Here is a 56,563-nt window from a genome sequence, read left to right on the forward strand (position 1 = left end):
CCGAGGCCGTGGATCCCGTCGACGGCACCCCGCGCAGGCACGCGGAGCGGATCGCTGAGGTGCTGGAGACGATGTGGCTGGAGCCCTCCGACGCCCGGAAGTACCCGCACGAGTTCTCCGGCGGACAGCGGCAGCGGATCGCGATCGCGCGCGCACTGCTCGTGGATCCTGCGCTCATCGTCGCGGACGAGATCACCTCCGCGCTGGACGTCTCCGTGCAGGCGGAGGTGATCCGGCTGCTGCAGGAGCTCAAGACCGGCGGGAACTACTCGATGCTGTTCATCACCCACAACCTCGCGGTGGCGCAGGAGGTGTGCGACGACGTCATCGTCATGCTCCACGGGGAGATCGTGGAGAGCGGGCCCATCGCACAGGTATTCCGGAATCCGGCGACGGAATACACCCAGAAGCTGCTCGATTCCGTGCCGGGCGGACCGGGATTCTCGCTGTGAGGTGAATGCGGAGGATTCCCCCTGCGCGTATTTCCCGCCATTCCCCGGTGTGTGGGGGAATGGCGGGAAACGGTCGTCCTCTCCATATGGATATCTGCTTCGGAGAGGCGGATCCGCCTCTCTGCGTTCCGCCTTTCTGTGCGTCGCCGCGTCCGCGTCTCAGCCCTGCCGTGTGAGCGCGTTCCAGGCGAGTGAGGCCAGGGCGGCGGCCTGTTCGCCCAGGAGGCCGTCGTCGAACTGCACCTTGGGGGAGTGGTTGGTCGCCGCACCCGGCTCGACGCCCTCCGGCACCGCGCCGAGGAACACGAAGGTCCCGGGCACCTCCTGGAGCACGTAGGAGAAGTCCTCCGAGCCCATGCGCGGCTGCTCCATGACGCGCACCCTCTCCTCGCTAAAGACGGCGGTGAGGACGCGCAGCGACTCCGCCGTCTCGTCTGCGGCGTTCACGGTGGGCGGGTAGAGGTCCACGAACTCCACCTCCGCCGTGCACCCGTGCGTCGCGGCGACGCCCCGGGCGACCTCGGCGCTGCGGCTCCGCACCCGCTCCAGCGACTCGCGGGACAGCGTGCGGATCGAGGCGCCCACCTCCGCCGTCTCCGGGATGACGTTGATGGCGGCGGAGCCGCGCAGCTGGGTGACGGACAGGACGACGGGATCGAAGATGTCGAACTCGCGTGTGACCAGCACATTCAGGGCGGTGACGAGTTCCGCGGCGGCGGGCACCGGATCCACATTCAGGTGCGGGGCGGAGCTGTGGCCGCCGCGGCCGCGGATCGTCACCCGCAGCTCCGCGACCCCGGCCATGATCGGTCCGGGGCGGGTGGCGAACACGCCGCGGTCGCTGGACACCACATGGATGGCGTAGGCGGCGACGGGCCTCTCGCCCGTGAGTTCGAGAAGACCCTCTGCGATCATCGGCTCCGCGCCGCCCTCGGCCTCCTCTGCCGGCTGGAACATGAAGACGACGGTGCCGGGCAGCTCCGCGCGGTGGGTGTGGAGGAGCCGCGCAGCGCCCACGAGACCTGCGGTGTGGAGATCGTGCCCGCAGGCGTGCATGTTCCCGTTGGCCGAGGCGTATTCGAGTCCGGTCTCCTCTGCGACGGGAAGGCCGTCCATGTCGCCGCGGAGCAGGACGGCGGGGCCGGGCCTCCCGCCGCGCAGCACCGCGGCGACCGAGGTCAGCGAGGTGCCCGTGGTGATCTCGAGGTCCAGTTCCGCGAGGGCGTCGAGCACCTGCCGCTGGGTCCGGGGCAGGTGGCGGCCCAGCTCGGGGTCCGCGTGCAGGCGGCGTCGCAGCGCCACGAGGTCGGAGAGGTGGGAGGCGGATTCGGTGAGGAAATCGGGCGTCATCGCTCCTGCTTTTCGAAGAGGGGATTCCCGCGCGGACTGCGCGGTGAACGTGCATTCGCATCCTCGCACGGAGAATGTCGCCGATCAATACTCGGACGCCGGCGGAAAACGGCGCATGAATGCGTATGCTTGAATCGCGGGTTTCGCTCGCGCAATTCTGTCAGCAAGAAATCGAATCAGGTGGAGGGGCGCATGACGACGGACACGGCGGAAGAAGTGGAGGGGGCGGTCGCCGAGCTGCGTGCCGCACACCTGCCGCAGGTGCGCGGCACCCTCGAACAGGTCGCCGCGGATCTCCACGCGAGGCCGGAGATCCGCTTCGAGGAGCGCTTCGCCGCCCAGCGCCTCTCGGACGAGCTCGAGGCCGCGGGATTCGCCGTGGAACGCGGCACCGCCGGTCTCGAGACCGCGTTCGTGGGTCGCTGGTCCACGTCCGGCGCGGATGACTCGACCCCCACCATCGCCGTCTTCTGCGAGTTCGACGCCCTCGAGGGGATGGGTCACGGCTGCGGGCACAACCTCATCGCCGCGTGCGGCCTCGGTGCGGGCCTGCTCCTCAAGCGCGTGCTGACCGAGCATGCGGACCCGGGGAGGAAGGCCGGTGGGGCGGGCACGACCGAGGCCCGCGTCGTCGTGATCGGCTCGCCGGGGGAGGAGGGCGCGGCCGGAAAGGTCCCGATGATCGAGGCGGGAGTGCTCGACGGAGTGGACCTCGCGGTGATGGTCCATCCGGCAGGCGGCGATGCCGTGGGCGGGACCAGCCTGTCCCGGGTGGCGCTCGACGTGGACTTCCGCGGGCGTGCGAGCCACGCCGCCGGCGCGCCGGAGCGCGGCATCAACGCGCTGGACGCGAGCACCCTCTCACTCACGGCGATCGGTCTGCTGCGCCAGCAGCTGCCGGACGATGTGCGGGTCCACGCGATCGTCACGGACGGCGGGCAGGCGCCCAACATCATCCCCGAGCACACTGCCCTGCGGTGCTTCGTCCGCGCCGCGGACAATGCGGTCCTCCTCGACGACGTCGTCCCGCGGGTGCGGCGCTGCTTCGAGGGCGCGGCCCATGCGACCGGCTGCGAGGTCGAGATCGCCCAGAACACCCCGCCGTACCTCTCGCTGGTCTCCAACCCCACGCTCACGGAGCTCGCCCGGCGTGCCTTCCTCGCGACGGGGCGGGCGCTCGCCGGCGGCGATGCGGGCTCCGGATCCACGGACATGGGCAACGTCAGCCAGGTCGTGCCGGCCATCCATCCCATGATCTGCCTGGTGGAGGGGGTCTCCCCGCACACGCGGGAGTTCGCCGCGGCTGCAGGGGAGGCGGAGACCGCGGCACCGGTGATCGCCGACGGAGCGGTCATCCTCGCCGCGGTCGCGCTCACGGTCTTCAGGCATCCCGCCCTCGCGGCGCGGGCGCGGGAGGAGTTCTCCGCGAGGTGAGGGCGCGGAGGCGCAGGTGGCTCCCGCCCGCATCGGCCTCGGGCGCAGGCGATGCGGGGCACATGGCCCGGCCGTCCTCGCCCGGATGGCGGACCGACTGCAGAAATTATCTCGACGTCAAGATATGATGGTGAGGGATACCACCGCGGGTCGGTGCTGCCGATCGCAGAGGATCGACCCTGACTTTAAGGAGAGCAGTCGATGATCGACCACGAAGTCCGGACGTACAAGAGCTCGGAGAACCTCGCCCGTGAGGACCAGCTCGCATGGAAGATCGCCGAGGTCGCAGCCGACGACGTGGCCGTCGACCCGGCGGTCGAGGACATGGTCATCAACCGTGTCATCGACAACGCCTCGGTCGCAGCGGCCTCGGTCCGCCGCTCCGCCCCCACCCACGCCCGGGAGCAGGCGCAGACGCACCCCATGAAGCCGGGCGCGCCCGTGTTCGGACTCTCCCTGGACGAGACCGTCTCCCCGGAGTGGGCGGCCTGGGCCAACGGAGTGGCCGTGCGCGAGCTCGACTTCCACGACACCTTCCTCGCCAAGGAGTACTCGCACCCCGGCGACAACATCCCGCCCATCCTCGCCGTCGCCCAGCACAAGGGCATCGCGGGCGCGGACCTGGTGCGCGGCATCGCCACCGGCTACGAGATCCAGGTGGACCTCGTCAAGGGCATCTGCCTCCACGAGCACAAGATCGACCACGTCGCGCACCTCGGGCCCTCCGCCGCGGCCGGCATCGGCACGCTCCTGCACCTGCCCACGGAGGTCATCTTCCAGGCCGTGCAGCAGGCCCTGCACGTGACGACCGCCACCCGCCAGTCCCGCAAGGGCGAGATCTCCTCCTGGAAGGCCCACGCACCGGCGTTCGCCGGCAAGATGGCCGTGGAGTCCGTGGACCGCGCGATGCGCGGCGAGGGTGCGCCCAACCCCATCTACGAAGGCGAGGACGGGGTCATCGCCTGGCTGCTCTCCGGCCCGGAGGCCCGCTACACCGTGCCGCTGCCGGCCAAGGGCGAGGTCAAGAGGGCGATCCTGGACACCTACACCAAGGAGCACTCCGCGGAGTACCAGGCGCAGGCGCTCATCGACCTGGCCCGGAAGATCGGCGCGCAGATCGAGGACTTCTCGAAGATCCGCAAGGTCACCATCCACACCTCGCACCACACCCACAACGTGATCGGCACCGGTGCGAACGACCCGCAGAAGATGGATCCCAAGGCCTCGCGTGAGACCCTGGACCACTCGATCATGTACATCTTCGCAGTCGCCATGGAGGACCAGGCCTGGCACCACGAGCGCTCCTACGCGCCGGAGCGCGCCGGCCGTCCGGAGACCGTCGAGCTCTGGCACAAGATCGAGACCCGCGAGGATCCGGAGTGGACCCGCCGCTACCACTCGACGGACCCGGACGAGATGGCCTTCGGCGGCCGTGTGGAGATCGAGTTCGAGGACGGCTCCACGCTCGTCGACGAGCTCGCCGTGGCAGATGCGCACCCCAACGGCGCACGTCCCTTCGCCCGTGAGAACTACATCGAGAAGTTCCGCACCCTGGCCGAGGGCATCATCACGGAGGCGGAGCAGAACCGCTTCCTCGACCTCGCGCAGAACCTCTCCAGCCTCTCCGGCGAGGAGGTCCGCCGGCTGTCGTTCACCGTCGAGGGCCTCGCGCACTCCGGCTCGAAGGGGATCTTCTGATGCTGGGCGCCACCACACCGGCCCACGAACGCCGCAAGCGGTTCCGCGAGCTGCTGGCGGGCAGCGAGATCGTCCAGTTCCCCGGCGCGATCAACCCGCTCAACGCCCAGCTCATCGAGCAGTCCGGGTTCGAGGGCGTCTACATCTCCGGCGGTGCGTTCTCCGCCGCGCAGGGGCTGCCGGACATCGGGCTGACCACGCTCACGGAGGTCGTCGACCACGGCCGGAACATCTCCCGCGTGACCAACCTGCCCACGTTCATCGACGCGGACACCGGCTGGGGCGAGGCGATGAACGTCGCCCGCACCGTGCAGGAGTTCGAGGACGCCGGGCTCTCCGGCCTCCACCTCGAGGACCAGGTCAACCCCAAGCGGTGCGGCCACCTCGACGGGAAGGAGGTCGTGTCCACGGCGGAGATGACCAAGCGGATCTCCGCCGCGGCGAAGGGCCGCCGCGACGAGAACTTCGTCATCTGCGCCCGCACGGACGCCCGCGCGGGCGAGGGCCTGGATGCGGCGATCGAGAGGGCCAAGGCCTACATCGACGCCGGCGCGGACATGATCTTCCCCGAGGCCATGCGTGACCTGGGCGAGTTCGAGACCTTCGCCAAGGCCGTGGACGCGCCGATCCTGGCCAACATGACGGAGTTCGGCAAGAGCGAGCTGTTCACCACCGAGCAGCTCGCAGGAGCGGGCGTGCGCCTCGTCATCTACCCTGTCACTACGCTCCGGCTCGCGATGGGTGCGATCAAGGACGGTCTGCAGGCCATCCGCGCCGAGGGCACACAGGCCTCCGTCGTGGATCGCATGCAGACCCGCGCGGACCTGTACGAGACGATCGACTACGGGGCGTACAACGAGTTCGACGCCGACGTCTTCAACTTCTCCCAGGAGGGACACAAGTGACTGAGCAGGACATCAAGAAGGGCCTTGCCGGTGTCGTCGTCGACACCACCAAGATCTCCAAGGTCGTGCAGGAGACCAACTCCCTGACGTACCGCGGCTACCCGGTCCAGGAGCTCGCGGCCAACTGCAGCTTCGAGGAGGTCGCCTACCTCATCTGGAACGGCGAGCTGCCCACGCAGGCACAGCTCGCGGAGTTCAACGAGCGTGAGCGCAGCCAGCGCGCCATCTCCCAGGAGCTCGTGGACATCATCCTGGGCCTGCCCCAGGACACCCACCCCATGCACGTGGTGCAGACGGCCGTCGCCTACCTGGGCGCGGTCGACCCGGAGGCCGAGGCCGAGGGCGAGGAGGCGAACCGCCGCAAGGCCGAGCGCCTCTACGCACAGCTGCCCACCGTCGTGGCGATCGACCACCGTCGCCGCCACGGCCTGGACCCCGTGGCACCCAGCGCGGAGCTGAGCTACGCGGAGAACTTCTTCAAGATGGTCTTCGACGAGGTGCCGGAGCCGGAGGTCGTGCGCTGCTTCGACATCTCGCTCATCCTCTACGCGGAGCACTCCTTCAACGCCTCCACGTTCACCGCCCGCGTCATCACCTCCACCACCTCGGACATGTACTCCGCGGTGGCCGGAGCGGTGGGCGCGCTCAAGGGCGCGCTGCACGGCGGTGCCAACGAGGCCGTCATGGCGATGCTGGAAGAGGTCGGCACGGCGGACAGGGCCAGCGCCTGGATCGACGAGGCGCTGGCGAAGAAGGCCAAGATCATGGGCTTCGGACACCGCGTCTACAAGAACGGCGATTCGCGCGTGCCCACCATGCGCAAGGCGTTCGAGGAGATGGTGAAGGTCAAGGGCGCCGACGACCTGCTCGCGCTGTACAACGCGTTCGAGGAGGACTTCGTGGGCCGCAAGGGGATCTACCCCAACCTGGACTACCCGTCCGGCCCGGCCTACCACCTCATGGGCTTCGACACCCCGCAGTTCACGCCCATCTTCGTGATGGCCCGCATCACCGGCTGGACCGCGCACATCATGGAGCAGCAGGCGTCCAACGCGCTCATCCGCCCGCTGTCCGCCTACGACGGCGCGGAGCAGCGTTCGGTCCCCACCGAGCGCTGAACATCCCGCCGCGTCGTGAGCACGTCATGAGCACGAAAGCCCACGGCGTCCGCGCGATTGCCTGAACGTCCTGCGCTTTCGTGACACGCGGCTCGGCATCGCCGCGAGGGCTCGCGGCACCGGTTCCGGCCGGGACATCCTTCACGGGTGTCCCGGCCGGAGGCGTATCCGGGTCCTGTTCGTTCCCGCGCACCCGCTCTGCGGCGGTGCACCGGTGTCCACCCCGCGAACCCGCTCCGCCGGCGCAGCCTCCTCCACCCCGGCCGCACCCGCCCCGGCCGCATCTCCTCATCCGTCGCACACCGTCTTCCGGAAGGACACGCACCCATGACCGCCTCCGCCTCCCTTCCCGGGCAGTCCGGCCCGGACCTCCCCCTCGTCGAGGGCTTCCGCTTCGACCTCGAGGACGGCATCGGGGTCCTCACGCTGGACCGGAACGCCAAGCTCAACGCGCTCTCGCGCCCCATGTGGCAGGCGCTGCCGGCGATCGTCGCCGCGATCGACGCCGCACCGGAGGTCCGTGTGCTGGTGCTGCGCGGCAGCGGCGGCAACTTCTCCGCGGGCTCGGACATCGGCGATCTCAACGTCCCCCTGGAGGAGTTCTGGGCGGTGAACTCCACCGCCGAGGCCGCCCTCGCCGAGTGCGACGTCCCGACCATCGCGGCGATCGAGGGCGTGTGCGTGGGCGGCGGCACGGAGCTGGCCGCCGCCTGCGATGTGCGGATCGCGGCACCCGGCTCCCGGTTCGGCATCACCGCCGCGAAGCTGGGCCTCGTCTACCCGCCCGGTCCCACTCGCCGGTTCGCCGCGGCGGTGGGCGAGTCGTGGGCGCGGTACCTCCTGCTCACCGGTTCGCTCATCGGCACGGAGAAGGCGGAGCAGCTGGGGTTCCTGCACGAGGTGGCGGAGGATCCGCATGCGGCGGCGCGGGCCACGGCCAGGCGGATCGCGGGCCGCTCCGCCTTCAGCCAGACCGGCCTGCTGCGCGTCCTGCGGGACGAGGCCCTGGATCCTGCGGGCTGGCTGGGTGACACCTACCCCGTCGAACTCGCAGAGGGACAGGCGGCGTTCTTCGCCAAGCGCGCGCCGGAGTTCGGCTTCACCCGTCAGGACTGGCAGGACTGCCCGGACCGGCAGGACTGAGCGGTGCGGCTCCCCACTGCCGCCCGGCCCGCCTCGGAGCACGTCACGCACTGTCTGCTCGACGCGCAGGGCGCGGTGCTCTCCGCGGCGGAGGGGACGCGCCGGCTCTACGCGGCCAGCACCATCAAGCTGCACGTCCTGTGGGCTGCGCTGCGAGCGTGCGGAGCTCCGGCCCGGTGACACAGTCGCCGTCCGGAGGTCCTTCCGCGGGGCCGGCGGTGACGTGTTCGCGCTCCACGGAGAGCACCTGGATCCCACCCATCCGGCAGACGGGACGCGGCTCAGCATCGCGGAGCTGATGCGGCGGATGATCGACCGCTCGAGCAACGAGGCGACGAACCACCTCATCGAGATGCTCGGGCTGCGACGGGTGGCAGAGGGAGTGGACGAGCTCGGGCTCTCCGCCACGTCCGTCCGGCGGATGATCGGCGATCCGGCGGCGGTGGAGCGTGGCCTCGCGAATGAGACCTGTGCCGCGGACCTCGCCCGCACGCTCCTCGCGCTGGTGCGAGGCACCGGTCTCTCGGAGTCCTCCCACCGGTTCGCAGCGGCGGCGCTGGAGGCCCAGCGCATCCGGATCATCACCCCTGCTCTGCGGGCCGGCGTCCCCTCCGGGTCGAAGTCCGGCTGGGTGGACGGCTATCGCCACGATGCGGCCTTCCTCGGAGCGCCTGGCTCCTCCGGCATGCGGGTGCTGGCCGTCATGACCGCCGGGATGGACGAGGCCCGGGCCGATTCCGTGATCGCGGGGACGGCCCGGACGCTGCTGCCGGACCTCGCCGGCTGAGCCCTGCGGGCGTCAGGCCGCGGAGTCCTCCGGCGGCAGGCGCCTCAGGCCCAGGCCGGGCCCGCCGCACAGCCGCAGCATCCCTCGCTCCTCCGCGAACCCGCCGTCCGGGACGTCCTCGGCGAACCAGGCGGGCGAGTCCAGGTCGATGGTCGTGACGGCCGGGTGCGCGAATGCCAGGTGCGCGGCGGCCGTGATGGAGATGCGCGGCTCCATCATGGCGCCCATCATGCATTTCAGCCCGGCCTCCTGCGCCACATCCGCGATCTCCAGGGCAGCGGCGATCCCACCCGTCTTGGCGAGCTTGATGTTGAACAGGTCCGCTGCCTGCGCATCGACCAGGCGCCGGGCGTCATCGGGGCTCCACACGGACTCGTCGGCCATGATCGGCACCGCGGACTCCGCGCGCACCCGCGCCAGCCCTGCCGTGTCCGCCGCTGCCACCGGCTGCTCGACCAGGTCGACGGGAAGCCCGTCGGCGGCGAACGCGGCCAGGCTGCGGCATGCCTCCTCGACGGACCAGCCCTGGTTCGCATCGAGCCGCAGGCGAACCTCGGGCACGGCCTCCACGACGGCACCCAGCCTCCGGCGGTCCGCCTCCGGGCTGCTCCCCAGCTTGATCTTGAGGATGCGGGTGCCGGAGTCGAAGGCCGCACGGGCGTGTGCGGCCATCGTCTCCGGGCTCTCCAGCGAGACGGTCATGTCATTGGGCATCGCGCCGTCCGCCCGGCCTCCGAGCAGCTCTGCCAGGGGGATCCCCGCGGCCTGTCCCCACGCATCGTGGAGCGCGACCTCGAGGGCGGCCTTCGCGCTGGTGCCGCCCGTGCCCGTCGCAGCGATGAGGCGGGAGAACGTGCGCAGGTCGCCGGTGCGGCCCTCGAGAGCGGGCCGCAGGGCCGTCATGAGCAGTCGCTCGATGGACTGCGCGGTCTCGCCCGTGACCGCAGCCGTCTCCGCGGCGCTTCCCTGACCCGTGACCCGCACGGGCCGCCCGTCCGCGTCCTCCCCGGTGAGGACGACCTCGGCGACGACGTACTCGACGGAATCGGTGCGGCGTGCCGCCGTGACGAAGGGGCGCAGCAGCGGGACCCGGTGCCTGTGGGCGCGGACGGAAGACAGCCTCGCGCGCATCTGCGTCGCCGGATGCCGGCGCAGGACGGCCGGCCTCACAGCGCCGCCATGAGCTGAGCCGCGGCCAGGCCCACGAACGTGCCCAGGAACGATCCCATGAGCGCGAAGAGGACGCCCACGGGCACCAGCTGCCGGTTGAATGCGCCGGCGACCACGGGAGCGGAGGCGATTCCGCCGATGTTCGCCGTCGAGGCCACGGCGAGGGAGAACAGCTCGGTGCGGGTGAGCTTGGCGTAGAGCACGAGGATCGCCCCGTGGATGAGGACCACCAGTGCGCCGACGAGCAGGTACAGGGGCGCTTCCGTGAGGGCGGAGAAGTCGGAGCCGCTGGCGATCTGGCCGATCACCACGAAGAGCATGAGGGTGGCGACCTCGGAGGCGCCGGCGGTGCGTCCCACCGGTGTGAGCGCGATGAGGAGGCCGGCGACGGAGACGAGGAGGATCGTCCACGTGGTGCCGTTGACCACCGCTCCCCATTCGGGAAGCAGCCCACCCACCCAGGTCGCGGCGATCGAGACCGTGAGCGAACCGAAGACCACGACGGCGAGGGAGGGGACGGTGACCGGCCTGCTCTGCGCGTCGTCCTCCTCGCCGGCATGGGCGTCCAGGTACGAGGTGTCCGCGCCCACCCAGCGGTTGAAGCGCGGCGAGACCGCCACAGAGGCGAACATCAGCATGAGCCAGACGGAGTAGATGATCGTGTCCGTGATGAGTGCGTAGCCGAAGATCGCCTCCGGCGCCTGCAGGATGTCCTGGACGGCGACCATGTTGGCGCTGCCTCCCGTCCAGGAGGCGAGCAGGGCGCCCAGGACCTTCCACGCCTCCGGATCGAGCACCCCTCGGAACAGCGCGAAGACGAGGACCATAGCCACGGCGAGGGAGGCGGCGGCGACGAAGTAGGTCAGCAGCAGGCGAGGTCCCAGCCGGACGATGCGCCGCAGATCGCAGCCGAAGAGGAAGAGGAGGATCATCGCCGGGAGGAGGACGTCCTTCACCTCCGTGATCGGACCGCGGACGGACTCGTCCGCGCTGAAGAGTCCCAGCGAGTTGAGTCCCGCGCAGAGGAGGTACATGAGCACCATCCCCGGCACGTATCTGAACAGCGTCCAGCGGGTCGTGCGTTCGAGGACGAGGAGCACGCAGGACAGGCCCAGCAGGACGCCGAGCATGAGCAGGCCGTCTGTGATCATGGTTGAGCTCCGAGGGTCGGGCACGGCGCGTCCGGAGCCCTGGAGGGGACGTGGTCTCAGCGGACCCGGTCCTCAGAACAGAGAAAGCCGGAAGCGCTGTCACCGCACCTCTGCGTGAGAGGCGCGGTGACAGCGCTTCCGGCTGGTACCGGTTCGGTGAGGTCCCGGGCGGTCGGAGCGCGGCTGTGCGTCTATGTCATCGTGTCCGCCGCCAAGTCGCGGTACTTCGCAGCCGCATTCCGCACCGCTGCGGCGAGCGCGCGCTGCGAGGAACCGTGGTACCTGACGGTGATGGACGTCACGAGGCTATCATCGTCGAGGATCGAACGGCCCACGAGGAGTCTCCGCACGAACTCGGCGGTGAGCGGCAGCGCCGCTGTGCAGTCGGCGGCCCTGATGGTGTGATCGCGGGTGTCGATGACGAGGCCGATGAAGAACTGGCCCCACTGCGCGGTGATCGGGTTGTTGCTGGGCGCCTTCGCCTCTCCCATGAGGTAGACCGTCCCGGCCCAGTCCGTGGCATCGGCATTCATGGCAGGAGCCTAGCGGCCGGAGGGCGCCTCGTCCCGCGCACACCCCGGCCACGGGCGGCCCCCGCAGCCACTACGATGTCTGTCAGCCGCGCGCGGAACCGCACGCGGCACCGGCGCACCCGCAGACGAGAAGGACACCCCATGACCCAGGCCTACCACGCGGACTCCACGGACCTCGAGAACAAGGAGATCCTCACGTGGGAGCGGTTCGGCTCGGCCTCCCGCGAGCTCGCGCAGGTGATCGCGGACTCCGACTTCGAACCGGAGATCGTCATCGCCATCGCCCGCGGCGGTCTGCTGCCCGCCGGCTCGCTCGCCTACGCCCTGGGTCTCAAGCTCTCCGACGCCATCAACGTCGAGTTCTACACGGACGTCCACGAGACGCTGCCGGATCCCGTCCTGCTCGCGCCCATGCTGGACACCGAGTCCCTCCGGGACAAGAACCTCCTGGTCGTCGACGACGTGGCGGACTCCGGTCGCACGCTCGCTCTCGTGCTCGACCTCCTCAAGGGCCACGGCGCCCACGCGCGCTCGGCCGTCATCTACGCCAAGTCCGCCTCCGTCGTGGAGCCGGACTTCGTGTGGCGGCACACGGACGAGTGGATCGTCTTCCCCTGGTCCGCCGAGGAGCCGGTGAAGCCGTCGAAGTGAACTCGCCCGTCACGCCCGCCGCCGGCTCCTCGGCCGCCTCCGTCCGCGCGGCCGAGACCCCCTCGGACCGGCTCGGCTCACCCGTCCTCCCGTACACCGCGGTCCTCTTCGACTGCGACGGCGTGCTCGTGGACTCGGAGTCCATCACCCAGTCCGTCCTCCGCGACATGCTCGAGGAGCTGGGATGGTCGCTCACCCGCGAGGAGTGCATCCGGCTCTTCGTGGGCAAGGCGCTCAAGGACGAGTGGGAGGTCATCCTCCGCCACACGGGCGTGCGCATCGACGATGCGTGGCTCGCGGCGTTCCGCGAGCGCCGGAACGCCGCCCTGCGCACCGACCTGACCTCCGTCCCGGGCATCGAGTCCGCGCTCGAGGCCGTGCGCGCGGCCTACGGCGACCGCATCGCCGTGGGCACGGGCGCGGACCGCGGCAAGTGCGAGCTGCAGCTGGGACTCACCGGCCTCGACCGGTACTTCTCCGGGCGCGTCTTCTCCGGCATGGAGATGCCCCGCTCCAAGCCCGCACCGGACGTCTACCTCGCCGCGGCACGCGCCCTGGGCATCGACCCGGCCGGCGCCGCGGTGATCGAGGACTCCGCCGCCGGCGTCCGTGCGGGTGCGGCCGCCGGCGCGCGGGTCCTGGGCTTCTCCCGCGGGGACGTCGCCAGCACCCCGGCTGCAGAGCTCCTCGCCGCAGGCGCCTCCGAGGTCTTCGCGGACATGCGCGAGCTCCCCGCCCTGCTGGGAGCCTGAACACCCGGCACCCGAGGCCGTCGCCTCACAGCGGGCCCGCCGGGCCCACCGCGTGTGCCCGATCCCCGCGCCCGAGGCCGTCCCGCCTCGGGCGCGGGGCCCGGTTCCCGCAGGGCACCCGCACCCTTTCCACCTGGCGGTCACGTGTGCGTGATGCACCCGCCGGCAGGATTACACTGACCGTGTGCGCCTCGCAGTCCTCGACATCGGTTCCAACAGCGTCCACCTCCTGGTGGTCGACGCTCACGTGGGTGCGCCTCCGCTGCCCGCCACCAGCCACAAGGAGGTGCTGCGGCTCGCGGAGTACCTCAAGGACGACGGCTCGATCTCCGCGTACGGGCAGAACCGGCTGGTGGACTTCGTGCGGGAGGCCATCACCATCGCGGAGAACCAGGGATCGGAGCAGATCCTCGCGTTCGCCACCTCCGCCATCCGCTCCGCCCCCAACGGCGAGGAGACCATCGCCCTCATCAAGGAGCAGACCGGGGTGACGCTCAATGTCATGAGCGGCGAGGCGGAGGCCCGCATCACCTTCCTCGCGGTGCGTCGCTGGTTCGGGTGGTCCGCGGGCGGGATCCTCATGCTGGACATCGGCGGCGGCTCCCTGGAGCTCGCCGCCGGCCGCGACGAGTACCCGGACGCGGCGCTCTCCGTCCCCCTGGGGGCCGGCCGCATGCACCGCGAGTTCCTCGCCGGCGACATGCCGGAGCTCGCGGACGTGGACGCACTGCGCAAGCATGCCCGCTACACGGTGGGCCGCATCGCCGGCCAGATCAACCGCGTGGGCACCCCGGACAAGGTCGTGGGCTCCTCCAAGACCTTCCGCTCGCTGGCCCGCATCGCAGGCGCCGCACCCAGCAGCGCGGGAATCTTCGTCCCGCGGACGCTCAAGCGCAAGGACCTCCCGGGCATCATCGACGATCTGATCCGGCGCACGCCGCAGGAGCGCGCACAGCTGCCCGGCGTCTCCGAGGCGCGGGCCGGTCAGGTGCTCGCGGGCGCCATCGTCGCCGAGGCCGCGATGACCGTGTTCGACGTGTCCACCATGCACATCTCGCCGTGGGCGCTGCGCGAGGGCATCATCATGCGCCGCATCGACCTGCTGGACTCCTCCGAGACTCTCTCGCCCACCCGCGCGGCGGTTCCGGGCCTTCTGGAGGACCCGCACGCGGAGGCCGCGGCGCACGCCGGGCAGCTGCCCACCACCTCGGTCTCGGAGGCCATGGCCACCCGCAGCCCCACCGCCCCGAGCGGAGCCTCGGCGGCGACCCTGCTGTGAGGGGAGCGGAATGAGCCAGTCGCACACCGGGCGCAGGAGGCCCTTCACCGCACCCAATTCCGCGAAGGGCAACTCGAAGCGGCACCGTGACGCCCTCCGCCTGCAGCAGCACTCCACCGGTCACCGTTCGGTGCACGACATCCGGGTGGGCCTCTCCACCTCCTCCGTCTACCCCATGACGGTGCGCGAGTGCTTCGACGTGGCCGGCCGCCTCGGCTACGACGGGGTCGAGGTGATGATCACCAACAACGAGGAGACCCAGGACCCGGAGCTCATGCGCCTGCTGAGCCGGTCCTCGGGCCTGCCGGTCATGGCGATCCACGCACCCACGCTGCTGTTCCTGCCCCGCGTCATGCACCGCGACCACTGGGAGAAGCTGCGGCTCACCGCCCAGCTGGCCAAGGACGTGGGCGCGGAGACGGTGGTTCTGCACCCGCCGTTCCGCTGGCAGGGCGACTACGCCCGCCGCTTCGTGCCGGGGGTGCGTGAGATCGCACAGGAGATCGGCGTCGCACTCGCGGTGGAGAACATGTACCCGTGGCGGGCGGGCATCCGCGAGGTGCTGGTGTACTCCCCGGACTGGGACAACACGCACCAGGACTACGACGACGTCACCTTCGACTTCTCCCACGCCTCGACCGCCGGGGTGAACGCGCTGGACGCCGCGCGGACCCTCTTCCCCCGGCTGCGTCACGTCCACCTCACGGACGGCTCCGGCTCGCTCACGGACGAGCACCTGGTGCCCGGCCGGGGCCGGATGCCCGTGGCGGAGACCCTCCAGTACCTCGCCCGGCACGACTGGTCCGGCGACGTCGTCGTGGAGGTCAACACCCGGTTCGTCCGCAAGCGCTCCACCCGCGATGCGATGCTCGCCGAATCCCTCGCCTTCGCCCGGACGCACCTGGGGCTGGACGCGGGCTGAGGCTCGCGGGCGGCTCACCGGCGGTGGTGCGCCGGCCGCAGCTGCGGCGCGCGTCTGCCTGACATCGCACCACTGCCACCCGTAGTAGCCTCGACGCCATGAGCATCGCTTTCATCGGCACAGGCAACATGGGCGGAGCGCTCCTGCGGGGGATCCTCGCAGGAGGGCAGGAGCCCGGCGGGGTCACCGCCACCACCCGGGGCGCGGCCTCGGCGGAGGAGCTCGCTGCGGAGCTGGGCATCCGCGCGCTCTCTCTCGAGGCGGATCCCACGGCCAACCGCACCGCCGTGACGGGAGCGGATCTCGTGTTCCTGGGCGTCAAGCCCTGGATGCTCGCGGACACGCTCACGGAGGTCCGGGACGCGCTGGCCCCCGGTGCCGTCCTCGTCTCGATGGCTGCCGGTGTGGACGCCGCGACGATCCGGCGGGCCGCTCCCGGGCATCCCGTCGTGCGGATCATGCCGAACACGCCGTGCGCGGTGGGCGCGGGGGTCATCTCCCTGGCACCGGACGCGCAGGTTCCTGTCGACGTGGTCGAGGAGCTCACGGCGCTGCTGACCCCGGTGGGTCTCGTCGTCCCCGTCGAGGAGGCGCAGCTGCCGCTGCTCACCGGGATCTCGGGCTCCGGCGTGGCCTACTTCTTCCAGCTCGCGGAGCACCTTGTCGACACCGCCGTGGCGCAGGGGCTGGACGCCGAGGTCGCCGCCCGGACCGTCGCCGCGACCGCCGCGGGTGCGGGCAGGCTGCTGGCCGACCGGCCCGAGCCCGCCGCCCTGCGCACCGCCGTCACCAGCAAGGGCGGCACCACGGCGGCGGCCCTGGACGCGTTCGCCGCGGGCGGGTTCGCGCAGCTGGTGGAGAATGCCGTGCAGGCTGCCGAGGACCGCTCGCTGGAGATGGAGGCGGAGAACCGTGGCACCGTGGGGAACTGAGATGAAACGCCGCCGTCCGCGGCCGGGCGCCGGCGATGAGCATTCCGCCGTGCTGGTCGTGGGGCTGGGCCGCTTCGGCTCCTCGACGGCGCGCACCCTCCTCCGGCTCGGGCGGGAGGTCATGGCGATCGAGCGCAGCCCCGAGCTGGTGCAGGAGTTCTCGGGGACCCTCACCCATGTCGTCGAGGCGGACGCCACCAACATGAGCGCGCTCAAGCAGGTGGGCGCGGGGGACTTCTCCACCGCAGTGGTGGGGATCGGCTCCTCGGTGGAGGCCAGCGTGCTCACCACGGCCAACCTCATCGACCTCGGCGTCGAGCAGATCTGGGCGAAGGCGATCTCCGCCGCTCACGGGAAGATCCTCAAGCGCATCGGTGCGGAGCACGTCCTCTATCCGGAGACCGAGGCCGGAGACCGCGTGGCGCACCTCGTCAGCTCCCGGATGCTGGACTACATCGAGTTCGACGGCGGTCACTTCGCCGTCGTGAAGATGCGGGCGCCCAAGGAGATCCACGGCCTCACGCTGGGGGAGTCCGGCATCCGCGGCAAGTACGGCGTGACCGTGGTGGGCATCAAGACGCCGGGCAAGGACTTCACCTATGCGGCGCCGGAGTCGCGGGTGAGCAGCCAGGACGTGCTCATCGTCGCCGGCAACGTGCAGCAGCTGGGAGCCTTCGCCGCCCAGCCGTGAGCGGGGCTGCTGGCTGCCCCAGACGGGAGCATCGCTAACGAAACTTCGTGTCTGCTGATTCGTCCGGTTTGCACTGTGGAAGTGGCGAATCCGCAGACGGGAGCGGCAGCGCGGCCGCTCGCGTCTGTTACGACAAGGGAAGCGCTTCCACCGTCACGTCGCGTGAGGCGAGCGCTTCCGTGACCAGGCGCGGGATCTCCGCGTCTGAGGTCTTCGCCGTGATCCGCAGATACGTCCAGCCGCGGTCCCGCATGGCCTGTTCGCGCCGGATGTCGTGCTCCCACTGGTCTGCGTCGAGGCGGTGGTGAGCGCCCTCGTACTCGATCGCGATCTTCAGGGCGGGGTACGCGAGGTCCGGGTGCAGGACCGCGAAGCCCACGTCCACGGAGTGCCCCACTGTGGGTTCGGGCAGGCCTGCGTCCACAAGCAGGAGGCGCAGCCGGGTCTCCTGCGGCGAGCCGACTCCGGCCCGCGCCCTGCTCAGCGCTGAGCGCAGGCGCGCTTTCCCCGGGAACCGTGGCCACTCCGGCAGTCGCGCTGCGATGTCCGCGGGGGTGGAGAGCGCTGTGGAGCGCCACGGGCCGCAGATCGCATCGATGACGTCCACCAGCTGACGTTCGATGAGCAGCGAGGAGATCTGCCTCAGCGTCTGGCGGGGCGAGGTGACGGTGACGCCGTAGAACCACCAGACTTCTGCCTCTGCGGGACGGTGCACGTGGTGACCGGGAACCAGGCTGAAGCTCTTGAGCGGAGTGAGGTCGAGAGGCTGCGCAGAAGCAGAAGCAGAAGCAGAAGCAGGCAGGGGCCAGCCGTAGAGGTGCGCCGCTGTCAGATGGGACACGGCCATGGCAGGCTTCTTCAGCTGCACGGCGGCGGCTGTGTTCCGTACGGCCGTCCACGTGTCATCAGCCCACTCGGGCACCCACATCAGTGCGACCTCGGACGGGTGCGCGAAGACTCCGGGCGCGAGGGGCCGCCGCGCGGGGCGGGCCTTCACCACGCTGCCGAGCCGGTGCCGGCCCTTCGCCGCGCGGTCCTCTCCTGCCTGTCCCGCAGCTGAACGGCCCTCCGCCGAGGCCGCGGTGAGCAGGACCGGAATCTTCTCCGGCCGTTCGGGACAGCTCCAAGCTGCCGGCGTCCGCCGGGCTGGGCTGCTGCGCGCTGCGGCGCGGCGTCCAGCCGAGGTGGTGCCGGGCGTGCGGGAGACGGGGACCCGGTCCTGGGCAGGGGAGCCGGGATGCTGGGTATCGGCCTTGCCGGAGTCTGTGTGCATGGAGGCCAGCGTGGAGGCCTCGGCAGGCTCATGTGCGGGGATGCCCTCGGCTGTGGAAGGAACGCGCGATGCCCACGAGCGCGTGTGCGCGGGGGAGTCGCTCTGCGGAGGTGGCTTGTGACGCAGAGTGGTAAGCAGACGGGAACACGGAGCATGAACGTTCCCGTCTGCGGATCCGCCCGGTCTGCTGCGCATATGCGGCGGATCCGCAGATGCGAAGGCTGGGCCCGGGTTGCCCGGCGCTCCCTGCAGCGGCTCAGGGTCACCCCACGATGGGGCGCTCCTCCGGGAAGCGGTAGAGGCGGATGAGGGAGCGCTGCGACAGGGCGCTCGCGAGTGTGATGGTGCCGAGGCGGCCCACGAGCATGAGCACGGAGAGCACGTAGAGTCCGGCGTCGGAGGTGTGTCCGCTCACCCCGGAGGTGAGGCCGCAGGTCGCGAAGGCGCTGATGACCTCGAACAGCACGAGGTCCAGCGGGTCGCCGGTGATGCTCACCATCACGAGCGTCCCGAGGAACACGGTGGTGCCTCCGGCCAGCAGGACGGAGACCGCCAGCCGCACCGAGCCCGGCGCGATGCGGCGGCCGAACGCCGTGGCGTCAGTGGCTCCCCGCGCCTCCGCCACCGCGGCGAGGATGAGGACCGCGAGGGTCGTCACCTTGATCCCGCCGGCCGTGGACGAGGAGCCGCCGCCGATGAACATGAGGATGTCGAAGACGAGGTGGGTGGCCTGCGACATCTCCGCCATCTCCATGGTGGCGAAACCCCCGGACCGGGGCATGATCGCCATGAACATGGCCTCCAGCCCGGTCTGCGCCCAGTTCTTGCCCCCGAGGGTGCGAGGGTTGCCGGCTTCGAAGAGCAGCTGCAGCACGAAGGCCACGAGGACGAGCACGACGGAGGTGGTGAGCGTGAGCTTGGTGTGGAGATCCCACTTCCGCGGCCTGTTCCAGTAGATGCTCATGATGAAGATGACGGGGAAGCCCAGCGAGCCGACGAACACGCTGGCGCCGATGACGGTGAGGATCCACGGATCGTCCGCGAAGTAGGCCATCCCGCCGGGGTGGATCGTGAACCCGGCGTTGTTGAACGAGGAGATCGAGTAGAAGACGGAGTGCCACAGGGCGTCCGTCCAGGCATCCCCGCGTGCGAGGAAGCGGGGGAGGAGGAGCAGCGCGACCACCGCCTCGGCGGTCACCACCGTCACGAGCACGGCGCGGAGCAGTGAGCCCACCCTGCCGAGGGCGGACTCCCCGGTGGCCTGTGCCGCGATCATCCGCTGGCGCACTCCCAGCCGCTTGGACATCGCCATGCCCAGCAGGGAGGCGAGCGTGAGGATCCCCAGGCCGCCCATCTGGATGCCCGCGATGATCACGCCCACGCCGAAGTCCGACCAGTACTCCTGCGTCTCCACCGAGGTGAGCCCGGTGACGGACACGGCGGACACCGCGACGAAGACGGAGTCCGCCAGCGAGCGGTCCTGCGGATCCTCGTAGGAGATCGGCAGGGAGAGGAGGAGCACGAAGACGACGACGACCAGGCAGAACGCGCCTATCGCCAGTCGCGCAGGACTGGTGCCCGCGAGATCGTCGACGAAGTCGCGCAGACCGCGGACGAGCCGACGAAGACGGTTGCCGTGTCGAATCACGGAGCCATCGTAGCCCCGGTGCCGGGCCTTCCGGCCGTCCGTGAGGTTAGAGTGGCCCCATGGACAGCCGTGATCTCGATCTCTTCGTCGCCTGGGGAGATGCCTTCACCGAATACGACTTCGGTCCCAGCCACCCCATGCATCCCATCCGGCTGGACCTCACAGCCAAGCTCGCAGGCGAGTACGGGCTGTTCGACCATCCGCGCATCACGGTGTCCGACATCCCGGACGTCGACGAGGACTTCCTGGGCCGGATCCACACGCAGGACTTCGTGAGCGCGGTCAAGCAGGCGGGGGCCTCGGACCACCTGGACGAGGAGTTCCAGCGGGAGTGGGGAGTGGGCACCGAGGACGTGCCGCGGTTCGAGAAGATCCACGAGGCCTCGGGCCGGATCTTCCAGGCGGGGATCGAGGTGGGGCGCGCCGTGGCGAGCGGTCGCTACACCCGTGCCGTGAACTTCTGCGGCGGCATGCACCACGCCATGAGCAACAGGGCCGCGGGGTTCTGCGTCTACAACGACGTGGCCGCGACCCTCACCACGCTGCTGGACGCCGGCTACCAGCGCATCGCCTACGTGGACTTCGACGCGCACCACGGCGACGGCGTCGAGACGATCTTCTGGGACGATCCGCGCGTGCTCACCGTCTCCTTCCACGAGAACGGCCGGTTCCTGTTCCCCGGCACGGGCTTCGCCAATGACATCGGCGGGATGCAGGCCGCGGCCTCGGCGGTGAACCTGGCGCTGCCGCCGCGCACGGACGACCCGGACTGGCTCCGCGCGATCGACGCGGTCCTCCCGCAGGTGCTGCGGGGCTTCCAGCCTCAGATCCTCGTGACGCAGCACGGCTGCGACGGGCACCGCGTGGATCCGCTCACCCATCTGCGCTTGAGCATCGACGGCATGCGGGAGGCCGCGCTGCTGGTGCGGAGCCTGTCCGAGGAGCTGTGCGACGGGCGCTGGATCGCCACGGGCGGGGGCGGCTACTCCATCCTCGACGTGGTGCCGCGCGCGTGGACGCAGCTCATCGCGATCGCCGCCGGTGCGGATCTGGACCCGCACACGGAGCTGCCGAGCCGATGGCGGAAGTACGCGGAGACGATGGTGGGTCGCGAGGCGCCGCTCATGATGACGGACGGATTCGACGGCGGCTTCCGCTCCTGGGCGCACGGCTACGATCCCGAGGCCGACCTCGACCGCGCCGTCATGGCCACCCGCAAGAGCATCTTCCCCTTCTTCGGCCTGGATGCTTATTACGATTAGTGAGTGCCCGGCAAGGCGCGCGCTGGGACCTACTGCACGTTCACCCGCGACCGTCTGCGACGGTGAGAGCGGTTTTGCCCTTGCTGACCGTGCGGCGATATGATTGACCGGCTATGTTCCGCCGGTGGCGCAGTCGCGTTCACCGGAACTTCGAGTCAATGAGGTTTGCCTGTGGGTTCCGTCATCAAGAAGCGTCGCAAGCGTATGTCGAAGAAGAAGCACCGCAAGCTGCTTCGGAAGACGCGTCACCAGCGCCGCAACAAGAAGTAAGACTTCTTTGAGCAAGCAGACCCCGTTCGGCACGTCGAGTCGACGGGGGTTTGTTTTGGGAGGGGTCCGATGAGCGGCTGCGAGATCACCGTGATCACGCGTGCGGACTGCGGTCTGTGCACCGCGGCCGAGGCCGTGGTCGCGGCGGTGGCCGCCTCCCGCCCGGTGACCGTCGCGACGGTCGACGTCGACGCGGATCCGGAACTGAGGGCCAAGTACGACTGGGACGTGCCGGTGGTGCTGGTCGACGGCAGACAGGTGGGCTTCCACCGGATCGACCGCGCCCGCCTGGAACGTGCGGTGGACTCGAGGCTCGCCGCACGCCGGGCCTGATCCCCGGCGGAAGGCTTCCCCGCGGGAGGCCGCGGGTGCGCAGTGACAGCAGTCCGTCGACGGCTGCGGAGACGGTGTGGAGGAGAGGAGAGCGAGCCGCGGTGGCACAGTCCCTGCCGGACCTTCCGGCGTCCGGTGATGCGGGCAGATCCGTGCCGCTCCCTGCGGTGACCCGCATGCCCGTCTACCTTGCCGCAGTCGAATCGCTGCTGGCGGAGGGCATCAGCACCGTCTCCTCCGAGGCGCTGGCCGCGGCCTGCGGCGTGGGCGCCTCCATCGTCCGCCGCGACCTCACCCATGCCGCGCCCGTGGGCCGGCGGGGAGTGGGCTACGACACCGCGGAGCTCGCAGCGGCCATCAGGGCGTTCCTGCGCGTGGACCGTGCCCGCCCGCTGGGGATCGTCGGCGCCGGCCGGCTGGGCACGGCGCTGGCCCACTACCTCTCGGACCCGCGCCACGGCTTCGAGATCCGCGCCGTCTTCGACGCGGACCCGGACCGCGTGGGCCAGCCGGTGGGCAGCCTCACGGTCAGCGCCGAATCCGATTTCCGCGAGATCGCACGCGCGCGCGGGCTGGAGCTGCTCGTGGTCGCCGTCCCCGGGTCTGCGGCACAGGGCGTGACGGACATGGTGGCCGGCACCTCGGTCACGGGCCTGCTGAACTTCGCGCCGGTGCCCGTGCGGGCGCCTGCGGGCGTGAGCGTGCGCAACGTCGATCTGGCGACCGAGCTGCAGGTGCTCTCGCACTTCGCCCCTGCGAGCGGGGGCGCGGACGGAGAGGCGGCCGACCCGCTGCCTGCGAACACGAAGACTGGAGTCTGAGAAGTGACCGACCTCGTTCTGGGCGTCTCGCACCGCTCCGCACCCATGTCCCTGCTGGACGCCCTCGCGCTCACGGGCGACGGGCAGGACCGGCTGGCCGAACTCGCCCTCGGCGGCGACTACGTGGACGGTGCGATGGTGCTCTCCACCTGCAACCGGCTGGAGATCATCGCGGACGTGAAGTCCTTCCACGGCGGCCTCGCGGACCTGGGCTCGGCGCTCGTCTCCGTCACCGGGATCGACTGGCAGGAGCTCGCCCACCACGTGTTCGTGCTCTTCGGCGAAGGCGCGGACGAGCACCTGCTCACCCTCGCCGCGGGCCTCGACTCGATGGCCGTGGGGGAGGCCCAGATCCTGGGTCAGCTGCGGCAGACCTACTCGCAGGCGCAGGAGCGGGGTCAGCTCACCGGGGATCTCAGCCGCACCGTCCAGGAGGCGCTGCGGGTGGGCAAGCGGGCGCACGCGGAGACGGAGCTCGACTCCGTCGCCGGTTCCCTCCTGGACGCCGCCCTCGTCCGGGCGCAGGAGCACATCGGCCCGCTCGAGACTGCCGACGTCCTCATCGTGGGCGCCGGCGCGATGTCCGGTCTCGTCGCCGCGACCCTGCACCGTGCGGGAGCCGGCTCCCTCACCATCCTCAACCGCACACTGGAGCGCGCCCAGCGGCTGGCCGCCTCCGTTGACGGTCGCGCCGTGGAGTTCACCTACGAGGCGCTGCCCGCGGAGATCGCGAAGGCGGACCTCGTCGTGTCCGTGATCGGCAGCCGCGGCACGCTCATCGACAAGGACACCGTCACGCAGTCGCTCGTGCACCTGGACGATCCGCACGACCCGGCCCACACGTTCTTCATCGACCTCGCCCTGCCCTTCGACGTGGATCCGAACGTGGAGGAGCACTCGTTCGTCCGGATGATCGGCCTCGAAGGCCTCTCCTCCATGTTCGCGGACACGGAGTACACGGCCTCCTCCGGTGTGGTCGACGTCATCAGCCGGGTCCGCGCCATCATCCGCGAGGAGATGGCCGCGCTGTCCGCCGGCCGCCGGGCGCGCACCATCGCCCCCACCGTCACCGCGCTGCGGAAGCAGGCCGGAGCGGTCGTCTCGCGGGAGATCGAGAAGCTCGAGAAGCGCCTGGGCGACAGGCTGGCCGAGGAGGACATGCACGCCGTCCGGAGGTCGCTGCGGCAGGTCGCGACGACGCTCATCCACACCCCCACCGTGAAGGTCAAGGAGCTCACCGCGGACGAGCACGAGCAGGTCGACTACGCCGCCGCGCTCACCATGCTCTTCGACCTGCAGCGGTCCCCGTCCCCGGTCGAGACGGCCAGGCCGGGAAGCGCAGACACCCCGGCCGCCGAGGCCGCAGCAGGAGCGACGATGACGAACGATCCGCAGCCCGGCGCACAGGGCGGCCACTCCCGCGCGCAGGGCAGCCACTACGTCGCGGCGGACGGGACCAGCCCGGTCGCCTCCCACACCCTCGACGTCGTGGAGCCGGAGAGGCCCACGGGCCGCACGGTCCGGCTGGGCACGCGCCGTTCGCAGCTCGCCCGCTCGCAGTCCACCGCGGTCGCCCAGCAGCTGGCCGCGCAGACGGGCATGCGGGTGGAGATCGTGGAGGTCGTCACCGAGGGCGATGTGAACATGACGCCGCTGGCCAGCTTCGGCGGAGCAGGCGTGTTCGTGTCCTCGGTGCGCTCCGCGCTGCTCACGGGCAAGGTGGACATCGCGGTGCACTCGCTCAAGGACCTGCCGACGGCTCCGGCGCCGGGCATCAGCCTGGCCGCGGTGCCGCCGCGGGTGGATCCCTCCGACGTCCTCATCGCCCGCGACGGGCTCACGCTCGCGCAGCTGCCCGCCGGCAGCGTGGTGGGCACGGGCTCGCCGCGCCGTGCCGCGCAGCTCCGCGCCGCCCGCCCGGACATCGAGGTCACCGGCGTGCGCGGAAACGTCGACACCCGCATCCGTCACGTGACCGAGGGCCGGCTCGACGCCGTGGTGCTCGCCGCGGCCGGTGTGCGCCGGCTGGGCCGTCTCGCGGAGGTCACGGACGTGCTCGACTCCTCCGTCATGCTCCCGGCCCCGGGCCAGGGCGCGCTCGCGATCGAATGCCGCGACGCGGACGCGGAGCTCACCGGGGACGACGCTTCGCTGCGCGCCGCGCTGTCCGGCCTCCACGACGAGGCGACTATGCTGGCGGTGCTCTGCGAGCGCGCCATCCTCACCCGGGCCGAGGCCGGGTGCTCCGCGCCGATCGGCGCGATCGCGCACCTCGAGGGGCATTCGCTCGAGGTCACGGGAGTGCTCGCGGACGATGCCGGGAAGCTGCTGCGCGTGAGCCGGATGGCGCAGCTGCCGCGGCGCAGCTCGGGCACGGAGGCGTCCGAGGTGCGGCATGCGGCCAAGGCGCTGGGCGGGGAGGTCGCCGAGGAGCTGCTCACCGGCCTCGGCATCGACCCCCGGCAGGCGCAGGGCGCCAATGCGCCGGAGACCCATCTGGATCCCGCGAGCGCACCGGAGACGGCGGCACCCGTGACGGCGCCGGCGGGAGCATCCATCAGCACGACCAGGACGGAAGAGGGAGGCGCGAGTGAAGGCACCGGACGCTGAGGCGAGGCGGGCGGGGCTCACCGCTCCCATGGTGTGCTTCCTGGGCGCCGGCCCGGGGGACCCCGCTCTCGTGACGCACAGGGGGACCGAGCTCCTCGCGGCCGCGGACCTGGTGGTCTCGGATGAGCCGCGGCACGCGGCGATCGTCGAGGAGTTCGTGCCCGCCGCCACCCCGCGCACGGACGCCGCGGAGCTCGGCCAGGCGGCCACCACCCGCGGCCGGAAGCTCGCGGGGCTGGCGCGTGAGCACGGGCTCGTCGTCCGGATCGTCCCGCACGACGGCGTCCTGTTCTCCACCACCACGGACGAGGCCGCCGCGGTCCGCCGGCAGGGCGTGGACTTCGAGATCGTCCCGGGCGTGGGCCTGGCGGCGACAGCGACGGCGTTCACGGGTGCGCCCGTGACGACCAACCGCGTGCGCTCCGTGCGCTTCGTGGAGGCCGGCGAGCAGTCGCACGTGGACGTCTCCAAGCACCGCAACACGGGCCACGTGCTCACCGGTTCGCGCGAGGACGTGGTCTCCGCGCTCGGCGCGCTGCTGGGCGACGGCTGGGACCCGGAGACCCCTGTCCTGCTGAGTGCGGATCTCTCGACCGTCTCGCAGCTGAGCGTCGAGTCGACCTTCGGCGCGGCGGCGGAGCTCACCCGGGAGACCTTCGCGGAGTCCGCGCAGGTCACCATGCTGTTCGGCCAGGGCGTCGAGCAGCATGCGGAGCTCGACTGGTTCGAGACCCGGCCGCTGTTCGGCTGGCGCGTGCTCATCCCGCGTACCAAGGAGCAGGGCTCGCAGACCGTCCGGGCGCTGTCCGAGCTGGGCGCCACCGGCACCATCGTGCCCACCATCGCCATCCAGCCCCCGCGCACGCCCACGCAGATGGAGCGCGCCATCCAGGGCCTCGTCAACGGCGACTACCAGTGGGTGGGGTTCACCAGCGTGAATGCGGTCCGCGCGGTCCGCGAGTGGTTCGACGACTTCGGCCTCGACGCCCGCGCCCTGGCCGGGGTGCGCGTGGCCGCGGTCGGAGGCCCCACCGCGCGGGCGCTCGAGGACTGGGGCGTGGCCCCGGACCTCGTGCCCACCGGTGAGCACTCCGCCCGCGGCCTCGTCGAGGACTGGCCGGACCGCGACCCGCTCGTGGACCCGGTGGGACGCGTGCTCCTGCCGCGTGCGGACATCGCCACCGAGGTGCTCGTGGAGGGGCTCACGGAACGCGGCTGGGACGTCCACGACGTCACGGCGTACCGCACCGTGCGCGCCGCGCCGCCCCCGGCTCCCATCCGCGAGTCGATCAAGGCCGGCGACTTCGACGCCGTCCTCTTCACCTCCTCCTCCACGGTGCGCAATCTGGTGGGCATCGCCGGGAAGCCCCCGGCCAGCACCGTCGTCGCCTGCATCGGTCCTGCCACGGCGCAGACGGCGGAGGACAATGGACTCGAGGTCGACGTGCTCGCCGAGGAGGCGAACATGGGATCCCTGATCTCCGGCCTGGTCGACCATGCCGTGCGCCGGCGCGCAGAGGCCCTTGCCGCCGGCCGTGCCCCGCTGCGCCCCTCACAGGGCCGCACCGTCAAGAGAAGGTGAGTCAGATGTCCTCCGTCCCCGCCTATCAGCTGGCCCACGGCACCGTCCGTCCGCGCCGCCTGCGCCGCACTCCCGCCGTACGCCGGATGGTCCGCGAGACGCGCCTGCACCCGGCGGAGCTCGTGCTCCCACTGTTCGTCAAGGAGGGTCTGCGAGAGCCGGCTCCGCTGACCTCCATGCCCGGCGTCGTCCAGCACACCCTGGACTCGCTCGCAGAGGCGGCGAGGGAGGCCGCCGAGGCCGGCGTGGGCGGGCTCATGCTGTTCGGCATCCCCGAGGTGAGGGACGAGACCGGATCCCAGGCGGACGATCCGGACGGCATCCTCAACCGTGCGATCGCCCGTCTGCGTGAGGAGGTGGGCGAGGACACCGTCATCATGGCCGACCTCTGCCTGGACGAGTTCACCTCGCACGGCCACTGCGGCGTCCTCGACGCGACCGGTGCGGTGGACAACGACGCCACCCTGGACAGGTACGCGGCGATGGCAGTGGCGCAGGCCGAGGCCGGCGTGGACGTGGTGGGCCCCTCCGGCATGATGGATGGGCAGATCGCCGCGATCCGCCATGCGCTCGACTCCGCCGGCCACACGGACGTCATCGTGCTGGCCTACTCCGCCAAGTACTCCTCGGCGTTCTACGGTCCCTTCCGCGAGGCCGTGGACTCGCAGCTGTCCGGCGACCGCCGCACCTACCAGCAGGATCCCGGCAACGGCCGCGAGGCGCTGCGCGAACTCGAACTGGACCTCGCCGAGGGCGCTGACATCGTCATGATCAAGCCGGGGATGCCGTATCTGGACGTGCTCGCCGAGGCCGCCGCCGTGTCCTCCGTGCCGGTCTGGGCCTATCAGATCTCCGGTGAGTACGCGATGATCGAGTTCGCCGCCGCGGCGGGTGCGATCGATCGGAAGCCGGCGATCCTCGAGAGCCTCACCGCCTTCAAGCGGGCCGGTGCGGACTCGGTGCTCACCTACTGGGCCGTGGAGGCCGCGAACTGGATCCGGGAGGACAGGTCGTGAGGCTGCGGAACTGTGCGCGCTGGGCGCTTGTGTCCTGGATCCGCGAGGAGCTCCCGTGAGCCCGCGGCGCGGCAGCCGCCGGGGACGGATCGCCGGACTGCGCACGGAGTCGGCATGACGGCGCAGGTGCGGTGGCTGGACGGGGAGGAGCAGGCGGCCTGGAGGTCGTTCCTCGACTCCCACCAGCTGCTCATGTCGAAGCTCGACGCGGAGCTGCGCGAGGCCTCACCGCTGGGACTCACGGAGTACACCGTCCTCGTGCGGCTGTCCGAGTCGGACGACCACGCCCTGCGCATGGCGACGCTGGCAGCGGACACGGGACTGTCCCGGTCCCGCCTCACGCACATCGTGAGCCGGCTGGAGGAGCGCGGGATCGTCTGCCGCGACAAGTCGCCGGAGGACCGGCGAGGCGTGCAGTGCCGCCTCACGGAGGACGGCTTCGCGCTCCTGCGCGAGACCGCGCCCGTCCACGTGGGCGGTGTGCGCGAGCACCTCGTCGATCTGCTGAGCCGGGAGCAGATCGAGCAGATGACCAGCATCTTCACCACGGTGCTCGCGCACATGCGCGCACTGCCGTCCCGGTCCGGGCGCACACCGGCCGCCTGTCCCGGACCCGTGGCACCGCGCAGCGCCCCGGACACGCAGACCTGAGGCCGCCTGCGAGCACCGGCCACCGCACGCATCCGACCCGAGACCGCACGCATCCGCACGAGGGAGACACCATGACACAGGCAGCAGAGAATCCTCAGTCCGCGACGCCGAGACGGTCGTCCTCGGCGCGCTCGCAGGAGCTCTTCGACCGCGCCCGCGCCGTGATCCCGGGAGGCGTGAACTCCCCGGTCCGCGCCTTCGGTGCCGTGGGCGGCACGCCCCGCTTCATCGACCACGCGGAGGGCGCGACCCTCGTGGACGCGGACGGGCGCGAGTACATCGACCTCATCGGCTCCTGGGGTCCCATGATCCTGGGCCATGCGCATCCGGAGGTCGTGGCGGCAGTTCAGGCCGCTGCGGCGAAGGGCTTCAGCTTCGGCACCCCGGCGGCGGCCGAGGTCGAGCTGTGCGAGGCGATCGTCGCCCGCGTGGATCCCCTCGACGAGGTGCGGCTGGTGAACTCCGGCACGGAGGCCACCATGTCCGCGATCCGCCTGGCGCGCGGCGTCACGGGGCGGGCGAAGATCGTGAAGTTCGCCGGCTGCTACCACGGTCACGTCGACTCCCTGCTCGCGGCGGCGGGCTCCGGCCTGGCGACCTTCTCCCTGCCGGACACCCCGGGGGTGACGGGAGCCTCGGCGGCGGACACCCTCGTCCTGCCCTACAACGACCAGGAGGCGCTGGCCGCGGCGTTTGCGGAGCACGGCGACGAGATCGCCTGCGTCATCACGGAGGCGAGCCCCGGCAACATGGGCGTCGTGCCGCCGGCGGACGGCTTCACGAACGCCATCCGCCGTCTCACCAGGGAACACGGCGCGCTCATGATCTCCGACGAGGTGATGACCGGCTTCCGCGTCTCCGAGGCGGGCTGGTACGGCTACGAATCGCAGCGGGTGGGCTACCCGGAGGGTCCCGCGGACCTCTTCACCTTCGGCAAGGTGATGGGCGGCGGCTTCCCGGCCGCGGCCTTCGGCGGACGGCGCGAGGTCATGGAGCACCTGGCCCCGGCCGGGCCGGTCTATCAGGCGGGCACGCTCTCCGGGAACCCCGTGGCCTCGGCGGCGGGTCTCACCACTCTGCGGCTGACCACGGAGCTGGACGTGTACTCGCACCTGGAGCACGCGGCGGACACCCTGCGCGCGGCCGTCTCGCAGGAGCTCACGGCGGCCTCCGTGCCGCACCGCGTGCAGAGCGCCAACTCGATGTTCTCCGTGTTCTTCACGGACCGCCCGGTGCGGAACTACGAGGACGCCAGGGCGCAGGACACCGCTGCGCACTCCGCGTTCTTCACCTCCATGCTGGAGTCCGGGATCCATCTCCCGCCGTCCGCGTTCGAGGCGTGGTTCCTGTCCTACGCGCACACGGACGAGGTGCTCGAACGGATCGTCGCCGCGCTCCCGGCCGCGGCTCAGGCGGCGGCCCGCGCGCAGGGCTGAACGCAGAGACCTCCGTGGTGGGCTGGGGCGGTCTCGATCTGTCCCACCCGCCCGCGCTGAACGCAGAGACCAGGAGACACATCACATGGCGCAGCTGCGCATCCACCTCGTGAGGCACGGCGAGGTCTACAACCCGCACGGCATCCTCTACGGGCGCATGCCCGGCTACCACCTGTCCGAGCGCGGCTTCGAGATGGCCGCGCGGGTGGCGGAGGCGCTGCCGGAGAGGGACCCGCACATCTGCGAGGTCGCGGCCTCGCCGCTGCTGCGCGCCCAGCAGACGGCCGCCCCCCTCGCGCAGGCGCTGGGGCTGGAGGTGGGCGTCGAGGAGCGCGTCATCGAGGCGGGCAACGACTTCGAGGGCAGCCACGTGACCGCGCGCGGAGTGCTCACCACCCCGGAGTGGCTGTACATGGCCCGCAACCCGCTGCGGCCCTCGTGGGGCGAGCCCTACCTGGCGCAGGCGCTGCGAGTGCGCGCGGCGATGATGTCCATGCGTGCGCGGCTGGCGACGGCGGCCGCGGCGCGCGGGCTCGAGGAGGCCTCGGGCGTGCTCGTCTCGCACCAGCTCCCCATCTGGTCGACCCGCCTGTTCACGGAGGGCCGGCCACTCGCGCACGACCCGCGCAGGCGCCAGTGCGCGCTGGCCTCGCTCACCACGTTCTCAGACGGATCCGGCACACTGGACACCGTGGTTTACGAGGACATCGCCGGCGACATGCCGCTCACACAGCCGGGGACGGGCGCATGAGGCGATCCCGCTCCCTCCACCTCCCTCCCTTCACCTCGCAGTCGCATCCCGCCGCCGGTCGCTCCCGTCCGCTCGCGGGGCCGGGCGGCGAGCATCTCACCACCCGCCGCGCCGCCCTGGCCGGTCTGGGCCTGGCGGGGCTGGCGCTCGCGGGCTGCGGGAGCTCGGGTTCGGAGAACCTCGCCCGGCAGGCCGACTCCGGCGACGAGAAGGGCTACGTCTCCGGCGAGGGCGTGATCACGGAGGTCGCCGAGGCCGACCGCGGCGAGCCGCTCGACCTCGCCTTCACGACGCTCACGGGCGAGGAGACCTCGCTGGCCGCGTGGCGGCCCAAGGTCGTCGCGATCAATCTCTGGTACGCCGCCTGCCCGCCCTGCCGTGTCGAGGCCCCGGACCTCAACGCGGTCTACGAGGAGTACGCGGGAGAGGTCGAGTTCCTGGGCGCCAATGTGCGCGACGAGGCCCCCACCGCGGAGTCCTTCGTGCGCACCTTCGAGGTGCCCTACCCCATCATGATCGACTCGGAGGGGGAGATGGTGGCCCTGCTGTCGTCCATCCTCCCGCCCCAGGCCACCCCGTCCACCGTCATCCTCGACGCCTCCGGCCGTGCCGCCGCCCGCGTCGTGGGTGCGGCGAGCGCCTCGACCCTGCGCGGTCTCATCGAGGGCGCGATGGCAGGATGAGCCTCCTCGCTGCCGGCCTCGATGCCTCCGGCGTGGGAGCCTCCTTCGCGGACACCGTGCTCAACGGCCCGCTGGTGCTCGCGGTGCTGGTCTCCCTCGCCGCCGGGGCCGTCTCCTTCGCCTCCCCGTGCGTCCTGCCGCTCGTGCCCGGCTACATCGGCTACGTCACGGGTCTGAGCGGCACCTCGCTGGAGGACCGCAAGACCGCCCGGGTGGTGCTGGGGGTGAGCCTGTTCGTCCTGGGCTTCGCGGTGGTGTTCGTGCTCCTGGGTGCGGCGTTCTCCGCGATCGGTCTCTTCTTCGCCCAGTGGACGGACGTGCTGGTGCGCGTGCTGGGGCTGGTGGTGATCCTCGCCGGCGTCGTGTTCATGGGCGGGATACCGTTCCTGCAGCGCACGGCGCAGGTGACCCGGCGCCCCAGGGCGGGTCTGGCCGGAGCCCCGGTGCTGGGCGCGGTGTTCGCGCTGAGCTGGGCCCCGTGCATGGGCCCCACGCTCGCGGCGGTGCTCGCACTGGCGACGAGCTTCGGGGCGGACGGCGCGGTGGGACGGGGCACCTTCCTCACCTTCGTGTACTGCCTGGGGCTGGGCATCCCGTTCGTCGTCGTCGCCTACCTCATCCACAAGGGGATGGGCCGGCTGCGCTGGGTGCGGGAACACCAGGTGGGGATCATGCGCGCGGGCGGCATCATGCTCATCCTGCTGGGCCTGGTGCTGCTCAGCGGTCTGTGGACGCAGTGGATCAACAGCCTGCAGGGCACGATCGCCGGCTTCGAAGTGGTGATCTGAGTGAGTGCGGAGGACCCAGTGGAGAACCAGGACGGTGCGGAGGCCCGGGACACCGGCGGTGCATTCAGCGTCGGAGCACGCGAGCACCAGGTGCTGGAGCCCGGCGCGGCGGAGTCCGGCGGCGGGTCCGGGAAGAAGCAGAGGACCAAGGCCGCCCCGGCGGACATCGGGGTGGTCGGAATGCTGCGCTGGGCCTGGCGGCAGCTCACCACCATGCGCGCGGCCCTCATCCTGCTGCTCGTGCTCGCCCTCGCGGCGATCCCCGGCTCCCTGCTGCCGCAGCGCATTCAGGATCCCGCCACCGTGGCCCGCTTCATCGAGGAGAACGGCACGCTCGGCGAGGTGCTGGACGCCGTCCAGCTCTTCGACGTCTACTCGTCGTTCTGGTTCTCCGCCGTCTACATCCTCCTCATGGTCTCCCTGGTGGGCTGCATCGTCCCCCGCACCAAGCAGCACTGGAAGGCCATGCGGCAGCAGCCGCCCAAGGCTCCGCGCCGGCTCAGCCGGATGCCGGTGTACCGGACGCTGCCGCTGTCCGCGGAGGGCGATGCGTCTGCGGCTGCGGGCTCGGGGACGGAGACGGCCTCGGGGATGACGGCGGCCTCGGGTGCGGACGGGAGTGCGGCGGCCTCCGCCGCGCCCCGCACCCGGGAACAGCTGCTCGACCGGGCCGAATCCGTGCTGCGCCGCGCCGGCTACCGGGTGGCCCGCTCCGAGGACCACGTCGCGGCCGAGCGCGGCCATCTCCGCGAGACCGGCAACCTCCTCTTCCACATCTCGATCCTCGGCGTCGTCATCGTCATGGCGCTGGGCGGCCTGCTGGGCTACTCCGGGCAGCGCGTGCTCGTGGAGGGGGAGACCTTCACCAACTCCCTCGTCTCCTACGACTCCTTCGAGCCGGGCGCCTATTTCGACCCGGACGCGCTCGTGGACTACCGGCTCACCCTCGACGACTTCGAGACCCGGTGGGACGATCAGGCGACCGGCGCGCAGTTCGGCCAGCCGCGGCTCTTCGACGCGAAGGTGACGCTGTCCCGCGGCGAGGAGTCGCAGCAGCTCATGCTCCGTCCCAATGAGCCCGTCCGCGTCGACGGCTCCCGGGTGTACCTGCTGGGCAACGGCTACGCACCCGTGGTGACGGTGCGCAACGGAGCGGGGGACGTGACGTTCTCCGGTCCCGTGGTGTTCCTGCCACAGGACGGGGCCAACACCTCGCGCGGCGTGGTGAAGGTCCCGGACTCCGGGACGGACGAGCAGCTGGGCTTCGTCGGCGTCTTCCTCCCCACCGCCGCGCAGAACGAGAACGGCGAGCTCTACTCGCAGTTCGCGGAGCTGCGGAACCCGCTCCTCGTGATGAGCGCCTTCGAGGGCGACCTGGGGCTGGACTCCGGGACGCCGCAGTCCGTGTACGAACTGGACGCGGACGAGATGACGGAGCTCACGGAGCCGGACGGCAGTCCGCTGCAGCTCGTCCTCACGCCGGGCGACACCGTGGAGCTGCCGGGCGGGCGCGGCTCCATCACCCTGGACGACGTGCGCAAGTACGTCGGCATGGACATCCGGCACGATCCGGCCCAGGTGTGGATGCTGCCGTTCACGGCGGCGCTGTTCCTGGGGCTGGCGGCCTCCCTGTTCGTCCCGCGCAGGCGCGTGTGGGTGCGCGTGCGGGGCGAGGAGGTCGAGGTCGCGGGCCTGGCACGCGGCGAGGACCCGCGGGTGGAGGCCGCGGTGGAGGACATCGCGAGGAGACTGGAACTGGAATCCCCACGCTGAGAGGTTCTACTCTGTGTAGAACGCCTGCGGTTCAGCCACGGGGACCGGGTCTGCGCGGGCAGACCCGACGAGGACGAGGCATGAGGAAGAAGCTCACATGAATGTCAACACACTGCTGGCCGAATGGTCGGATCTGCTGATCTACTCGGCCATCGCGGTCTACGCGGTCGCCTTCATCATGTACGCCTTCGACCTGTTCGGTCCGGGGTTCGTCCGCGGGATCGGTGCGCAGACCGGGGCCGAGGCCGGGACGAGGGGTGCGCGCTCCGGCCGTGCGTCCGGAGCGGAGGCGGGGCGTGAGGACGCGCGGAGCTCCGCCGCCGGAGCCTCCGGGGACTCCGCACGCAGCGCGGGTGCGGCAGCCGCGGCGGACGCCGGCGCGGGCCGGTCCGGGGCCTCGGCGACGGCAGTGCTCGAGACCGCCGCGGCGGAGGGCACCGGGGACGGAGCCGAGGATGCGCAGGCGAGCGGCGGAGACGGTTCCGCTCCCGTCTCGGAGCGCCGGCTGCGGCGCTGGGCCCGGGTGGGCACGGCGCTGACCGTCCTCGCCGCGCTCCTGCAGCTGGGGGCGATCGTCACCCGCACGGCTGCCGTCATGCGGGTCCCGTGGTCCAACCTCATGGAGTACGCGCTCATCGCCTCCGCGTTCGTGGCGGTCGGCTACATCGTGCTGCTGTTCTTCAAGGACGTCCGCTATCTGGGCACCATGGTCACCGGTGCGGTGCTGCTGACACTGGGTCTGTGCATCACCGTGTTCTACACGCCCGCGGCCGGGATCATCCCCGCGCTGGACAACTACTGGATCTGGATCCACGTGCCGATCGCGATCCTCTCCACGGTGCTGCTCTCCCTGTCCGCGTGCATGGCGGCGGTGCAGATCCTCAAGGCGTGGAGCGAGGGCCGGGAGACGGTGCCGGGCGTCCTGCGGTTCGTCCGCGCGCTGCCGTCCTCGGAGGACCTCGAGCGGACCTCCTACCGGCTCGCCGCCGTGGGCTTCGTGACGTGGACCTTCACGCTGCTGGCCGGTGCCTTCTGGGCGGAGATCGCCTGGGGCCGCTACTGGGGCTGGGACGCCAAGGAGATCTGGACGTTCGTGGTGTGGGTGGTCTACGCGGCCTACCTGCACGCACGAGCCACCCGCGGCTGGACAGCGACGCGCGTGGCGGTGCTCAACCTCATCGGCGTGGCGACGATCCTCTTCAACGCCACGATCGTGAACACCTACTTCGACGGCCTGCACTCCTACGCCGGAGTCTGACCCGCCGCGCTCGCGGTGCGGCCGGGGCGGGGCGCGGCGCAATATGCCGCTGAGGGCCCGGCCGTTCGCCTTCCCACCCACGTATAGGTGGGTGGGAAGCGGCGTATCCGGGCACCCTCTGAACGGAGGTCCGCGAAGCTGCACAGCCGCCCACGCATACGTGGGCGGCTGTGCAGCTTGCCGGGTGCTCTGGGGTGAGGGAGAGCGGGTACTGCGCTGCAGCGGGTCAGTCGAACTCGCCGCGCTCGCGCCTCTCGCGCCGCTGCTGCTGTTCGACGTCCTCGGCGATGCGCTTGAGGAAGTCCGGGTCGTCATCCGGTGCGAGCGGGCCCTGCGCCTGCGGCCTGCGTCCGCTGCCGCCGGGGAGCCTGCGGCCGATCACGAACCACAGGACGGCGCCGATGACGGGGAAGAGGAGGATCGCGAGGATCCACGCCCATTTGGGCAGTGCCGCGATCTGATCGCGCGGGCGCAGCGCGCAGTCGAACACGCTGTAGAGCATGACGGCGACGACGATGACGATGCCCACGATGAGTCCTCTTGTCATGCCCTCAAGTTTAGTTCACCCACCTGGACGCAGGATGCACGGATGCGGCGAGCAGGAGACGCCGAGAGCGAATGCCGCGGAGCCTGTGCACGGACCTGTGCCGGCCTGACTAGAATCGTGTCCCATGCGCTCGTTCCTCACCTACAACCTGGCTCGCCTCGCACTGCTGATCGGATGCGTGCTCGTCATCTGGTGGATCTGGGAGCCGTCGTTCGTGGGCACGCTCGCCGGCATCGTGATCTCCTCGCTCCTGAGCTTCGTGGTGCTGGCGCCGTTGCGCAACGAGTCCGCGCAGGAGCTGATGGAGCGGATGCGCAAGCGCCGTGAGGAGAAGGCCGCCAAGCCGGCCAAGCCCCGCCGCGACGATGCGGCGGAGGACCGCGACATCGACGGCACCTGAGCCTGCGGGTCCGCCGGCGGACCCGCGCCCGTTGTCGAGGGCGCACCCGCCGTCGAGGGCGCGCACTCACCGTTGAGCGCGGCCTGCCGGCGAGCGCAGGTCCTCAGGGGCATGCCCTCAGAGTGCGGTGCCGAGTCCCAGCAGGAACGCGTAGGCCAGCGCCGCCAGCGAGGTCGACTTGATGGTGGGGATGAGTGTCGCCCCGTTGGCACCTGAGAGCACGACCTTCACAGGCTGGACCACCACGACGAGGGAGAGCACCGCGAGCACGGCGAGCGGGTGGCCGTCGATGATGGGGCCCATGAGGAAGACATAGGGCAGCGCGACCATGAGCGTGTAGACCGCACGCGCCGCACCGTCGCCCAGCACCACCGCGAGCGTGGTCTTGCCGACGGCGGAGTCGCTGGGGATGTCCCGGATGTTGTTCGCCATGAGGACGGCGCAGGCGAAGAGGCCTATGCCTATCGCGCCGCTGACGGCGGCGACGGACACGGAGCCTGCGATCGCAGAAGCGGTGCCCAGTGTGGCCACGAGGCCGAAGAACACGAAGACGAACACCTCGCCGAGCGCCATGTAGCCGTAGGGCCGCTTCCCGCCCGTGTAGTACCACGCCGCGAGCACGGCGAGCACGCCCACGGGGATGAGCCACCACTGGTGCGAGACGAGCACGAGGGCGATCCCGGCCACCGCGGCCACCCCGAAGCTGATGAACGCGGCGCGCTTGACCGCCTCGGGCTCTGCGGCCCCGGAACCGGTGAGCCGCATGGGCCCCACTCGCTCGTCGTCGGTGCCGCGGATGCCGTCCGAGTAGTCGTTGGCGTAGTTCGAGCCGATCTGCAGGCCCAGCGCCACGAGCAGGGCGAGCAGGCTGCGGAGGAGGACCCCGCCCACATCCGGGATGGGCGCCTCGCCGGGACCGGTGGCTCCGAGGATGATGGCGGAGAAGCCGCCGATATCGCCGAGGCCTGCTCCCGTGCCGATCAGGACGGGAGCCAATGCGAGTGGAAGGGTGCGCAGACGTGCACCCGAGACCCACTCTCCGAACGTTGCCATCACAGGGCCTTTCTGCTCATCGGGACCCATGTATATTACCCGGCTCCGTGCTGCGGCCTCCGTCCGGGCCGGACGGAGGCCGCACCCGGTCTCCCGGCCGCGGTCCTCCGCCTTCGTCGTCAGGACGGCGCGGCCGTTCAGGGTGAGACGATCACCACGGTCTTCCCGGCGCGGTCCTGCCAGGACCGGCGCCGGGGCGTGCTGTCGAAGAGCAGGCTGAGGTCGACGAGGATCTGGTAGATCCAGCCGACCACAGGCAGCACTCCGGGGCCGAACTGCACGAGCGCCCGGGTGAGGAAGCTGCCGCCGGACGGGCGACCGCCGTCGGCCTCCCGGACGATCCTGATCCCCATAAGCTTCTTGCCCGGCGTGCGCCCGGCGGTCGTGTTGCAGATGAGCTCGAGCGCCACGGCCAGGAGCATGGAGACGATAGGACCCACGATCCAGCCGACGATCGGGATGAGCGCGATGAGGAATCCCACGCCGAAGAGCAGGATCCAGTCGATGATGCGGGCGATGAGCCGCTGGCCCGGAGTGGCGAACTGCACCGCACCCGGAGCCGTCTGCGCCATTCCGCCGCCGGGGTGGTGGGCCTGTCCGCCGGGCTGCGTGTGCTGGGCAGGCGGCGAGGCCGGCTGCATGGGGCCGCCGGGCTGCGGGCCCCGGTAGGTGACGGGCACCGAGACCGCGGGCGGGGCGGGTGCGGAGGCCGCCGGTCCGGGATTCGTGGGTCCGGGACCCGCGGATCCCGGAACCGCAGCCGGGCCCGAGGTCGCAGCCGGGCCGGGAGCCGAGGGGGCGCCGGGTGCGGCGGGGGACGGACCGGCCGGGCTCTGACCGCTGTATCCGGGCCCGGAGGGATGCGGGGTGACGGTGCCGGGGCCGTTGGGCTGCGGCCGTGCGGAGCCGGGGCCCACGGTGGCGGGGCCGCTGGGTCCTGAGCCGAAGGGCGGCTGCCCGGAGACGGGAGGCGGGGGAGGAGGGGTGGTCATGGCGGAGGTCCGATCGTCGGCTGCTGCTGAGATGGGGTGTGTCCCGTCAACGTAGCAGGAAGCAGGCCGGGCTGTGCGGAGATCCGCGGGCTCTCAGCGGCCCTGCAGCTCCGCGGCGAGGGTCTGCGCGGCCCGGCGGTCCGGCTTGCCGATGCCGCGGACGGGGAGCGCGGAGACGGTGTGCGCGGCGCGCGGAAGCATCGCCGCGCTCAGTCCCCGCGCACGCAGGCCCGCCTGGATCCGGTGGAGCAGCGGGTCCGCGCTCGTACCGGTCCCCCCTCCCGCTGAGGAGGGATGCCGTTCCGCTGCGTCCGCCGGTACGAGGAGGGCGACGAGCACGCGCCCCCATTCCTCGTCCGGCACCGAGCTCACCAGCACCTCACGGTAGCCCAGGGGCTCCGCCACTCGGAGGAGGTGTGCCTCGACCTCGTGCGGGGAGACGTTCTCGCCGCCGGTGACGATGATGTCGTCGGCGCGTCCCAGGATCTCCAGCCTCCGGGCGGCTCCGGGGCTCGCCTCCGCGGCTCCGTGGCTCTCCTCGGCGGCCGGCACCCACCGCCCCAGGTCGCTCGTGACGAGGAAGCGCGCCGGTCCCTCGCCCCAGAAGCCGGGTCTGAGGGCCTCCGCCGCGAGACGCTCCGCCTCGGCCTCCTGTGATTCGCTCCCGATGCCTTCGCCGGCAGTGGTGTCTGCTCCGGCCCGTATTCCCTCCGCGCCCCCTGCAGCTGGCACGGGCCCATTGGGCACCGCGGTCAGCCGCAGCGCGGACGGTGCCTCTGCCCGCTCCAGTGCCTCTGCCTGCTCCGGGGACTCGCCTCCCTCCGGTGCCTCGCGTCCGTCCTGAGACTCGGCGACCTCCAGGTAGCCGTCCGCGAGCACGGGACCCGCGAGGAGCACCCTCCCCTGCGTGTCCAGGTCCACCCGGACCTCCGGGAACGGCACCCCGTCGTAGACGCAGCCGCCGGCGGTCTCGCTCATGCCGTAGGTGCGCACGATCGGGATCCCCGCCTCCGCTGCTCGTTCGAGCAGGCGGGGGGAGACCGCGGCACCGCCCAGCAGGACCGCCGCGCACCGCGCGGCGGCCGCAGCGGCCTCCGGGAGTGCGAGCACACGGACCAGCTGCGTGGGGACGAGTGACGTGTACACGGGCTCCTCACCGGCCCGCCCCTGCAGTGCGGTGAGGTCCGCGGCGAATCGCCCGGCGTCGAACGGCCCGGGCCGCGCGACGCTGGGGGCGGCCCCGGCGAGGAGGGCACGGAACACCACCTGGAGCCCGGCGATGTGGTTGGACGGCAGGCAGAGGTGCCAGCGCCCGGGGCCCACGAGGAGCCTCTCGGTCTCCGTCGCGGAGGCGGTGAGGGCCTCGAGGCTCAGCCCCACGCCCTTGGGAGCCCCCGTGGAGCCGGAGGTGAAGAGCACCAGTGCCGGAGCGCGCCGGCCCGTGTCCGCCGGATCGAACTCCGCGGGCCCGAAGGTCCGTACGAGGCCGCCGCGGTCACGGGGGAGGAGCAGCCCGGCCTCGCCTGCGAGCATCCGGGAGACCTGGTCGACGATGAGGGGGCGGGTCACTCGTGCCACCCTGTCCCTCGGCACCCGCTGTTGCGGCAGGACACCCGCGTATTCGCGCGGAGACGGGGGTGTGTGGGAGAAGAACCGGGTGTCATCATCGCGGCACCGCTCAGTAGTACCAGGGGAAGGGCGTCCAGTCCGGATCGCGCTTCTGGAGGAATGCGTCGCGGCCCTCCACGGCCTCGTCCGTCATGTAGCCCAGGCGTGTGGCCTCGCCGGCGAAGACCTGCTGGCCCACCAGCCCGTCGTCCACGAGATTGAAGGCGAACTTGAGCATGCGCTGCGCGTTGGGGGACTTGCCCAGGATCTCCCGCGCGACCTCGAGCGCGGTGGTCTCCAGCTCCGCGTGGTCCGCGACGATGTTCACGGCACCGGCGCGCTCCATGTCCTCCGCGGAATAGGTGCGGCCCAGGAAGAAGATCTCGCGGGCCTTCTTCTGGCCCACCATCTTCGCGAGGTAGGCGGAGCCGTAGCCGGCGTCGTAGGAGCCCACGTCCGCATCCGTCTGCTTGAACCTCGCGTGCTCGCGGCTGGCGATGGTGAGGTCGCAGACCACGTGCAGGGAGTGGCCGCCGCCGGCCGCCCAGCCCGGCACCACGGCGATGACGACCTTGGGCATGGTGCGGATGAGGCGCTGGACCTCGAGGATGTGCAGGCGCCCGGCGCGTGCCGGATCGACCGTCTCCGCCGTCTCCCCGTCCGCGTACTGATAGCCGGAGCGGCCGCGGATGCGCTGGTCGCCGCCGGAGCAGAACGCCCAGCCGCCGTCCTTGGCGCTGGGACCGTTGCCGGTGAGCAGGACCGCGCCCACGTCCGGGGTCTGGCGTGCGTGGTCGAGCGCGCGGTAGAGCTCGTCCACGGTGTGCGGCCGGAAGGCGTTGCGCACCTCCGGGCGGTCGAACGCGATGCGGACGCAGCCCACGTCGTTCCCCTGCGCGTCCACCGCGCGGTGGTAGGTGATGTCCGTGAAGTCGAAGCCCCTGACCGCGCGCCAGCGGCTGGGATCGAAGATGTCGGAGACCTGTGCGCTGCCCGCGCTGCCGGAGTTGTCGCTCATGCTGGTCAGCATATCTGCGCGCTCTGCGCCCTCGGCGGCGTGGTCGGGAAGCGCGGTCCTATCCTGGAGCAATGCTCATCGTCCCTGAGGTCCGTGCCCTTCTCACCCGTGCCGACGGTCCGCGCGACGTCTTCGACCGCATCGTCCCGGTCGCCCTGCCGATGGTCACGCGGTTCCGCGGGCTCACCGTCCGGCAGACCTGCCTGGTGCACGGTCCGGCGGGCTGGGCGGAGTTCGCACCGTTCGAGGAGTACGCCGCGCCCGAGGCCGCCCACTGGCTCGCGGCCGCCCTCGAGTCCGCGGTGCTGGAGTTCCCGGAGCCCCTGCGTGCGACGGTGCCGGTGAACGCGACCATCCCCGCGGTGGCCGCCGAGGACGTGGCCGGGCTCGCCGCGCGCTTCACCGGCGCGCAGGCGGTGAAGGTGAAGATCGCCGAGCACGGGATCGCCTCGCTCACCGAGGACCTCGCGCGGATCGCGGCGGTGCGGGCGGCCATGCCGGAGGCTGCGCTGCGCTGCGACGCCAACGCCGCCTACAGCCCGGCCGAGGCGCGGCAGGCTGTGGTCGCACTCGCGGAGACGGGTTCGCTCCAGTACCTCGAGCAGCCGGTGGCCACGGTGGAGGAGCTCGCAGATCTGCGAGCCTGGATCGGGGCCGAAGGCCTGCCGGTGCCGCTGGCCGCCGACGAGTCCATCCGGAAGGCCGCGGACCCGCTCCGGGTGGCCGCTCTGGGCGCCGCCGACGTCATCATCGTCAAGGCACAGCCCCTGGGCGGCATCCGCGCGGCTGCGGAGGTCGTCGCACAGGCGGGTCTGCCGGCAGTCGTCTCGTCCGCGCTGGAATCGAGCGTGGGGCTGGCGGCCGGGGCCGCTCTCGCGGCCTGGCTGCCGGTGCCGGAGGCGGCCTTCGACGGACACGCTCCCGCAGCGGGCCTGGGCACCGCGGCCCTCTTCGCCTCCGATGTGTGCGCACCTCCACTGCTCCCCGTCGGCGGCGCCCTGCCGGTGGGCCGGACCGCGCCGGACGAGGCCCTGCTGCGCGCGCACGCCGCAGGCCCCGAGCGCGTCCGGTTCTGGACCGAACGGCTCGAGGCCTGCTGGGAGGTGCTGCGGCGGGAGGCGTGAGGACCTGCCGGCGTCAGTGGTGCCCGCACGTCACGGGCACACGTGTCACGGGAGCTCTGCGAGGACCGTCGCCGCGACCTCGGCGAGGCCGTCCATGTCGGCACCGTCCATGCCGGGAGCGGACACGCCCGTGAGGGTCACGAGTGCGGAGCCCTTCTGCACGGAGAGGTTGCGGGTCGTCATCTCCTGCCCGTTCATGTCCATGGTCGCCTCGGTGCCGAGCACGGTGTCCGCGCCGTCGACGGAGGCGGAGACCTCCGAGGTCGAGCTGGAGACCTCGGTGCCCTGCATCGACACCGTGACCTCGCCGCAGGAGCCCAGCGACTCCTTGTTCGCGCTGATCGCCTCGGCGGCCTCGTCGGCGGAGCCGTAGGCCATCGCCACGAGGTTGGGTTCGGTGGTGGGGTCGGCGGGGACGCCTGCGACGAGGGTGAGGTCGGAGCCCTGTGCGGCGGCGAGGCCGGCGTTCATGACGGCCTCGCACTCGGCGGGCTCCACGGAGACGTCTCCCATGGCGCCCTGGAGATCGCCGAGCTGCGACATGTCCATCGACTGCGCCGTGTAGCCGGCGGCTTCGACGGCGGCGGTGAGGTCGTCCGCGGTGGCGGCAGGGGCCTCGGCGGCCTCCTCCTCCGCGGGCGCGGCCGCCTCTCCCTCCTCCTGCTGGGCGTCTCCGTCCTCGGCGGGAGCGGTGTCGCCGGAGCCGCAGGCGGAGAGCACCAGGCCCGCGCCGAGGACCACGGCGGCGAGTGCGGTGCGGGTGCGTCCTGCGCGGGAGGTGAGTGACAGGGCTGAGGTCTTCATGAGGTTCTCCTCGATCACGCCCGGGCCGGACGCCGCAGGCGGTGTGCATGCCGCAGACGGTGCCTGCGCGCTGGTGTGTACACGCTAACGGTAGGCGCATGCGCAGTGCCCACCGGCCGTATTCGTGTGTCAGCTTGGAAACACCCTGTGAGGGGTGTGCGACGGGAACGGCGTGCGTCGGCGCAGTCGGCACCGCCGGCACGGCTGGCACGGTCGCCACCGCCGCGTGGAAGAATCGGCGGGGTGAACGTCTCGACCGCAATCGCACAGGCCATCGTCCGCGGACTGATCCGCGCGGGCGTGGAGGATTTCGTCGTCTCACCGGGCTCGCGCTCGGCACCGCTCACCTATGCGATCGGGGCGCTGGCACAGGCGGGGCGCGTGCGCGCACACGTGCGGATCGACGAGCGCGATGCCGCCTTCACGGCGCTGGGGCTGGCACGCGCGGGCAGGCTCGCGGGACGGGAGCGGCCCGTGGCGATCGTGACGACCTCGGGCTCCGCGGTGGGCAATCTGCACCCGGCGGTGATGGAGGCCGCGCACTCGCACGTGCCGCTCATCGTGCTCAGCGCGGACAGGCCGGCCCGGCTGCGCGGCACCGGCGCCAACCAGACCCTCGACGCCCAGCACAGGTCGCTGCCCGAGGCTGTGGCCGCCTGGGACGTCCACGTCCCGGGGCCGGAACGCACGAGGGAGTTCCCGGACGCGGACGGTGTGGTGAGGTTCACCGCCGTGACGGGCGGGCCGGAGCTCAGCGCACGAGCGGCTGAGCAGCTTGCCGCGCAGGCCGTGCGTACGGCATGGGGGGAGAGGCGCGTACAGGACTGCGGTGCGGGCGATCATGCCTGGCGGGAGAAGGCCGCAGAGATGGGGGCGGACCATTGTGGCAGCGGCGGGCTGCGGTTGGACGACGCCCTGCCCGGCCCCGTGCAGATCAACGTGCAGTTCGACGTGCCGCTGGTGCCCGAGGCCGCGGACCTGGACCCGGCGGTGATCCTGGACGGGGACGACTGTGATGCGGGCGGATCCGAGGCCGCGCACAGGACCGGTGAGGCCGCCACTGCTCACGGGGTCGGCGAGGCCGACGCAGGCGGAGCTGGCGGCGTGAGTGAGGCCTGCGCACTCGCGGAGCCCACAGATGCGGACGGTGGGGAGCCCCCGCGTCCGGCGGACCGCAAGGCACTGCTCACGCGGATCCGCACGGCACTGCTGGCGCCGGAGACCCGTGCCGTCCTGGTGGCGGGCGACGACCTCGGCTTCGCCTCCCCGACGGCAGCCGCGCTCGCCGGGGAGTTCGTGCTGCCGGTGTTCGCCGAACCCTCCTCGGCGCTCGCCTCCCTGCCGCAGGTGGTGCCCGCACACGCGCGCGTGCTCGCCGCTCCCGGCACGGCCGCGCTGCGTGAGGAGATCACGCACGTGCTCGTGGCCGGACGCCCCACACTCTCGCGACCCGTCGCCGCTCTGCTGGACCGCGAGGACGTGGAGCGGATCGACCTGCCGTACGCGGTCGACGGGATCGGCGCTCCTGCGGCGTCCGGGCGCGGCACTTCTGAGAGCTCCGGCGACGATGCACACACGCCGGTCCGTACCGGAGGGCCCATGGGTGCTGATGTGCTCGCGGCTCCTGCGGTCGCTCCTGCAGCCGCGGTCGCTCCGAACCTGGTTGCTTCGGCTGCTGCCGCTTCGGCAGTTTCGGACGCTTCAGTGGCTTCCGATGTTTCCGGCGCGGGTGATCTGGAGATGACTGCCTCCGCTGCTGCTGAGCGGTGCAACGAGTGGTGGGAGGGGTGGAGGCAGGCCGCTGAGGCATGTCTGGGCGAGGCTGTGCCTGCCACGTCAACACCAGAGGCCGGCTTGAGCGCCGCGGGCCGGCAGTGCACCGGCCAGCACACTCGCACGGAGCAGCCCCGCACGGAGGGGCGCCCCCGCACGGAGCACACAGTGGGGCAGCCCTGCGTGGAGCGCGCAGCCGCGCAGCCGGCCCTGGACAGCCCGGCCCTGGACGGCGCCGCCGCGGCCCGCGCGGTGCTGGAGCGTCCCGGCGTCGTCTTCGCAGCGAGCTCGAACACCATCCGGCTCCTCGCGGCCGAGCAAAGGCCGCAGCACCCTGCCCGTGTGCTCGCCTCACGGGGCCTGGCGGGCATCGACGGGCTGATCGCGACGGCCTCGGGCCTGGCCCTGGGGCTCGAGGACGAGGCGGCCTGCGGGCCGGATGAGGCCGGCGCGGGCGAACCCGCTCCGTGCTGCGGAGGGTCAGGGCCGCGCCCCGGAGAATCCACGCCGCCCCAGAGCGAGCGTGTGCCGCACGGAAGCACACCCGTGCGGCTCCTGGTGGGGGATCTCGCGGCGCTGCACGACCTCGGCGGCTTCCTCATCCCCGCACACGAACGGCGCCCGCACCTGCAGATCGTCGTGCTCAACGACGACGGCGGCGCGATCTTCTCCGGCCTGGAACACTCCGCGGAACATCTGCGACCGTACTTCGACCGGTTCTTCGCCACGCCGCACGGGTACCGCCTCGCCGAGGCGGCCAGGTCGCTGGGGTGGGAAGCTCAGACCGTGGAGAGCGGCGCACCCGGTGCCGCAGCGGCGCTGGCGGCGTTCCTCGACAGCGGCGAACCGGGGCTCCTCGAGGTGCGGCTGCCGTGAACTCCGCCCTCTGTGAACTCCGCGCGCTGTGAACCCTGGGCGCCGTGACGTGGGCGGGGTGGCGCATGCTCGGATGCGGGTGGCGTGACGTGCTTGGTCTGATGCGGGTGGCGTGAACTCTGCCCGCTGTGATGCGAGTGGCGTAACGTGCCCGGCCTGCGCACACTGTGCTGGAACACTCTGCTCCGGCACGCTTCGTGATGGAACACCCTGCCGCGCACGCGGCACCGGGCCCGCGGCACCGGGCCCGCGTAGTCGCTGTGCCACCCACGCATAGGTGGGTGGCACGGTCGGTTTCCGGGCTCCTGCGCAAGGACACACCGGGTATCCACGCAGCCACCCACGTATACGTGGGTGGCTGCGTAGACAGGCGGGGTGTCCGCGCATGCCACCCCATTTCGCACGCCCCGTCGTGCCACCTCGCCGCCGCCCCCGTCGGCCGCCGAACTCAGCGCTCCGCGCCCGGTCCCGACCTCTCCACGCCCAGGGCCGCGCGCATCGGCGCGAACTTGGCGTCCGTCTCCTCCCGCTCCGAGGCCGGATCCGAGTCCGGCATGATCCCGGCCCCTGCGAAGATCCGGATCCGGTTGCGCTCCTCGAGCTGTCCGCAGCGCAGCGCGATGCCGAACTGCCCGTTGCCGTAGCCGTCCACCCAGCCCACCGGCCCGGCATAGCGCCCGCGGTCCATGTCCTCGAGCTCCGTGATGAGCTCGAACGCTCGGTCGCGCGGCGCGCCGCCCACGGCCGCGGTGGGGTGGACGGCCTCGGCGACCCGGAAGGGGCTGAGCGCGGAGCCGTCGTCCTCGGTGCGCAGCCGCCCGTGCGCGTCCGAGGCCAGGTGGATGACGTTGGCCAGCTGCAGCAGGTGCGGCTCCCGGTCGACGTGGAGTTCGGCTGTGACGGAGCCCAGCGTGGCGGCGAGGGAGTCGATCGCATACGAGTGCTCGATCGAGTCCTTGTGCCCGCTGAGCTGCGCGCGGGCCGCGGCTAGCTCCGCGGAGGGGTCCTCGAGAACGCGGTACGTGCCGGCGAGCACCCGCGAATGCACGGCGCCGTCCTCCACGCCAATGAGCAGCTCCGGTGTCGCTCCCACGAGGCCCGCGACGTTGAAGGTCCACGTGCTGGGGAACGCGCTGTTGAGCCGGCCCACCACGGTCCGCACGTCGATGTCGCCGTCGGTGGTGATGACCTCGTCGCGCGCGAGCACCACCTTGCGCTCGCCCGCCTGCGGGCTGCGCAGACGGGCCGAGGCCTGCTCCACGATCTCCTCGTACCGCTCGGGGGAGACCTCGCCGGGCCCGGCGGAGAGAACCGCCGGGGCCGTGAGGGGCCGGGGCGTGAGCCGGAAGTCCTCCGGGGAGGCGGGCCTGCCGCCGTCCGCCTCCGGCGCGCCGATGTGCGTGAGCCAGACGCGGCCGTCGCGTCGCCCCAGCACGAACTCCGGCACGTCCACCACCGAGGCCGCCCGGGAACCGTCGGCGAAGGCGATGGCGCTGAAGCCGAGCAGCCCGGAGCCCAGGAGGCCCACCCTGTCGTCCACGCTCGCACGTGCGCGCAGTTCGTCCCACTGCCGCTCGAGGTCCCGGAAGCGCCCGGGCCCCTGCGCGGTCAGGCGCAGCGCCCGGCCGAACCCGACGATCCCGGACCGCCCGCGCACCCAGCAGGAGAAGCGGTCCTGCGGCAGCTGCTCGAGGAAGTCCAGCGAGCGGGTGGGGATCGCGGTGGCGAACGGCGCGGGCCCGGACGGGGTGAGCCCGTCCACGTACCAGGACTGCACGCACAGCGACGGCAGGTGCGCGGGGTCCGCCGTGCGCTCCGGGTTCTGTGCGTGAGGGGATGCGGCGGCCTCCCCGGGGCCGGGGGAGGGAGCGCGAGTCGAGCCGGTGTCGGTCATGCGACCACGATACTGACCGCGGGGCGACTGCCGCTCAGCGGCGTCCGCGCCTCCCGGCCCGGCTCAGCGCCACCGCCACCGCATAGCAGCCCAGGTACACCGCGCCCAGGGTGATCCACCCCGGGGTGTAGCCGCCGAACACGTCGATGCCCAGGCCCATCACCAGCGGGCCCAGTGCGAAGCCGAAGTTCATCCCGGCGGCGACGAGGCCGGAGGCCACACCGATCCTCCCTGCCGGAGCGCTGGCGACCACCGCGGAGTTGATGACGACATTGGCCGCGAGCGGGAAGAAGGCGTGGAGGGTGACGGCCGCCCACATGAGGGGCACGAGGTGCGTGTGCTCGACGACGATGAGCCCGCCGGCGGCGAGGATCCCGCCCAGGTTCATGATCTGGATGAGCAGGGCCGCGCTGCGCACGCGTCCGGCGATCCGGCCCCAGACGTTCCGGGCGACGATCCCCAGCACGCCGATGATCGCGAGCATGGTGCCGGCGAGTTCGATGGGGTAGTCGACGGTCTGCACCGCGAAGAGCGAGGCGTAGGCGTTGACCCCCTGGGTGCCGACCGCGTTGAGGAAGGCGCAGAGCGCGAGCAGCCAGACGGCCGGGGGCAGCGGCACCCGAGGCCGAGGAGCCTTCTGCGCTGGATCCTCGGCGGGATCGTCCGTGCCGGCAGGGCGCTCTCCCGCACCGGCTCCCGCACCGGCCCCGGTGACCGCGGCGGAGGAGCCGTCCGAGTCCGGCTCCTCCGGGACCGGCGCGTCCTCCCCGGTCTCCACCGGCTCCCGCGTGGTGCGTGCACGCTGCATCCGGGTGAGCACCAGCCAGCCCAGCACCAGCAGCACGCCCAGGACGCTCACGCACATGAGGGCGACCCCGGTCCACCCCGCGAGGCCTCCGACGAAGGGCACCGTCACGCCTGCGAACAGCAGGCCGAACTGCACCCCCGACTGCTTCCAGCCCATCCACGCCCCGCGCTTCTCCGGCGGCACGGTGCCTGCGATGATCCGATTGGTCACAGGGTTCGCGAAGGCCTGCGCCGGTCCGGCGATCACGGCCGCGGCGAGCAGAGCGGCATAGGTGGGCGCACTGATGCTCACGAGGAAGCCCGCGATCATGAGCCCGAAGATCACCGCGATCTGCACGCGGACGGGAATCCTGTCCGCCAGGTTCCCCAGCAGCGCGGAGCTGAGGCCGGCGAGCAGGAACACGATCGTGATGATGAGGCCGTACTGGCCTTCCGTGATGCCGTAGTCGGCCGTCACCTGCGAGCTCAGGGCGGCGAGGGCGAAGTTGAAGAGCGGCCCCGCGGCCATCGCGGCCACCAGGACGAGGAGCAGAGTCCTGGGCGCTCGGCGTGGTGCACCCTGCGCGGGCCGTGGGGAAGGGGAATCCATCCGCTCAGGCTATGCCGGGCGCCGCACGCGCGCATCGTCACACCGCGAGGATTCGCCCGCACACCCGCGCAGGGGGGAGAATCGGAGCATGAATCGCGCCCGTCTGGACAAGGACCCCGGTGACGTCGCCTCGATGTTCGACGACGTCGCCGCCCGCTACGACCTCATGAACGATGCGATGACCTTCGGCATCGCGCGCTGGTGGCGGAAGGTGATCACCGAGACCGTCGCTCCGCAGCCCGGCGAGGAGATCCTCGACCTGGCCGCCGGCACGGGCACCAGCTCCGTGCCGTTCGCACAGGCGGGCGCCCATGTGATCGCCGGGGACATCTCCGAGGGTATGCTCGCGGTGGGCCGGGAACGGCAGCGCGGCCACGACATCGAGTTCGTCCACGCCGATGCCCTCGACCTCCCCTTCGAGGACGAGGTCTTCGACACCGTGACCATCAGCTTCGGCTTCCGCAACGTAGCGGATCCGGACCGTGCGCTCGCTGAGATGCTGCGCGTGCTGCGGCCCGGCGGGCGCCTGGTGATCGCCGAGTTCTCGCAGCCTGTCTTCCGGCCCTTCGACGTGGTCTACCGCGAGTACCTCATGCGCGCCATCCCGCCCGTGGCCCGCGCGCTCAGCTCCAATCCGGAGTCCTACGAGTACCTCGCGGAGTCCATCCGCGCCTGGCCCGGTCAGGACGAGCTGGCCCGGCGCATTGCAGACTCCGGGTTCGACCAGGTGCAGTACCGCAACCTCTCCGGCGGCATCGTCGCGATCCACCGGGCGGTCCGGCCCGCCGCACGCTGATGACCGGCACCGTCACCGTCCCCGAGGCCGCCTCGGCGTCCGCATCCACCTCGACGTGTGAGCGTCCCCGGTCCTTCTCCGTGACCGGGGAGCGCACACGCTCCTCTGCAGACCCGCTCACCGAGGACACGACGGCGGATGTCGTCGTGGTGGGCGCGGGGCCGGGAGGCTCCGCGCTGGCCGCGCACCTCGCGGGCGCGGGGATGGACGTCGTGCTGCTGGAGAAGTCCGCCTTCCCGCGTGACAAGGTGTGCGGCGACGCCCTCACCCCGCGCGCGGTGAAGGAGCTGGGCCTGCTGGGCGTGCCGACCCCGGCGGACGAAGGCTGGCACCGCAACCGCGGGCTGCGGCTCATCGGCGGCGGGCACCGCGTGGAGATCGACTGGCCCGGAGGCGAGTTCCCGGACTACGGCCTCACCAAGGCCCGCACCGGGCTGGACGAGACCCTGGCCCGCTTCGCACAGGCCCGCGGGGCGCGCCTCCACGAGCAGACGATGGCGACGGAACCCCTCACCGGAGCGGACGGCTGGATCACCGGCATCCGCACGGTGGCGCGGGACTCCCGCGGGCGGCGGACCGGGGCCGAGGCCGTCGTCACCGCTCCGCTCGTCGTCGCCTGCGACGGCGTCTCCTCGCGCACCGCGGTGAGCATGGGCCGGGAGAAGCGCGACGACCGTCCCATGGGCGTCGCCGTGCGGACCTACCACTCCTCGCCACGTCACGCGGACCCCTACCTGGAGAGCTGGGTGGAGCTGCGCGCGCAGACGGAGGGAGGCCTCGGCGGCGGGGTTCCGGGCCGCAGGACCGCTCGCGGCCGCACCGCCGACGGCAGGGGCACCTCCGCCCAGGCCCCGGGGGAGGCCCTGCCCGGCTACGGCTGGCTGTTCCCCCTGGGCGACGGCACCGTGAACGTGGGTCTGGGCATCCTCGACACCTCACCGCAGTTCGGCACGGTCGACTACCGGCAGGTGCTGCGGGAGTGGATCGGGGCGATGGGGCACGAGTGGGAGATCGACGAGACCACCCAGCTGGAGCGGGTGCGGTCCGCCGCCCTGCCCATGGGCTTCAACCGCACGCCCCACTTCGCGGACGGACTCATGCTCGTGGGCGACAGCGCGGGCATGGTGAGCCCCTTCAACGGGGAGGGCATCGACTACGCGCTGGAATCGGCCCGGATCGCCGCGGACGTCATCGTCACCCACCAGCACAAGCCGCGGGCGGCCTGGAGGCGAGCGCTGGCCGAGTACCCTGCGATCGTGCGCGAGACGCTGGGCGGCTACGTGACGCTCGGCCGGGCGTTCGCGGCGCTCATCGGCCGGCCGGAACTCATGGGGCTCGCGATCAAGTACGGTATGAGTGTCGACGCGCTCATGGCCTTCGCGGTCAGACTCATGGGGAACATCCAGGGGAACGGGCGCGACGCGGATCTCGCCGACCGCGTGATCGCCGCCCTCGTCCGAGCCGTTCCCAAGACGACCAACGACTGAGACGACGACCGCTCGCGCCGGTGGATCCCTGAGCGGTCCGTGGTGACGAATACTCCAAAGGATGATGGACGACCCGATGACGCATGCACGCGCGCCCCAGCTCTCCGATGCCACGGCTGACGACGCAGCGCAGGGGGCACAGGCCGGACGGGAGCAGTCCGCCGCGCCGGCCAAGGCCGGCCCCTTCGCCGCCGAGGGATCCGCGCTCGCGGAGTCCATGATCGCAAGGCTCGCAGACATCGAGAAGCGGCTCGAGGCCGCGGCGGACCAGACCCGCGCGCTCCCGGACGAGGCCGCGCACCACCTCATGCGGGCGGGTGGCAAGCGGGTGCGGCCCATGCTCGTGCTCCTCGCCGCGCAGCTGGGGGACCCGGCCCGGCCGGAGATCCTCGACGCGGCCGCCGCCGTGGAGCTCATCCACCTGGCGACGCTCTACCATGACGACGTCATGGACGACGCGCCCGTGCGGCGCGGCGCTCCCAGCGCCCACGCGGTCTGGGGCAACTCCGTGGCCATCCTCACCGGCGACCTCCTCTTCGCCCGCGCCTCCCTGCTGTCCGCCCGGCTGGGGCCGGAGGCCGTGCGGCTGGAGGCGGAGACGTTCGAGCGGCTGGTGCTCGGCCAGCTCGCGGAGTTCGCCGGTCCGGACGAGGGCGCGGACCCCATCGCCCACTACATCCAGGTGCTCGCGGACAAGACCGGCTCGCTCATCGCGGCCTCGGGCGAGTTCGGCGTGCGCTTCTCCGGTGCGGACCCGGCCTTCGTGGCACCCGTGCGTGAGTTCGGGGAGAAGGTGGGTGTGGCCTTCCAGCTCGCCGACGACCTCATCGACCTCACCTCGACCTCGGCGGACTCCGGCAAGACCCCGGGCACGGACCTGCGCGAGGGCGTGCCCACCCTGCCGGTCCTCTACCTGCGTGCGGCCGCGGCCGCCGGTGACGCCTCCGCCGTGCAGATCGCGGAGCTGCTGGACGCGGACCTCTCCACCGACGAGGCCCTCGAGATCGCCCGGGCTGCGCTGGCCGCCCACCCGGTGACGGAGCAGGCCCGGACGGAGGCCCGGCGCTGGGCGGACGAGTCGATCGCCGCGCTCGCACCGCTGCCGGAGGGCGAGGTGCGCACCGGGCTGGAGGCCTTCGCGCGTCAGGTCGTCGACCGCGCGGGCTGAGCCGCGCAGGCTGACGCGCTCGCTCAGCGGCGGCGCGCGCGGCGGACCATGTCCGTGATGAGGACGAGGCACGCCACCCAGATGAGGCCGAAGCCCGCCCAGCGCGCCGCGGACATCTCCTCGCCCATGAGGAACACGCCGGTGAGGAACTGCATGGTGGGTGTGACGTACTGCAGCATCCCCACCCAGCTCAGCGGTATCCGGCGTGCGGCGGAGCCGAAGAGCAGGAGCGGCAGCGCGGTCGCCGGTCCCAGCAGCAGCATGAGCAGGACGTGGCCGGAGCCCTCGCCGCTGAAGGTCGCAGTGCCGGCGAGGTAGGTCCAGCCGATCCACCCGAGGGCGAGCGGAGTGAGGACGATCGACTCGACCGTGAGCCCGGAGAGCGCGCCCACCTTGGCGCCCACGCGGTTCTTCACGAGGCCGTAGCCGGCGAAGGTCACCGCCACCGCCAGGCCGAACCACGGGACGGCGCCGTAGCCCACCGTGATGACCACCACCGCGGCGGCGGCCAGGCCGATCGCGACCCACTGCAGGGGCCGCAGGCGCTCGCGCAGCACGAACACCCCCAGCAGGATCGAGAGCAGCGGGTTGATGTAGTAGCCCAGGGAGATCTCGACGACGTTGCCGGACATTACGCCCAGGAGGAAGACCAGCCAGTTGCCGCACACCAGGACCGCCGCCAGCGCCAGGGTGCCCAGCACCTTCCCGTCCGTGAGTGCGGTGCGCAACGCGCGGAAGCCGCCGGTGAGCGCGAGGAGCAGCAGGCAGAAGACCGTGCACCAGACGATCCGGTGGGCGAGGATCTCGAAGCTGTCCGCGGGTGCGAGGACGGAGAAGTAGAGGGGGAGGAGCCCCCAGAGCAGATAGGCGCCCATACCGCTGAGCAATCCAGCGCGCCTTCTCGCCTGTTCGTCCTCCGGGAGCCCTGCCGGTGCGCTTGAGTCATTCACCCTCGCAGTCTAGTGAGGAGCTGTGAGGTTCCGCAGAGTGCCCCGTGCCCGCGAGACGCGGGACCGGGAGTGTGAGCGGGGTCGCGGCGCGATCAGGTGAGGGCGCACTAAGATCGTGGGGTGGATTCGTTTCGACCGGACCTTCCGGGGGCCGTCCCAGGTGCCCCGGAGACGAAGGGTCCACCCGAATGGCGGGCAGGGACACGCTGCCCCTGAAAGGTGTGTGCACTGTGACTCGAGCTCTTCGTGTGGCGATCGTGGGAGCGGGCCCGGCGGGCATCTACGCCGCTGACCTGCTCACCAAGGCGGAGCGGGACTTCTCACTCTCGATCGACCTGTTCGAACGGCTCCCCGTGCCCTTCGGGCTGGTCCGCTACGGCGTCGCACCGGACCACCCGCGCATCAAGGGGATCCAGAACGCCCTCATCAAGGTGCTGGACCGCGGTGACGTGCGGCTGCTGGGCAACGTGGACTTCGGCACGGACATCACCCTCGAGGACCTGCGCGCACACTACGATGCGGTGATCTTCTCCACCGGCTCCTTCGAGGATGCGGCACTCGACATCCCCGGCATCGACCTGCCGCGGTCCTACGGTGCGGCGGACTTCGTCAACTGGTACGACGCGCACCCGGACGTCCCCCAGGAATGGCCGCTCGACCAGGAGAGCGTGGCCGTGCTGGGCAACGGCAACGTCGCCCTCGACGTGGCCCGCGTGCTCGCCAAGCAGGCCGACGACATGCTGAGCACGGAGATCCCCGAACACGTCCACCGGGGACTGCGCGACTCCAGGGTCACGGACGTCCACGTCTTCGGCCGGCGGGGCCCGGCACAGGCCAAGTTCACCCCGCTGGAGCTGCGCGAGCTGGGACACGTGAAGGACGTCGACATCCTCGTCTACCCGGAGGACTACGAGTTCGACGAGGCCTCGATGGCGCAGATCCACTCGAACAACCAGACCAAGCAGGTCACCAAGACCCTCACGGACTTCACCCTGCGGGAGGAGACCGGTGCACCCCGGCGTCTGCATCTGCACTTCCTCCATGCCCCCGTCGAGGTGCTCGGCGACGAAGAGACCGGGGTGACCGGGCTGCGGACGGAGCGCCAGCAGCTGGACGGCAACGGCGGCGTGAGCGGCACGGGCACCTTCCACGACTGGGAGGTGGGCGCCGTCTACCGTGCGGTGGGCTACTTCGGCTCCCCGCTGCGGGATCTGCCCTTCGACGCGCGGCGCGGCGTCATCACGAACGTGGAGGGGCGGGTGCACGCGGGCTCCTCACAGGAGACGGCGGCGCAGGCGCCCGTCGTCCCCGGAGTCTTCGCGACGGGCTGGATCAAGCGCGGTCCCGTGGGCCTCATCGGCCACACGAAGGGCGATGCACTGGAGACCATCACGCACCTCATCGAGGACCACTGCGCAGGGTTGCTGCCGGAGCCGGAGAGGCCGGACGAGGACGCGATCCTCGACCTGCTCGAGGCACGCGGCGTCGACTACGCGGACTGGGACGGCTTCCACCGGCTGGAGGCCGCGGAGAAGGCGCTGGGCGAGCCGCAGGGTCGTGAAAGGGTGAAGATCCCCACCCGCGCGGGCATGCTCGAGCACTCCCGCAGTACCGGCGCGCGCACCGTGCAGACCGTCTGAGCGGCCGCCCCGGAACCACGTGTGAGGCCGTGCCCGGCTGGATCAGCCGGGCACGGCCCCACCGTCGTCTGAGCCCTCTGCCGCCTCAGTTCTCAGGCGGCAGAGCGCTCAGGTGTCTGCAGGCTCAGGAGCCTGAGGGCTCAGTCCTCCGTGACGAGCGGGTAGACCCCGTTCTCGTCGTGGACCTCACGGCCGGTCACCGGCGGGTTGAAGGTGCAGATCAGCCGCAGCTCCTCCTCCGCGCGCACGGTGTGCTTGTCGTGCTCGTTAAGGAGATAGAGGGTGCCGTCGCGCAGATCCCAGCTCTCGCCGGTCTCCTCGCTGGTGAGCGTGCCCCTGCCGGCCACGCAGTACACGGCCTCGTAGTGGTTCTGGTAGTGGAACGTGGAGGTGGTGCCGGCGTAGATGGTGGTCTCGTGGAACGAGAACCCCACGCCCTCCTTGGCCAGCACCATGCGGCGGCTGCGCCAGGTCTCGGACTTCACATCGCGGTCCGTGCCGTTCAGGTCTTCGATGTTCACGACGTACAAGCGGTCTCCTCGGTGGGTGTGTGGGCAGCTGTGTGCTGCCGGGTGCGGATACGGTGAGCCCGGAGCCCGGAGCCCGGAGCCCGGAGCCCGGAGCCCGGAGCCCGGAGTGTCAGGCGGAAGCCGCGGCGGCCTCGGCGGCGGTGGGCGCCGGAGCCACGGCGGCGACAGCGGCGGCGAGGATGTCGAGTCCGCGGTCCAGCTCCTCGCGGGTCACCGTGAGCGGCGGCAGGAGCTTGACGACCTCGTCCTTGGGTCCGGAGGTCTCCACCAGCAGGCCGTTGCGGTAGGCCTCGGCGGCGATCTTCCCGGCCAGCTCGGCGTCCTCGAAGATGATCCCGCCGAACATCCCGCGGCCGCGCACGCCGGCGCCGGAGGCGGAGAAGGCGATGCGCTCGAGGCGGGACTGGAGCAGCTCGATCTTGCCTGCGAGCTCCTGCTGGAAGGAGTCATCGGCCCAGAACTCCTCGATCGCGGCGGTGGCGGTGACGAATGCCGGGTTGTTGCCGCGGAAGGTGCCGTTGTGCTCGCCCGGCGACCAGATGTCGAGCTCGGGACGGAACAGCGTGAGCGCCAGGGGCAGCCCGGAGCCGGAGATCGACTTCGACAGGCAGACGATGTCCGGGACGATGCCGGCCTCCTCGAAGCTGAAGAAGGTGCCGGTGCGCCCGCAGCCGGCCTGCACGTCGTCGACGATGAGGAGGATGTCGTGGCGCCGGCACAGCTCCGCGAGCCCGCGGAGCCATTCGGCGCGTGCCGCACGGACGCCGCCCTCGCCCTGGACGGTCTCGACGATGATCGCGGCGGGCTTGTCCACACCGGACCCCGAGTCCTCGAGCACGCGCTCGAGCCACAGGAAGTCCGCGGTCTCGCCGTCGAAGTAGTCGTCGTAGGGGATCTTCGAGGAGTTGGTGAGCGGGATGCCCGCGCCCTCGCGCTTCATCGAGTTGCCGGTCACGGACAGCGAGCCCAGCGTCATGCCGTGGAACGCGTTGGTGAACGAGAGGATGTGCTGGCGCCCCGTGTACTTGCGGGCGAGCTTGAGGGCGGCCTCGACGGTGTTGGTGCCCGTGGGCCCGGGGAACATCACCTTGTAGTTGAGGCCCCGGGGGTCGAGGATGCGGCTCTTGAAGGTCTCGAGGAACTTCCGCTTCGCCGGGGTCTTCATGTCCATGGAGTGCAGGACCTGGCCGGACTGCAGGTACGCGATGAGCGGCTCCATGAACACGGGATTGTTGTGGCCGTAGTTGAGCGCGCCCGCTCCGGCGAAGAAGTCGAGGTACTCCGTGCCGTCAGCGGCGGTCTGGGTGGCCCCGGAGGCCTTCACGAACTCCGCGGGCCAGCTGCGGGAGTAGCTGCGGACCTCGGATTCAAGGGTGTAGTAGAT

52 protein-coding genes (2 of these 52 cut by a window edge) are annotated in these 56,563 nt (G+C 71.5%); 35 read left to right on the plus strand and 17 right to left on the minus strand.

Annotation, left to right across the window (positions count from 1 at the left end; genetic code table 11):
- Positions 1–452, plus strand: the 3' portion of a protein-coding gene (locus tag ABD240_RS10940; protein ID WP_344337210.1) for an ABC transporter ATP-binding protein. Its footprint begins 346 nt before the window's first position; the window shows 452 of its 798 coding nt (coding positions 347–798); its start codon lies beyond the left edge, outside the window; it ends in the stop codon at positions 450–452.
- A 159-nt stretch (positions 453–611) separates the two neighbouring features.
- On the opposite strand, the gene ABD240_RS10945 is transcribed toward ABD240_RS10940, so the two are convergent.
- A complete protein-coding gene (locus ABD240_RS10945) occupies positions 612–1,802 on the minus strand; it encodes a M20 metallopeptidase family protein (protein WP_344337212.1) in 1,191 nt (396 codons plus the stop codon).
- Between the two features lie 192 nt (positions 1,803–1,994).
- Between ABD240_RS10945 and ABD240_RS10950 the strand changes: the two genes are divergently transcribed.
- From ABD240_RS10950 to ABD240_RS10980, 7 genes are all read left to right on the plus strand, one after another.
- Positions 1,995–3,236: an amidohydrolase gene (locus ABD240_RS10950; protein WP_344337214.1), complete on the plus strand. Its 1,242-nt coding sequence runs from the start codon at positions 1,995–1,997 to the stop codon at positions 3,234–3,236.
- Between the two features lie 201 nt (positions 3,237–3,437).
- Positions 3,438–4,934 carry an MmgE/PrpD family protein gene (locus ABD240_RS10955; protein ID WP_344337216.1) on the plus strand — a complete coding sequence of 499 codons (1,497 nt, stop codon included), beginning with the start codon at positions 3,438–3,440 and terminating at the stop codon, positions 4,932–4,934.
- A complete protein-coding gene (prpB, locus tag ABD240_RS10960; protein ID WP_291793151.1) occupies positions 4,934–5,839 on the plus strand; it encodes a methylisocitrate lyase in 906 nt (301 codons plus the stop codon). Before ABD240_RS10955 ends, prpB begins: the two co-directional genes overlap by 1 nt.
- A complete protein-coding gene (locus ABD240_RS10965; protein ID WP_291793149.1) occupies positions 5,836–6,957 on the plus strand; it encodes a bifunctional 2-methylcitrate synthase/citrate synthase in 1,122 nt (373 codons plus the stop codon). Before prpB ends, ABD240_RS10965 begins: the two co-directional genes overlap by 4 nt.
- 327 nt (positions 6,958–7,284) lie before the next feature.
- Complete coding sequence (locus ABD240_RS10970) at positions 7,285–8,100, plus strand: enoyl-CoA hydratase/isomerase family protein (RefSeq protein ID WP_344337219.1); 816 nt, start codon at positions 7,285–7,287, stop codon at positions 8,098–8,100.
- A gap of 3 nt (positions 8,101–8,103) precedes the next feature.
- Positions 8,104–8,280 (plus strand): hypothetical protein, encoded by a 177-nt coding sequence (locus tag ABD240_RS10975; RefSeq protein ID WP_344337221.1) that lies wholly within the window; start codon positions 8,104–8,106, stop codon positions 8,278–8,280.
- A gap of 43 nt (positions 8,281–8,323) precedes the next feature.
- The gene (locus ABD240_RS10980; RefSeq protein ID WP_291793140.1) at positions 8,324–8,887 is read left to right on the plus strand and encodes a serine hydrolase; all 564 of its coding nucleotides are present in this window, start codon (positions 8,324–8,326) and stop codon (positions 8,885–8,887) included.
- 12 nt (positions 8,888–8,899) lie between these two features.
- Here ABD240_RS10980 and ABD240_RS10985 read toward each other — a convergent pair whose 3' ends face one another.
- The 3 genes from ABD240_RS10985 to ABD240_RS10995 form a co-directional block, all read right to left on the minus strand.
- The gene (locus ABD240_RS10985; RefSeq protein WP_344337224.1) at positions 8,900–10,018 is read right to left on the minus strand and encodes a dipeptide epimerase; all 1,119 of its coding nucleotides are present in this window, start codon (positions 10,016–10,018) and stop codon (positions 8,900–8,902) included.
- 35 nt (positions 10,019–10,053) lie between these two features.
- Entirely contained in the window at positions 10,054–11,208 is a 1,155-nt protein-coding gene (locus tag ABD240_RS10990) for a DUF819 family protein (RefSeq protein ID WP_344337226.1), read from the minus strand.
- A gap of 191 nt (positions 11,209–11,399) precedes the next feature.
- Positions 11,400–11,741, minus strand: a complete 342-nt coding sequence (locus ABD240_RS10995) for a DUF3870 domain-containing protein (RefSeq protein ID WP_291793367.1) — start codon at positions 11,739–11,741, stop codon at positions 11,400–11,402.
- Positions 11,742–11,882: 141 nt separating this feature from the next.
- Between ABD240_RS10995 and ABD240_RS11000 the strand changes: the two genes are divergently transcribed.
- The 6 genes from ABD240_RS11000 (at position 11,883) to ABD240_RS11025 (ending at position 16,968) form a co-directional block, all read left to right on the plus strand.
- On the plus strand, positions 11,883–12,392 hold the full coding sequence (locus ABD240_RS11000; RefSeq protein WP_291793370.1) for a phosphoribosyltransferase: 510 nt from the start codon (positions 11,883–11,885) through the stop codon (positions 12,390–12,392).
- Positions 12,341–13,144, plus strand: coding sequence for an HAD family hydrolase (locus tag ABD240_RS11005; RefSeq protein WP_291793372.1), 804 nt, complete (start codon positions 12,341–12,343; stop codon positions 13,142–13,144). Before ABD240_RS11000 ends, ABD240_RS11005 begins: the two co-directional genes overlap by 52 nt.
- A gap of 184 nt (positions 13,145–13,328) precedes the next feature.
- Positions 13,329–14,423 carry a Ppx/GppA phosphatase family protein gene (locus tag ABD240_RS11010; protein WP_291793375.1) on the plus strand — a complete coding sequence of 365 codons (1,095 nt, stop codon included), beginning with the start codon at positions 13,329–13,331 and terminating at the stop codon, positions 14,421–14,423.
- A gap of 10 nt (positions 14,424–14,433) precedes the next feature.
- Positions 14,434–15,345: a sugar phosphate isomerase/epimerase family protein gene (locus ABD240_RS11015; protein ID WP_344337231.1), complete on the plus strand. Its 912-nt coding sequence runs from the start codon at positions 14,434–14,436 to the stop codon at positions 15,343–15,345.
- A 98-nt stretch (positions 15,346–15,443) separates the two neighbouring features.
- Entirely contained in the window at positions 15,444–16,277 is an 834-nt protein-coding gene (proC, locus tag ABD240_RS11020) for a pyrroline-5-carboxylate reductase (RefSeq protein WP_344337233.1), read from the plus strand.
- A gap of 1 nt (position 16,278) precedes the next feature.
- Entirely contained in the window at positions 16,279–16,968 is a 690-nt protein-coding gene (locus ABD240_RS11025; protein ID WP_291793384.1) for a potassium channel family protein, read from the plus strand.
- A gap of 127 nt (positions 16,969–17,095) precedes the next feature.
- Here the strand turns inward: ABD240_RS11025 and ABD240_RS11030 are convergent, their stop codons facing one another.
- Positions 17,096–18,241: an endonuclease domain-containing protein gene (locus tag ABD240_RS11030; RefSeq protein WP_344337236.1), complete on the minus strand. Its 1,146-nt coding sequence runs from the start codon at positions 18,239–18,241 to the stop codon at positions 17,096–17,098.
- A gap of 262 nt (positions 18,242–18,503) precedes the next feature.
- Positions 18,504–19,889: a TrkH family potassium uptake protein gene (locus ABD240_RS11035; protein WP_291793388.1), complete on the minus strand. Its 1,386-nt coding sequence runs from the start codon at positions 19,887–19,889 to the stop codon at positions 18,504–18,506.
- Positions 19,890–19,948: 59 nt separating this feature from the next.
- Between ABD240_RS11035 and ABD240_RS11040 the strand changes: the two genes are divergently transcribed.
- From ABD240_RS11040 to ccsB, 14 genes are all read left to right on the plus strand, one after another.
- Positions 19,949–21,151: an acetoin utilization protein AcuC gene (locus tag ABD240_RS11040; RefSeq protein ID WP_291793390.1), complete on the plus strand. Its 1,203-nt coding sequence runs from the start codon at positions 19,949–19,951 to the stop codon at positions 21,149–21,151.
- Between the two features lie 171 nt (positions 21,152–21,322).
- On the plus strand, positions 21,323–21,421 hold the full coding sequence (locus tag ABD240_RS11045) for a 30S ribosomal protein bS22 (RefSeq protein WP_005504750.1): 99 nt from the start codon (positions 21,323–21,325) through the stop codon (positions 21,419–21,421).
- Between the two features lie 69 nt (positions 21,422–21,490).
- A complete protein-coding gene (locus ABD240_RS11050) occupies positions 21,491–21,754 on the plus strand; it encodes a glutaredoxin family protein (RefSeq protein WP_344337239.1) in 264 nt (87 codons plus the stop codon).
- A 152-nt stretch (positions 21,755–21,906) separates the two neighbouring features.
- Positions 21,907–22,575: a redox-sensing transcriptional repressor Rex gene (locus tag ABD240_RS11055; protein ID WP_291793430.1), complete on the plus strand. Its 669-nt coding sequence runs from the start codon at positions 21,907–21,909 to the stop codon at positions 22,573–22,575.
- A gap of 3 nt (positions 22,576–22,578) precedes the next feature.
- Positions 22,579–25,185: a glutamyl-tRNA reductase gene (hemA, locus tag ABD240_RS11060; RefSeq protein ID WP_291793394.1), complete on the plus strand. Its 2,607-nt coding sequence runs from the start codon at positions 22,579–22,581 to the stop codon at positions 25,183–25,185.
- Between the two features lie 28 nt (positions 25,186–25,213).
- Positions 25,214–26,767, plus strand: coding sequence for a uroporphyrinogen-III synthase (locus ABD240_RS11065; RefSeq protein ID WP_425547014.1), 1,554 nt, complete (start codon positions 25,214–25,216; stop codon positions 26,765–26,767).
- A gap of 5 nt (positions 26,768–26,772) precedes the next feature.
- A complete protein-coding gene (gene hemB, locus ABD240_RS11070; RefSeq protein WP_291793397.1) occupies positions 26,773–27,783 on the plus strand; it encodes a porphobilinogen synthase in 1,011 nt (336 codons plus the stop codon).
- Positions 27,784–27,897: 114 nt separating this feature from the next.
- Positions 27,898–28,434 carry a MarR family winged helix-turn-helix transcriptional regulator gene (locus tag ABD240_RS11075; RefSeq protein ID WP_291793400.1) on the plus strand — a complete coding sequence of 179 codons (537 nt, stop codon included), beginning with the start codon at positions 27,898–27,900 and terminating at the stop codon, positions 28,432–28,434.
- Between the two features lie 71 nt (positions 28,435–28,505).
- Positions 28,506–29,870 carry a glutamate-1-semialdehyde 2,1-aminomutase gene (gene hemL, locus ABD240_RS11080; protein WP_291793403.1) on the plus strand — a complete coding sequence of 455 codons (1,365 nt, stop codon included), beginning with the start codon at positions 28,506–28,508 and terminating at the stop codon, positions 29,868–29,870.
- 85 nt (positions 29,871–29,955) lie between these two features.
- Complete coding sequence (locus tag ABD240_RS11085; protein ID WP_291793406.1) at positions 29,956–30,621, plus strand: histidine phosphatase family protein; 666 nt, start codon at positions 29,956–29,958, stop codon at positions 30,619–30,621.
- The gene (locus ABD240_RS11090; RefSeq protein ID WP_291793410.1) at positions 30,618–31,304 is read left to right on the plus strand and encodes a TlpA family protein disulfide reductase; all 687 of its coding nucleotides are present in this window, start codon (positions 30,618–30,620) and stop codon (positions 31,302–31,304) included. The genes ABD240_RS11085 and ABD240_RS11090 overlap by 4 nt, the downstream gene beginning before the upstream one ends.
- Complete coding sequence (locus ABD240_RS11095; RefSeq protein WP_344337245.1) at positions 31,301–32,092, plus strand: cytochrome c biogenesis CcdA family protein; 792 nt, start codon at positions 31,301–31,303, stop codon at positions 32,090–32,092. Before ABD240_RS11090 ends, ABD240_RS11095 begins: the two co-directional genes overlap by 4 nt.
- Positions 32,093–32,110: 18 nt before the next feature.
- A complete protein-coding gene (gene resB / locus ABD240_RS11100; RefSeq protein WP_344337247.1) occupies positions 32,111–33,865 on the plus strand; it encodes a cytochrome c biogenesis protein ResB in 1,755 nt (584 codons plus the stop codon).
- Between the two features lie 97 nt (positions 33,866–33,962).
- Positions 33,963–35,123, plus strand: coding sequence for a c-type cytochrome biogenesis protein CcsB (ccsB, locus tag ABD240_RS11105; protein WP_291793416.1), 1,161 nt, complete (start codon positions 33,963–33,965; stop codon positions 35,121–35,123).
- Positions 35,124–35,349: 226 nt separating this feature from the next.
- On the opposite strand, the gene ABD240_RS11110 is transcribed toward ccsB, so the two are convergent.
- Complete coding sequence (locus ABD240_RS11110) at positions 35,350–35,670, minus strand: PLD nuclease N-terminal domain-containing protein (RefSeq protein WP_344337249.1); 321 nt, start codon at positions 35,668–35,670, stop codon at positions 35,350–35,352.
- A 124-nt stretch (positions 35,671–35,794) separates the two neighbouring features.
- Between ABD240_RS11110 and ABD240_RS11115 the strand changes: the two genes are divergently transcribed.
- Positions 35,795–36,070 carry a DUF4229 domain-containing protein gene (locus tag ABD240_RS11115; protein ID WP_291793422.1) on the plus strand — a complete coding sequence of 92 codons (276 nt, stop codon included), beginning with the start codon at positions 35,795–35,797 and terminating at the stop codon, positions 36,068–36,070.
- A gap of 117 nt (positions 36,071–36,187) precedes the next feature.
- On the opposite strand, the gene ABD240_RS11120 is transcribed toward ABD240_RS11115, so the two are convergent.
- The 4 genes from ABD240_RS11120 to ABD240_RS11135 all read right to left on the minus strand — a co-directional run bounded on the left by ABD240_RS11120 (position 36,188) and on the right by ABD240_RS11135 (position 40,741).
- Positions 36,188–37,123: a 1,4-dihydroxy-2-naphthoate polyprenyltransferase gene (locus ABD240_RS11120; protein ID WP_344337252.1), complete on the minus strand. Its 936-nt coding sequence runs from the start codon at positions 37,121–37,123 to the stop codon at positions 36,188–36,190.
- 137 nt (positions 37,124–37,260) lie between these two features.
- A complete protein-coding gene (locus ABD240_RS11125) occupies positions 37,261–38,115 on the minus strand; it encodes an RDD family protein (protein WP_344337254.1) in 855 nt (284 codons plus the stop codon).
- A 93-nt stretch (positions 38,116–38,208) separates the two neighbouring features.
- The gene (locus tag ABD240_RS11130) at positions 38,209–39,684 is read right to left on the minus strand and encodes an AMP-binding protein (protein WP_344337256.1); all 1,476 of its coding nucleotides are present in this window, start codon (positions 39,682–39,684) and stop codon (positions 38,209–38,211) included.
- 109 nt (positions 39,685–39,793) lie between these two features.
- Complete coding sequence (locus ABD240_RS11135) at positions 39,794–40,741, minus strand: 1,4-dihydroxy-2-naphthoyl-CoA synthase (RefSeq protein ID WP_344337258.1); 948 nt, start codon at positions 40,739–40,741, stop codon at positions 39,794–39,796.
- Between the two features lie 71 nt (positions 40,742–40,812).
- Between ABD240_RS11135 and ABD240_RS11140 the strand changes: the two genes are divergently transcribed.
- The gene (locus tag ABD240_RS11140) at positions 40,813–41,865 is read left to right on the plus strand and encodes an o-succinylbenzoate synthase (protein ID WP_291795103.1); all 1,053 of its coding nucleotides are present in this window, start codon (positions 40,813–40,815) and stop codon (positions 41,863–41,865) included.
- A gap of 45 nt (positions 41,866–41,910) precedes the next feature.
- On the opposite strand, the gene ABD240_RS11145 is transcribed toward ABD240_RS11140, so the two are convergent.
- A complete protein-coding gene (locus tag ABD240_RS11145; RefSeq protein WP_344337261.1) occupies positions 41,911–42,669 on the minus strand; it encodes a hypothetical protein in 759 nt (252 codons plus the stop codon).
- 243 nt (positions 42,670–42,912) lie between these two features.
- On the opposite strand from ABD240_RS11145, the gene ABD240_RS11150 reads away from it, so the two are divergent.
- On the plus strand, positions 42,913–45,318 hold the full coding sequence (locus ABD240_RS11150) for a thiamine pyrophosphate-binding protein (RefSeq protein WP_344337263.1): 2,406 nt from the start codon (positions 42,913–42,915) through the stop codon (positions 45,316–45,318).
- Positions 45,319–45,766: 448 nt separating this feature from the next.
- On the opposite strand, the gene ABD240_RS11155 is transcribed toward ABD240_RS11150, so the two are convergent.
- Positions 45,767–47,212 (minus strand): isochorismate synthase, encoded by a 1,446-nt coding sequence (locus ABD240_RS11155; protein WP_344337265.1) that lies wholly within the window; start codon positions 47,210–47,212, stop codon positions 45,767–45,769.
- A 34-nt stretch (positions 47,213–47,246) separates the two neighbouring features.
- A complete protein-coding gene (locus ABD240_RS11160; protein ID WP_291795106.1) occupies positions 47,247–48,608 on the minus strand; it encodes an MFS transporter in 1,362 nt (453 codons plus the stop codon).
- An 88-nt stretch (positions 48,609–48,696) separates the two neighbouring features.
- Between ABD240_RS11160 and ABD240_RS11165 the strand changes: the two genes are divergently transcribed.
- The 3 genes from ABD240_RS11165 to ABD240_RS11175 all read left to right on the plus strand — a co-directional run bounded on the left by ABD240_RS11165 (position 48,697) and on the right by ABD240_RS11175 (position 52,059).
- A complete protein-coding gene (locus ABD240_RS11165) occupies positions 48,697–49,404 on the plus strand; it encodes a demethylmenaquinone methyltransferase (protein ID WP_291795107.1) in 708 nt (235 codons plus the stop codon).
- A complete protein-coding gene (locus tag ABD240_RS11170; RefSeq protein WP_344337268.1) occupies positions 49,404–50,891 on the plus strand; it encodes an FAD-dependent monooxygenase in 1,488 nt (495 codons plus the stop codon). Before ABD240_RS11165 ends, ABD240_RS11170 begins: the two co-directional genes overlap by 1 nt.
- Before the next feature lie 76 nt (positions 50,892–50,967).
- Positions 50,968–52,059: a polyprenyl synthetase family protein gene (locus ABD240_RS11175; RefSeq protein ID WP_425547013.1), complete on the plus strand. Its 1,092-nt coding sequence runs from the start codon at positions 50,968–50,970 to the stop codon at positions 52,057–52,059.
- A gap of 23 nt (positions 52,060–52,082) precedes the next feature.
- Here ABD240_RS11175 and rarD read toward each other — a convergent pair whose 3' ends face one another.
- Positions 52,083–53,009, minus strand: coding sequence for an EamA family transporter RarD (gene rarD, locus ABD240_RS11180; protein ID WP_344337270.1), 927 nt, complete (start codon positions 53,007–53,009; stop codon positions 52,083–52,085).
- A gap of 230 nt (positions 53,010–53,239) precedes the next feature.
- Here rarD and ABD240_RS11185 point away from each other — a divergent pair, with 230 nt between their 5' ends.
- Positions 53,240–54,649 (plus strand): FAD-dependent oxidoreductase, encoded by a 1,410-nt coding sequence (locus ABD240_RS11185; protein WP_344337272.1) that lies wholly within the window; start codon positions 53,240–53,242, stop codon positions 54,647–54,649.
- A gap of 140 nt (positions 54,650–54,789) precedes the next feature.
- Here ABD240_RS11185 and ABD240_RS11190 read toward each other — a convergent pair whose 3' ends face one another.
- A complete protein-coding gene (locus ABD240_RS11190) occupies positions 54,790–55,179 on the minus strand; it encodes an ectoine synthase (RefSeq protein ID WP_344337274.1) in 390 nt (129 codons plus the stop codon).
- Between the two features lie 109 nt (positions 55,180–55,288).
- Positions 55,289–56,563 carry the 3' portion of a diaminobutyrate--2-oxoglutarate transaminase gene (ectB, locus tag ABD240_RS11195; protein ID WP_344337276.1) on the minus strand. Its footprint extends 9 nt past the window's final position, so 1,275 of the gene's 1,284 nt are visible here — the last part of the coding sequence; its start codon lies off the right edge, out of view; the stop codon is at positions 55,289–55,291.

Origin of the sequence: Brevibacterium salitolerans, from assembly GCF_039531405.1 — a bacterium.
Classification (GTDB): Bacteria; Actinomycetota; Actinomycetes; order Actinomycetales; family Brevibacteriaceae; genus Brevibacterium; species Brevibacterium salitolerans.

Excerpts from the sequence above, each read along its gene's own strand:
- ABD240_RS10945 (WP_344337212.1), bottom strand. The coding sequence starts at position 1,802 with ATGACGCCCGATTTCCTCACCGAATCCGCCTCCCACCTCTCCGACCTC.
- ABD240_RS10950 (WP_344337214.1), top strand. The coding sequence starts at position 1,995 with ATGACGACGGACACGGCGGAAGAAGTGGAGGGGGCGGTCGCCGAGCTG.
- ABD240_RS10955 (WP_344337216.1), top strand. The coding sequence starts at position 3,438 with ATGATCGACCACGAAGTCCGGACGTACAAGAGCTCGGAGAACCTCGCC.
- prpB (WP_291793151.1), top strand. The coding sequence starts at position 4,934 with ATGCTGGGCGCCACCACACCGGCCCACGAACGCCGCAAGCGGTTCCGC.
- ABD240_RS10970 (WP_344337219.1), top strand. The coding sequence starts at position 7,285 with ATGACCGCCTCCGCCTCCCTTCCCGGGCAGTCCGGCCCGGACCTCCCC.
- ABD240_RS10985 (WP_344337224.1), bottom strand. The coding sequence starts at position 10,018 with ATGCGCGCGAGGCTGTCTTCCGTCCGCGCCCACAGGCACCGGGTCCCG.
- ABD240_RS10990 (WP_344337226.1), bottom strand. The coding sequence starts at position 11,208 with ATGATCACAGACGGCCTGCTCATGCTCGGCGTCCTGCTGGGCCTGTCC.
- ABD240_RS10995 (WP_291793367.1), bottom strand. The coding sequence starts at position 11,741 with ATGAATGCCGATGCCACGGACTGGGCCGGGACGGTCTACCTCATGGGA.
- ABD240_RS11000 (WP_291793370.1), top strand. The coding sequence starts at position 11,883 with ATGACCCAGGCCTACCACGCGGACTCCACGGACCTCGAGAACAAGGAG.
- ABD240_RS11015 (WP_344337231.1), top strand. The coding sequence starts at position 14,434 with ATGAGCCAGTCGCACACCGGGCGCAGGAGGCCCTTCACCGCACCCAAT.
- proC (WP_344337233.1), top strand. The coding sequence starts at position 15,444 with ATGAGCATCGCTTTCATCGGCACAGGCAACATGGGCGGAGCGCTCCTG.
- ABD240_RS11025 (WP_291793384.1), top strand. The coding sequence starts at position 16,279 with ATGAAACGCCGCCGTCCGCGGCCGGGCGCCGGCGATGAGCATTCCGCC.
- ABD240_RS11030 (WP_344337236.1), bottom strand. The coding sequence starts at position 18,241 with ATGCACACAGACTCCGGCAAGGCCGATACCCAGCATCCCGGCTCCCCT.
- ABD240_RS11040 (WP_291793390.1), top strand. The coding sequence starts at position 19,949 with ATGGACAGCCGTGATCTCGATCTCTTCGTCGCCTGGGGAGATGCCTTC.
- ABD240_RS11050 (WP_344337239.1), top strand. The coding sequence starts at position 21,491 with ATGAGCGGCTGCGAGATCACCGTGATCACGCGTGCGGACTGCGGTCTG.
- ABD240_RS11065 (WP_425547014.1), top strand. The coding sequence starts at position 25,214 with ATGGTGTGCTTCCTGGGCGCCGGCCCGGGGGACCCCGCTCTCGTGACG.
- hemB (WP_291793397.1), top strand. The coding sequence starts at position 26,773 with ATGTCCTCCGTCCCCGCCTATCAGCTGGCCCACGGCACCGTCCGTCCG.
- ABD240_RS11075 (WP_291793400.1), top strand. The coding sequence starts at position 27,898 with ATGACGGCGCAGGTGCGGTGGCTGGACGGGGAGGAGCAGGCGGCCTGG.
- hemL (WP_291793403.1), top strand. The coding sequence starts at position 28,506 with ATGACACAGGCAGCAGAGAATCCTCAGTCCGCGACGCCGAGACGGTCG.
- ABD240_RS11085 (WP_291793406.1), top strand. The coding sequence starts at position 29,956 with ATGGCGCAGCTGCGCATCCACCTCGTGAGGCACGGCGAGGTCTACAAC.
- ABD240_RS11090 (WP_291793410.1), top strand. The coding sequence starts at position 30,618 with ATGAGGCGATCCCGCTCCCTCCACCTCCCTCCCTTCACCTCGCAGTCG.
- ABD240_RS11095 (WP_344337245.1), top strand. The coding sequence starts at position 31,301 with ATGAGCCTCCTCGCTGCCGGCCTCGATGCCTCCGGCGTGGGAGCCTCC.
- ccsB (WP_291793416.1), top strand. The coding sequence starts at position 33,963 with ATGAATGTCAACACACTGCTGGCCGAATGGTCGGATCTGCTGATCTAC.
- ABD240_RS11110 (WP_344337249.1), bottom strand. The coding sequence starts at position 35,670 with ATGACAAGAGGACTCATCGTGGGCATCGTCATCGTCGTCGCCGTCATG.
- ABD240_RS11115 (WP_291793422.1), top strand. The coding sequence starts at position 35,795 with ATGCGCTCGTTCCTCACCTACAACCTGGCTCGCCTCGCACTGCTGATC.
- ABD240_RS11120 (WP_344337252.1), bottom strand. The coding sequence starts at position 37,123 with ATGGCAACGTTCGGAGAGTGGGTCTCGGGTGCACGTCTGCGCACCCTT.
- ABD240_RS11125 (WP_344337254.1), bottom strand. The coding sequence starts at position 38,115 with ATGACCACCCCTCCTCCCCCGCCTCCCGTCTCCGGGCAGCCGCCCTTC.
- ABD240_RS11135 (WP_344337258.1), bottom strand. The coding sequence starts at position 40,741 with ATGAGCGACAACTCCGGCAGCGCGGGCAGCGCACAGGTCTCCGACATC.
- ABD240_RS11140 (WP_291795103.1), top strand. The coding sequence starts at position 40,813 with ATGCTCATCGTCCCTGAGGTCCGTGCCCTTCTCACCCGTGCCGACGGT.
- ABD240_RS11145 (WP_344337261.1), bottom strand. The coding sequence starts at position 42,669 with ATGAAGACCTCAGCCCTGTCACTCACCTCCCGCGCAGGACGCACCCGC.
- ABD240_RS11155 (WP_344337265.1), bottom strand. The coding sequence starts at position 47,212 with ATGACCGACACCGGCTCGACTCGCGCTCCCTCCCCCGGCCCCGGGGAG.
- ABD240_RS11160 (WP_291795106.1), bottom strand. The coding sequence starts at position 48,608 with ATGGATTCCCCTTCCCCACGGCCCGCGCAGGGTGCACCACGCCGAGCG.
- ABD240_RS11165 (WP_291795107.1), top strand. The coding sequence starts at position 48,697 with ATGAATCGCGCCCGTCTGGACAAGGACCCCGGTGACGTCGCCTCGATG.
- ABD240_RS11170 (WP_344337268.1), top strand. The coding sequence starts at position 49,404 with ATGACCGGCACCGTCACCGTCCCCGAGGCCGCCTCGGCGTCCGCATCC.
- ABD240_RS11175 (WP_425547013.1), top strand. The coding sequence starts at position 50,968 with ATGACGCATGCACGCGCGCCCCAGCTCTCCGATGCCACGGCTGACGAC.